General features: G+C 73.2%; 58 protein-coding genes and 1 tRNA gene (2 of these 59 only partly in view). 27 read left to right on the top strand and 32 right to left on the bottom strand.

Annotation, left to right across the window (positions count from 1 at the left end; genetic code table 11):
* The 3 genes from Aeryth_RS05640 to Aeryth_RS05630 form a co-directional block, all read left to right on the top strand.
* Nucleotides 1–116 carry the 3' portion of a hypothetical protein gene (locus Aeryth_RS05640; protein ID WP_067855756.1) on the top strand. The gene continues 715 nt to the left of window position 1, outside the view, so the window shows 116 of its 831 coding nt (coding positions 716–831); the start codon falls outside the window, past its left edge; the stop codon is at nt 114–116.
* A gap of 269 nt (nt 117–385) precedes the next feature.
* Nucleotides 386–1,372: an HpcH/HpaI aldolase/citrate lyase family protein gene (locus Aeryth_RS05635; RefSeq protein WP_236749828.1), complete on the top strand. Its 987-nt coding sequence runs from the start codon at nt 386–388 to the stop codon at nt 1,370–1,372.
* On the top strand, nt 1,369–2,250 hold the full coding sequence (locus Aeryth_RS05630; protein WP_257721386.1) for an HpcH/HpaI aldolase/citrate lyase family protein: 882 nt from the start codon (nt 1,369–1,371) through the stop codon (nt 2,248–2,250). Before Aeryth_RS05635 ends, Aeryth_RS05630 begins: the two co-directional genes overlap by 4 nt.
* 53 nt (nt 2,251–2,303) lie before the next feature.
* Here the strand turns inward: Aeryth_RS05630 and Aeryth_RS05625 are convergent, their stop codons facing one another.
* The 5 genes from Aeryth_RS05625 to Aeryth_RS05605 form a co-directional block, all read right to left on the bottom strand.
* Nucleotides 2,304–3,227, bottom strand: coding sequence for an AEC family transporter (locus Aeryth_RS05625; protein ID WP_067855750.1), 924 nt, complete (start codon nt 3,225–3,227; stop codon nt 2,304–2,306).
* A 181-nt stretch (nt 3,228–3,408) separates the two neighbouring features.
* Complete coding sequence (locus Aeryth_RS17870; RefSeq protein ID WP_158509183.1) at nt 3,409–3,567, bottom strand: hypothetical protein; 159 nt, start codon at nt 3,565–3,567, stop codon at nt 3,409–3,411.
* Between the two features lie 470 nt (nt 3,568–4,037).
* The gene (locus tag Aeryth_RS05615) at nt 4,038–5,162 is read right to left on the bottom strand and encodes an FUSC family protein (RefSeq protein WP_067855744.1); all 1,125 of its coding nucleotides are present in this window, start codon (nt 5,160–5,162) and stop codon (nt 4,038–4,040) included.
* 52 nt (nt 5,163–5,214) lie between these two features.
* Complete coding sequence (locus tag Aeryth_RS05610; protein ID WP_067855740.1) at nt 5,215–5,541, bottom strand: GroES family chaperonin; 327 nt, start codon at nt 5,539–5,541, stop codon at nt 5,215–5,217.
* A 2-nt stretch (nt 5,542–5,543) separates the two neighbouring features.
* The gene (locus Aeryth_RS05605) at nt 5,544–5,789 is read right to left on the bottom strand and encodes a DUF3618 domain-containing protein (protein WP_067855738.1); all 246 of its coding nucleotides are present in this window, start codon (nt 5,787–5,789) and stop codon (nt 5,544–5,546) included.
* A 46-nt stretch (nt 5,790–5,835) separates the two neighbouring features.
* Here Aeryth_RS05605 and bcp point away from each other — a divergent pair, with 46 nt between their 5' ends.
* From bcp to Aeryth_RS05590, 3 genes are all read left to right on the top strand, one after another.
* Complete coding sequence (gene bcp / locus Aeryth_RS05600; RefSeq protein WP_067855735.1) at nt 5,836–6,312, top strand: thioredoxin-dependent thiol peroxidase; 477 nt, start codon at nt 5,836–5,838, stop codon at nt 6,310–6,312.
* Between the two features lie 170 nt (nt 6,313–6,482).
* Nucleotides 6,483–6,564: transfer RNA gene (locus Aeryth_RS05595), tRNA-Leu, on the top strand.
* Between the two features lie 76 nt (nt 6,565–6,640).
* Nucleotides 6,641–7,540, top strand: coding sequence for a carbohydrate kinase family protein (locus Aeryth_RS05590; protein ID WP_067855732.1), 900 nt, complete (start codon nt 6,641–6,643; stop codon nt 7,538–7,540).
* Between the two features lie 20 nt (nt 7,541–7,560).
* Here Aeryth_RS05590 and Aeryth_RS05585 read toward each other — a convergent pair whose 3' ends face one another.
* Entirely contained in the window at nt 7,561–8,001 is a 441-nt protein-coding gene (locus Aeryth_RS05585) for an SRPBCC family protein (protein ID WP_067861393.1), read from the bottom strand.
* 26 nt (nt 8,002–8,027) lie between these two features.
* Between Aeryth_RS05585 and Aeryth_RS05580 the strand changes: the two genes are divergently transcribed.
* Both Aeryth_RS05580 and Aeryth_RS05575 read left to right on the top strand, forming a co-directional pair.
* Nucleotides 8,028–8,492, top strand: coding sequence for a tRNA (cytidine(34)-2'-O)-methyltransferase (locus Aeryth_RS05580; RefSeq protein WP_067855729.1), 465 nt, complete (start codon nt 8,028–8,030; stop codon nt 8,490–8,492).
* Between the two features lie 84 nt (nt 8,493–8,576).
* Nucleotides 8,577–9,395, top strand: a complete 819-nt coding sequence (locus Aeryth_RS05575; RefSeq protein WP_067855726.1) for an SGNH/GDSL hydrolase family protein — start codon at nt 8,577–8,579, stop codon at nt 9,393–9,395.
* A gap of 12 nt (nt 9,396–9,407) precedes the next feature.
* Here Aeryth_RS05575 and rdgB read toward each other — a convergent pair whose 3' ends face one another.
* The 10 genes from rdgB to Aeryth_RS05520 all read right to left on the bottom strand — a co-directional run bounded on the left by rdgB (nt 9,408) and on the right by Aeryth_RS05520 (nt 17,607).
* On the bottom strand, nt 9,408–10,025 hold the full coding sequence (rdgB, locus tag Aeryth_RS05570) for an RdgB/HAM1 family non-canonical purine NTP pyrophosphatase (protein WP_067855724.1): 618 nt from the start codon (nt 10,023–10,025) through the stop codon (nt 9,408–9,410).
* A complete protein-coding gene (gene rph / locus Aeryth_RS05565) occupies nt 10,022–10,744 on the bottom strand; it encodes a ribonuclease PH (RefSeq protein ID WP_067855721.1) in 723 nt (240 codons plus the stop codon). The genes rdgB and rph overlap by 4 nt, the downstream gene beginning before the upstream one ends.
* A 23-nt stretch (nt 10,745–10,767) precedes the next feature.
* Complete coding sequence (locus Aeryth_RS05560; RefSeq protein WP_067855718.1) at nt 10,768–11,517, bottom strand: MBL fold metallo-hydrolase; 750 nt, start codon at nt 11,515–11,517, stop codon at nt 10,768–10,770.
* Complete coding sequence (gene murI, locus Aeryth_RS05555; protein WP_067855715.1) at nt 11,514–12,320, bottom strand: glutamate racemase; 807 nt, start codon at nt 12,318–12,320, stop codon at nt 11,514–11,516. The genes Aeryth_RS05560 and murI overlap by 4 nt, the downstream gene beginning before the upstream one ends.
* A 58-nt stretch (nt 12,321–12,378) precedes the next feature.
* Nucleotides 12,379–13,149 carry an amino acid ABC transporter ATP-binding protein gene (locus tag Aeryth_RS05550; protein WP_067855712.1) on the bottom strand — a complete coding sequence of 257 codons (771 nt, stop codon included), beginning with the start codon at nt 13,147–13,149 and terminating at the stop codon, nt 12,379–12,381.
* Nucleotides 13,146–14,621: an ABC transporter substrate-binding protein/permease gene (locus tag Aeryth_RS17320; RefSeq protein WP_236749827.1), complete on the bottom strand. Its 1,476-nt coding sequence runs from the start codon at nt 14,619–14,621 to the stop codon at nt 13,146–13,148. Before Aeryth_RS17320 ends, Aeryth_RS05550 begins: the two co-directional genes overlap by 4 nt.
* A 217-nt stretch (nt 14,622–14,838) precedes the next feature.
* Nucleotides 14,839–15,816, bottom strand: a complete 978-nt coding sequence (locus Aeryth_RS05535) for a ribose-phosphate diphosphokinase (RefSeq protein WP_067855709.1) — start codon at nt 15,814–15,816, stop codon at nt 14,839–14,841.
* Nucleotides 15,817–15,866: 50 nt separating this feature from the next.
* Nucleotides 15,867–16,817: a PLP-dependent cysteine synthase family protein gene (locus tag Aeryth_RS05530; RefSeq protein WP_067855706.1), complete on the bottom strand. Its 951-nt coding sequence runs from the start codon at nt 16,815–16,817 to the stop codon at nt 15,867–15,869.
* Nucleotides 16,814–17,131 (bottom strand): MoaD/ThiS family protein, encoded by a 318-nt coding sequence (locus tag Aeryth_RS05525; RefSeq protein ID WP_067855703.1) that lies wholly within the window; start codon nt 17,129–17,131, stop codon nt 16,814–16,816. The genes Aeryth_RS05530 and Aeryth_RS05525 overlap by 4 nt, the downstream gene beginning before the upstream one ends.
* Before the next feature lie 41 nt (nt 17,132–17,172).
* Complete coding sequence (locus Aeryth_RS05520) at nt 17,173–17,607, bottom strand: M67 family metallopeptidase (protein ID WP_067855700.1); 435 nt, start codon at nt 17,605–17,607, stop codon at nt 17,173–17,175.
* Between the two features lie 93 nt (nt 17,608–17,700).
* Here Aeryth_RS05520 and Aeryth_RS05515 point away from each other — a divergent pair, with 93 nt between their 5' ends.
* From Aeryth_RS05515 to Aeryth_RS05505, 3 genes are all read left to right on the top strand, one after another.
* Nucleotides 17,701–18,333 carry a GntR family transcriptional regulator gene (locus Aeryth_RS05515; protein WP_067855697.1) on the top strand — a complete coding sequence of 211 codons (633 nt, stop codon included), beginning with the start codon at nt 17,701–17,703 and terminating at the stop codon, nt 18,331–18,333.
* A complete protein-coding gene (locus Aeryth_RS05510) occupies nt 18,330–19,106 on the top strand; it encodes an ankyrin repeat domain-containing protein (RefSeq protein WP_144433686.1) in 777 nt (258 codons plus the stop codon). The genes Aeryth_RS05515 and Aeryth_RS05510 overlap by 4 nt, the downstream gene beginning before the upstream one ends.
* A 64-nt stretch (nt 19,107–19,170) precedes the next feature.
* Nucleotides 19,171–19,488 (top strand): hypothetical protein, encoded by a 318-nt coding sequence (locus Aeryth_RS05505; protein WP_067855694.1) that lies wholly within the window; start codon nt 19,171–19,173, stop codon nt 19,486–19,488.
* Between the two features lie 17 nt (nt 19,489–19,505).
* Here the strand turns inward: Aeryth_RS05505 and Aeryth_RS05500 are convergent, their stop codons facing one another.
* Together Aeryth_RS05500 and clpS are read right to left on the bottom strand one after the other, a co-directional pair.
* Nucleotides 19,506–20,081, bottom strand: a complete 576-nt coding sequence (locus tag Aeryth_RS05500; protein ID WP_067855691.1) for a DUF2017 domain-containing protein — start codon at nt 20,079–20,081, stop codon at nt 19,506–19,508.
* Entirely contained in the window at nt 20,081–20,389 is a 309-nt protein-coding gene (gene clpS, locus Aeryth_RS05495; RefSeq protein WP_067855688.1) for an ATP-dependent Clp protease adapter ClpS, read from the bottom strand. The genes Aeryth_RS05500 and clpS overlap by 1 nt, the downstream gene beginning before the upstream one ends.
* A gap of 77 nt (nt 20,390–20,466) precedes the next feature.
* Between clpS and Aeryth_RS05490 the strand changes: the two genes are divergently transcribed.
* A complete protein-coding gene (locus Aeryth_RS05490) occupies nt 20,467–21,753 on the top strand; it encodes a nicotinate phosphoribosyltransferase (RefSeq protein WP_067855686.1) in 1,287 nt (428 codons plus the stop codon).
* Between the two features lie 32 nt (nt 21,754–21,785).
* Entirely contained in the window at nt 21,786–22,361 is a 576-nt protein-coding gene (locus Aeryth_RS05485; RefSeq protein ID WP_067855684.1) for an isochorismatase family protein, read from the top strand.
* On the opposite strand, the gene Aeryth_RS17865 is transcribed toward Aeryth_RS05485, so the two are convergent.
* From Aeryth_RS17865 to Aeryth_RS05470, 4 genes are all read right to left on the bottom strand, one after another.
* Nucleotides 22,348–22,485 carry a hypothetical protein gene (locus tag Aeryth_RS17865; RefSeq protein ID WP_158509182.1) on the bottom strand — a complete coding sequence of 46 codons (138 nt, stop codon included), beginning with the start codon at nt 22,483–22,485 and terminating at the stop codon, nt 22,348–22,350. The genes Aeryth_RS05485 and Aeryth_RS17865 overlap by 14 nt on opposite strands.
* A gap of 78 nt (nt 22,486–22,563) precedes the next feature.
* Nucleotides 22,564–23,601 (bottom strand): LLM class flavin-dependent oxidoreductase, encoded by a 1,038-nt coding sequence (locus Aeryth_RS05480; RefSeq protein ID WP_067855682.1) that lies wholly within the window; start codon nt 23,599–23,601, stop codon nt 22,564–22,566.
* Between the two features lie 188 nt (nt 23,602–23,789).
* A complete protein-coding gene (locus Aeryth_RS05475) occupies nt 23,790–24,689 on the bottom strand; it encodes an oxygenase MpaB family protein (RefSeq protein ID WP_067855680.1) in 900 nt (299 codons plus the stop codon).
* Nucleotides 24,689–26,224, bottom strand: a complete 1,536-nt coding sequence (locus Aeryth_RS05470) for an acyl-CoA synthetase (protein ID WP_067855677.1) — start codon at nt 26,222–26,224, stop codon at nt 24,689–24,691. Before Aeryth_RS05470 ends, Aeryth_RS05475 begins: the two co-directional genes overlap by 1 nt.
* A 144-nt stretch (nt 26,225–26,368) precedes the next feature.
* On the opposite strand from Aeryth_RS05470, the gene Aeryth_RS05465 reads away from it, so the two are divergent.
* Nucleotides 26,369–26,992, top strand: coding sequence for a TetR/AcrR family transcriptional regulator (locus Aeryth_RS05465; protein WP_067855675.1), 624 nt, complete (start codon nt 26,369–26,371; stop codon nt 26,990–26,992).
* A 679-nt stretch (nt 26,993–27,671) separates the two neighbouring features.
* On the opposite strand, the gene Aeryth_RS05460 is transcribed toward Aeryth_RS05465, so the two are convergent.
* The 4 genes from Aeryth_RS05460 to Aeryth_RS05445 are packed head-to-tail and all read right to left on the bottom strand — an operon-like array spanning nt 27,672 to nt 31,236.
* Complete coding sequence (locus Aeryth_RS05460) at nt 27,672–28,628, bottom strand: alpha/beta hydrolase (protein WP_067861390.1); 957 nt, start codon at nt 28,626–28,628, stop codon at nt 27,672–27,674.
* A gap of 20 nt (nt 28,629–28,648) precedes the next feature.
* Entirely contained in the window at nt 28,649–30,343 is a 1,695-nt protein-coding gene (locus Aeryth_RS05455) for a DEAD/DEAH box helicase (RefSeq protein ID WP_067855672.1), read from the bottom strand.
* A complete protein-coding gene (locus tag Aeryth_RS05450) occupies nt 30,336–30,626 on the bottom strand; it encodes a DUF3039 domain-containing protein (RefSeq protein WP_067855668.1) in 291 nt (96 codons plus the stop codon). The genes Aeryth_RS05455 and Aeryth_RS05450 overlap by 8 nt, the downstream gene beginning before the upstream one ends.
* 58 nt (nt 30,627–30,684) lie before the next feature.
* Entirely contained in the window at nt 30,685–31,236 is a 552-nt protein-coding gene (locus Aeryth_RS05445; protein ID WP_067855665.1) for a YqgE/AlgH family protein, read from the bottom strand.
* Nucleotides 31,237–31,254: 18 nt separating this feature from the next.
* On the opposite strand from Aeryth_RS05445, the gene Aeryth_RS05440 reads away from it, so the two are divergent.
* The gene (locus Aeryth_RS05440; RefSeq protein ID WP_083516282.1) at nt 31,255–32,064 is read left to right on the top strand and encodes a MerR family transcriptional regulator; all 810 of its coding nucleotides are present in this window, start codon (nt 31,255–31,257) and stop codon (nt 32,062–32,064) included.
* Nucleotides 32,065–32,160: 96 nt separating this feature from the next.
* On the opposite strand, the gene Aeryth_RS05435 is transcribed toward Aeryth_RS05440, so the two are convergent.
* Nucleotides 32,161–32,685 carry a hypothetical protein gene (locus Aeryth_RS05435; protein WP_067855659.1) on the bottom strand — a complete coding sequence of 175 codons (525 nt, stop codon included), beginning with the start codon at nt 32,683–32,685 and terminating at the stop codon, nt 32,161–32,163.
* Nucleotides 32,686–32,821: 136 nt separating this feature from the next.
* On the opposite strand from Aeryth_RS05435, the gene Aeryth_RS05430 reads away from it, so the two are divergent.
* Nucleotides 32,822–33,490 (top strand): TetR/AcrR family transcriptional regulator, encoded by a 669-nt coding sequence (locus Aeryth_RS05430; protein WP_067855657.1) that lies wholly within the window; start codon nt 32,822–32,824, stop codon nt 33,488–33,490.
* A gap of 36 nt (nt 33,491–33,526) precedes the next feature.
* On the opposite strand, the gene Aeryth_RS05425 is transcribed toward Aeryth_RS05430, so the two are convergent.
* The gene (locus tag Aeryth_RS05425; protein WP_144433684.1) at nt 33,527–34,573 is read right to left on the bottom strand and encodes a DUF3048 domain-containing protein; all 1,047 of its coding nucleotides are present in this window, start codon (nt 34,571–34,573) and stop codon (nt 33,527–33,529) included.
* A gap of 141 nt (nt 34,574–34,714) precedes the next feature.
* Here Aeryth_RS05425 and Aeryth_RS05420 point away from each other — a divergent pair, with 141 nt between their 5' ends.
* Entirely contained in the window at nt 34,715–39,415 is a 4,701-nt protein-coding gene (locus tag Aeryth_RS05420; RefSeq protein ID WP_083516579.1) for an ATP-dependent helicase, read from the top strand.
* 65 nt (nt 39,416–39,480) lie between these two features.
* Nucleotides 39,481–40,260 (top strand): DNA-formamidopyrimidine glycosylase family protein, encoded by a 780-nt coding sequence (locus Aeryth_RS05415; protein ID WP_067855651.1) that lies wholly within the window; start codon nt 39,481–39,483, stop codon nt 40,258–40,260.
* Here Aeryth_RS05415 and Aeryth_RS05410 read toward each other — a convergent pair.
* A complete protein-coding gene (locus Aeryth_RS05410) occupies nt 40,229–40,882 on the bottom strand; it encodes a DUF998 domain-containing protein (protein ID WP_067855648.1) in 654 nt (217 codons plus the stop codon). The two genes, Aeryth_RS05415 and Aeryth_RS05410, sit on opposite strands and share 32 nt — an antisense overlap.
* Nucleotides 40,883–40,999: 117 nt before the next feature.
* Nucleotides 41,000–42,442, bottom strand: a complete 1,443-nt coding sequence (locus Aeryth_RS05405; RefSeq protein WP_067855646.1) for a flavin-containing monooxygenase — start codon at nt 42,440–42,442, stop codon at nt 41,000–41,002.
* Nucleotides 42,443–42,549: 107 nt separating this feature from the next.
* On the opposite strand from Aeryth_RS05405, the gene Aeryth_RS05400 reads away from it, so the two are divergent.
* Nucleotides 42,550–43,185, top strand: coding sequence for a vitamin K epoxide reductase family protein (locus Aeryth_RS05400; RefSeq protein ID WP_202967710.1), 636 nt, complete (start codon nt 42,550–42,552; stop codon nt 43,183–43,185).
* Nucleotides 43,186–43,188: 3 nt separating this feature from the next.
* On the opposite strand, the gene Aeryth_RS05395 is transcribed toward Aeryth_RS05400, so the two are convergent.
* Complete coding sequence (locus Aeryth_RS05395; RefSeq protein WP_067855643.1) at nt 43,189–43,491, bottom strand: 4a-hydroxytetrahydrobiopterin dehydratase; 303 nt, start codon at nt 43,489–43,491, stop codon at nt 43,189–43,191.
* 16 nt (nt 43,492–43,507) lie between these two features.
* Nucleotides 43,508–44,356, bottom strand: a complete 849-nt coding sequence (locus Aeryth_RS05390; RefSeq protein ID WP_067861387.1) for an alpha/beta fold hydrolase — start codon at nt 44,354–44,356, stop codon at nt 43,508–43,510.
* Nucleotides 44,357–44,541: 185 nt separating this feature from the next.
* Here Aeryth_RS05390 and Aeryth_RS05385 point away from each other — a divergent pair, with 185 nt between their 5' ends.
* From Aeryth_RS05385 to Aeryth_RS05350, 8 genes are all read left to right on the top strand, one after another.
* On the top strand, nt 44,542–45,162 hold the full coding sequence (locus tag Aeryth_RS05385; protein ID WP_067855640.1) for a prolipoprotein diacylglyceryl transferase: 621 nt from the start codon (nt 44,542–44,544) through the stop codon (nt 45,160–45,162).
* Between the two features lie 241 nt (nt 45,163–45,403).
* Nucleotides 45,404–45,964 carry a hypothetical protein gene (locus Aeryth_RS05380; protein WP_067855637.1) on the top strand — a complete coding sequence of 187 codons (561 nt, stop codon included), beginning with the start codon at nt 45,404–45,406 and terminating at the stop codon, nt 45,962–45,964.
* Between the two features lie 68 nt (nt 45,965–46,032).
* Nucleotides 46,033–50,229, top strand: a complete 4,197-nt coding sequence (locus Aeryth_RS05375; protein WP_067855634.1) for a TIGR03773 family transporter-associated surface protein — start codon at nt 46,033–46,035, stop codon at nt 50,227–50,229.
* On the top strand, nt 50,226–51,785 hold the full coding sequence (locus Aeryth_RS05370; RefSeq protein WP_202967709.1) for an anchored repeat ABC transporter, substrate-binding protein: 1,560 nt from the start codon (nt 50,226–50,228) through the stop codon (nt 51,783–51,785). Before Aeryth_RS05375 ends, Aeryth_RS05370 begins: the two co-directional genes overlap by 4 nt.
* Nucleotides 51,785–52,771 carry a choice-of-anchor M domain-containing protein gene (locus Aeryth_RS05365; protein WP_083516578.1) on the top strand — a complete coding sequence of 329 codons (987 nt, stop codon included), beginning with the start codon at nt 51,785–51,787 and terminating at the stop codon, nt 52,769–52,771. The genes Aeryth_RS05370 and Aeryth_RS05365 overlap by 1 nt, the downstream gene beginning before the upstream one ends.
* Complete coding sequence (locus Aeryth_RS05360; protein ID WP_083516276.1) at nt 52,768–53,598, top strand: anchored repeat-type ABC transporter ATP-binding subunit; 831 nt, start codon at nt 52,768–52,770, stop codon at nt 53,596–53,598. The genes Aeryth_RS05365 and Aeryth_RS05360 overlap by 4 nt, the downstream gene beginning before the upstream one ends.
* Before the next feature lies 1 nt (nt 53,599).
* Complete coding sequence (locus tag Aeryth_RS05355) at nt 53,600–54,478, top strand: anchored repeat-type ABC transporter permease subunit (protein ID WP_067855628.1); 879 nt, start codon at nt 53,600–53,602, stop codon at nt 54,476–54,478.
* Nucleotides 54,436–54,512: the 5' portion of a lytic transglycosylase domain-containing protein gene (locus Aeryth_RS05350; protein ID WP_144433683.1), read on the top strand. Its footprint extends 721 nt past the window's final position; 77 of the gene's 798 nt are visible here — the first part of the coding sequence; its start codon is at nt 54,436–54,438; its stop codon lies off the right edge, out of view. The genes Aeryth_RS05355 and Aeryth_RS05350 overlap by 43 nt, the downstream gene beginning before the upstream one ends.

Genomic DNA, 54,512 nt, shown 5'->3' with positions numbered 1-54,512 from the left:
TGAAGGTCGCCGCCGTCTCCTTCGACGGCCGCCGCTGGAGCGCCGAGGACTCCCCCGACGGCTGGGTGCGCGACACCGGCGCCCGCCCCGACCGGGTCGTCGCCTCCCTGCGCTGACCCGTCGGCGGTAGGTGACGCGCGTCAGACGGGGTCGGTACCGCGCGCGACCTACCTGCACACGTCGTTCCGCGCGTCACCTACCGCCCTGGCGGGGGTGCCGGGCCGTGGGCGGCAGAGGGAACAGTGACACCCGCCCTACTCACGAGTCACGAAGCCCGGCCATACTGACGGGCAGTCCCGCCGTCTGCAGGAAGAGAAGCCACGTGCGCAACCCCCGTGCATTCCTCCGTCCCCTCGCGGTCGGAGCTCCCGCTCCGCTGTCCGAGGTGCCGTTCCGTCCGTCCCGGATGATCCACTTCTTCGACCCGAGCAACGAGAAGATGGCGGCCAAGGTGCCGGACATCGCGAAGAAGGTCGACATCATCCTCGGCAACCTCGAGGACGCAATCAAGACCGAGAAGAAGGAGGCCGCGCGTCAGGGTCTCGTCGACATCGCGAAGGCGACCGACTTCGGCGACACGCAGCTGTGGGTGCGCGTGAACAGCCTCGACTCGCCGTGGGTCCTCGACGACCTGACGACGTTGGTGACGGAGATCGGCGACAAGCTCGACGTCATCATGGTGCCGAAGGTGGAGGGTGCGCAGGACATCCACTACGTCGACCGGCTGCTGGCGCAGCTGGAGGCGAAGGGGAACGTGCAGAAGCCGCTGCTGGTGCACGCGATCCTCGAGACCGCGCTGGGCATGACGAACGTCGAGGAGATCGCGGCGGCGAGCCCGCGCATGCAGGGCATCAGCCTCGGCCCGGCCGACCTCGCGGCGAGCCGTCGGATGAAGACGACGCGCGTCGGCGGTGGTCACCCGGGCTACCTGGTGCGTCAGGACCCGACGGGCGAGGACCTGACGGAGGGTCGCACGACCTACCAGCAGGACCTGTGGCACTACACGATCGCGCGCATGGTCGACGCCTGCGCCGCGAACGACATCCTCCCGTTCTACGGTCCGTTCGGCGACATCAAGGACGTCGTGGCGTGCGAGGACCAGTTCCGCAACGCGTTCCTGCTGGGCTGCGTGGGCGCGTGGAGCCTGCACCCGGTGCAGATCGACATCGCGAAGAAGGTCTTCTCCCCGAGCGCGGAGGACGTGGCGCACGCGAAGGAGGTCGTCGAGGCGATGGGCGACGGCTCCGGTGCGGTGATGATCAACGGCAAGATGGAGGACGACGCGTCCTGCAAGCAGTGCCTCGTGATGCTCGACCTGGCCCGTGAGCTGGCCGAGCGCGACCCCGAGCTGAGGGAGCTGTACGCCCTGTGAGCACCACTCCCGCCCCCATCCGTCCCCGCCGCTCGGTGCTGTACATGCCGGGCGCGAACGAGCGCGCGCTCGAGAAGGCGAAGTCGATCGACGCCGACGCGCTGATCCTCGACCTCGAGGACTCCGTGGCCCCCGACGCGAAGGAGCAGGGCCGCGAGAACGTCGTCGCGGCCGTGCGGTCGGGCGAGTACGGCCACCGCGAGCTCGCGATCCGCGTGAACTCGATCGGCACCGAGTGGCACGACGCGGACGTCAAGGCGGCGAGCCAGGCCGGTCCCGACGCGATCCTCGTGCCGAAGGTCGAGTCGGCGGAGCAGGTGCTGGCGCTCGTCGCGGCCCTGGAGAAGCACGGCGCGCCGGAGCACACCCAGCTCTGGGCGATGATCGAGACGCCGCGCGCGCTGCTGCACGCGGAGGAGATCGCTGCCGCGCACGAGCGCCTGACGGTCGTCGTCATGGGCACCAACGACATCGTGAACGAGACGTACGGCCTGCACGTGCCCGGCCGCAACGCCACCGTGCTGACGTCGCTCGCCTGGACCCTGCTGGCCGTCCGCGCCGCCGGCAAGGTCGTCATCGACGGTGTCTACAACGCGGTGAAGGACCCGGAGGGCTTCGAGGCCGAGGCGCGTCAGGGTCGCGAGATGGGCTTCGACGGCAAGACGCTCATCCACCCCTCGCAGGTGGAGCCCGCGAACGTCGCGTTCGCGCCGTCGGCCGATGACGTCGAGCGCGCGCAGGGCCTCATCGACACGTTCGAGGAGGCGAAGGCCGCCGGGCAGGGCGTCGTGACCTTCAACGGCAAGATGGTGGAGGAGCTGCACGTGCGCGACGCGCGGCGCATCCTCGCCTTCCACGAGGCGCTGCAGGGTCGCTGACCACCCGCCGAGGGGCCCCGTCCGCGCGGACGGGGCCCTTCGTGCGTCCGGGGTCAGCCGACGACGGCCGCCGCGACGGCGACGGCGGGCACCGACAGCACGGTGGTGGCGAAGACGGCGTCGCGCGCCAGCACCGTGGAGCGGTCGTAGCGCACGGCGATGACGAAGATGTTCTGCGCGGCGGGCAGCGCCGCGAGCACGGTGACGGCGAGCAGCGGGGCTCCCTCCATGCCGAGCGCGAAGCGGCCGAGCGTGTACGCCACGACGGGCTGGACCACGAGCTTCAGCGTCACGATCAGTGCGAGCACCGGTGCGCTGCCACCGCTGCCCGGGCGGGGTCCGAGCCGCAGCGAGACGCCGTAGGCGATCAGCATGGCGGGCACCGCCATGGCCCCGACGAGGCCGAGCGGCTCGTCGACGAGCCGCGGGAGCCGCACGTCGCTGAGCGAGAGGGTGAGCCCGAGCAGGGAGCCGACGGTCAGGGGCGTGCGCAGCGGTCGGGTGACGAAGCGGTGCCACGGCACCCGGTGCTCCGCGACGGCGACGTCGAGCACCGCGAGGGCGATCGGCTGCAGCACCAGCATCTGCAGCAGCAGGGTCGGCGCGACGAGCGCGGCGTCGCCGAGCACGTAGGCCGCGATCGGCAGGCCGAGGTTGCCGGCGTTGACGTACGCCGAGCAGAGCGCACCGACGACCGTGTCGGCGAGATCCTGGCGCAGCACCAGCCGCGCCACTACGACGTAGAGCAGGACCACCGTGACCACGGCGCAGCCGGTGGCGACGAGGTTGCGCGACAGCACCGCCGAGACGTCGGCGTCCTGCAGCACCGTGATCATCAGGGCCGGGCTCGCGACGTAGAACGCGAGCCGCGACAGCACGACCTGGGCGCTGAGGTCGAAGACCCGCAGGTGCGCCAGCAGGGCACCGAGCGCGATCAGGGCGCCGATGGTGGTGAACCCCTCCAGGACGCCGCTCATCGCGCTCATCGTCGCAGAGCGCCACCACGCCCTCCCCCGCGCCCTCCTCCCGCGTTCTGTGGACTTCGTGACGGTCTCTGCGCGGAGAACCGTCGCCATCTCCACAGAACGCGGGGTGGCGCGTCCCGGGACGACGAGGGGCCCCGTCCAGGCGGACGGGGCCCCTCGCGACGCGTGGCGTCTACCTCTGGGTCAGCATCTGCAGCCGGTGGGCGTCCTGCACCGCCTGCATCTCGCGGCGCTGTCGGACGGTCTCCAGCAGGACCTGACGGTCGGTGTCGGACATCTCGTCCCAGGCGCGCTTGCGGCGGGCACGGGAGCGTTCGGGCTTCCTGGCCATCGCGTTCACCCCCTCTCCGGATGTCAAGGTGACGTCGTGTCCGTCTCGGTCGCCCCGGGTCGGGGTCGTGGCGATCTGGGTGGTCGTCGGGGTGTCTGCGGGCAAGGTGTCGATGTCGTCGTGCTGGTTCATTGCGCGCCTCCTCTCTGTGAGTCGGGTGGGTGGGATCGAGGACAGGGTGGGATCGAAGGGACGGGAGTCGTGGGCGGACACGAGAAGAGCCGCTCAGGACACGGGGTCCGGAGCGGCTCGGGGGCCGGGCAGCTGGTGCCGGCTAACGAGGGACTGCTCCGAGGACGTGGGGGCCGAAGGACGCGACGGCGGACGCGCGATCGAAGGCGATCGGGGTCGTGGTCTGGGTCATGCGGCTCACCTCCTCGGGCGGTCGGGTGAGAGCAACGTAGCGCACCGCGACGCCGGGGCGCCACCCCCGCGTCGGCGCGTCGAGGAGACCGGCACGGACGACCGGCTCACGGACCGACGTCGAGCGCCTCGTCGATCTCGTCGCGGGTGGCGCCGCAGACGTACAGCAGGTCGGCGGCGATCGAGCGGACCTGGGCGGTGATGGCGGCCGTGTTGAGGGTCATCGTGGCGGGCAGGGCCTCGACCGCGATGCGGACCGCGGCGACGATCCGCTCGCGCGCACCGGCGAAGTCGTCGAGCGTCGAGAGGTCGTCGGCGACGAGGTCGACCGCCTCGGCGAGCTCCTCGACCGACAGCCAGAGCGCGTCGGGGCCCGTCTCGCCGTGGCGCAGCATGGCGCTGGCGCGGCGGGCCAGCACGCGGGCGTCCCGGATGGCGTTGTCGAAGTCGCGCACCGCCCCGACGTAGAGGGCCAGGTGGTCGCGCTGGCGCCACCGCAGCGGCGACATGCGCGCGATCTCGCTGACGTTGGCGGCGGTCGCGTCGAGCGACTCGATGCTGCTCTGCAGGCCGCGCGCCCGCGTGAGCGCGTCGTCGGCGACCGTCGAGTCCGACTCGCGCAGCGCCCGGCCGGTGCCGCGGAGGACCGACGCGAGCTGCCGCAGGAGCCGCTGCACCTCGGCGTCGATGTCGCGCACGGGGTTGCGCGGGATCAGCAGCACCATGGCCATGCCGCACAGGCCTCCGACGAGCGCGTCGAGGAACCGGGTCAGGGCGGGGTTGCCCGCACCCGGCACGGGCACGACGGCGGCCAGCAGGACGGCCGAGCTGGCCGCCTGGGTGAGCGCGAGCCCGCGGATGCCGGTGAGGGTGGCTGCGGCGACGGTCAGGAGCACGACGAGGGCCATCTGCGCCGGACCGCGTCCGATGGTGAGGATGATCAGCTCGCCCACCAGCACGCCCAGCGCGACACCGACGACGACCTCGAAGAGAGTGCGTCCCCGCAGTCCACCGCCGGCGGTGATGACGACGACCGCGGCGATGGGCGCGAAGAACGCCTGCTGGTGGCCGAACACCTGGGTGGCCACCAGGAAGGCGAGCGACGACGCAGCCCCGAGGCGCAGCATGAGCCGCCAGCGACGACGCAGCAGACGCAGGCGGTCGGCGAACGTCTCCTCGCTGCGCAGCAGCCGGATGCGGCGCAACGGCACCTCACGTCCGGTCCCGCTCATCCGTCCTCCGCTCCCTGGGCGCGGCCCGTGGCCGCCACCGTCCACCGCACCCTCACAGGTACAGGCCGGTCTGGCCCTCCTCGATGCGCTCGGAGGCGACGGCGTGCAGGTCGCGCTCGCGCAGCAGCACGAAGCTCTCGCCGCGCACCTCCACCTCGGCGCGCTCCTCGGGGTCGAAGAGGACGCGGTCGCCGACCTCGACGGCGCGCACGTGCGCACCCGTCGCCTCGACCTTGGCCCACGAGAGGCGCTTGCCCATGGCGGCGGTCGCCGGGATCAGGATGCCTCCGCCGGAGCGCCGCTCCCCTGCCTCGTCGTCGAGGGAGACGAGCAGCCGGTCGTGCAGCATCCGGATCGCGAGCTTGCCGCGCTCGGCCATGGTCAGCCCAGCACCTTGCGCAGGACGACGACGGCGGCCACCGTGCCCACGACGCCGAGGACGACCGGCACGACGTTCTCGTAGCGCAGGCTGCCGTCGGGCGCGACGAAGCGGCCCTTCACGTCCTCGAGGGTCCGGCGGGCGATGTTCTTGGGGTTCGTCCGGTCGACCAGGGCGTCGACGGTGTGGGCCAGGCGCTCGCGGATCTGCTCGATCTCGTCGACCAGCTCGTCGCTCTGTGACGTCACAAGGTGCCTCTCGTCGGGTCGGACTGACCTTGCAAGGATAGGACCCATGACGACGCGACTGCAGCCCGGTGACACCGCACCCGACTTCACCCTCCCGGACGACACCGGCGCGGAGGTGACGCTCTCGGACCTGCGCGGCCAGAAGGTGATCGTGTACTTCTACCCCGCGGCCATGACGCCCGGCTGCACGAAGCAGGCGTGCGACTTCTCCGACTCGATCGACCGGCTGCAGGCCGAGGGCTACACGGTGCTCGGCATCAGCCCGGACAAGCCGGAGAAGCTGCAGAAGTTCCGTGAGCGCGACGGCCTCACCATCACGCTGCTCTCCGACGCCGACAAGGCGGTCATGACGGCGTGGGGCGCGTTCGGGGAGAAGAAGCTGTACGGCAAGGTCGTCGAGGGCGTCATCCGCTCGACGGTCGTCGTCGGCGAGGACGGCACGGTCGAGCTGGCGCAGTACAACGTGAAGGCGACGGGGCACGTGGCGAAGCTGCGCCGCGACCTGGGCCTCGACGCCGCCTGACCCGCACCCGCCCGCCCGCCACACCGCCGAGCTGCTGATTTCCATCAGTCCATGGGAGTCAGCAGCTCACCACGGTTGTGCCCCGCTCACCTGCGGAAGCATCCGCAGGTGAGCGACGGGCAACCATGGTGAGTGCGGGACGCGCCGCCCACTAGACTCGGGCCGCACCCGCCGGTGTGGTGGAACTGGTAGACACGCAGGATTTAGGTTCCTGTGCCCCTGGGCGTGCAGGTTCGAGTCCTGTCACCGGCACCGGGGCACTCACGTGGGCGACACACCCGGCCGGAGCGCGTCGTGCGGCGAGCCACCGGACGGGCACACTGTGCGCATGGTCCTCGTCATCGGTGAGTCCCTCGTCGACATCGTCGAACGGTCCGACGGCTCCCGGTCCGAGCACCCTGGCGGCAGTCCCGCGAACGTCGCGGTCGGGCTCGGTCGGCTGGGCGTCACCCCGGTGCTGGCCACGAGCCTGGCCACAGACGACCTCGGCGCGCTGGTGCGGATGCACCTCGCCGAGTCCGGCGTGCGCCTCATGCCAGGCCTCAAGCAGCTCGAGCGCACCTCCACGGCCGTGGCGACGCTCGCCGACGACGGCAGCGCGACCTACGAGTTCGACATCGTCTGGGACCCGGGTCGGATCTGGGCCGAGGAGGTGCCCGACATCATCCACACGGGGTCGATCGCCGCCTTCCTCGACCCGGGCGCCGACGAGGTGGAGGACGCCCTGCGCCGCCTCGCCCCGATGTGCACGGTGACCTTCGACCCCAACGTGCGGCCGAGCCTGCTGCCCAGCCGGGCGGAGGCGCTCGACCGGATGGAGTCGCTGCTGCCGCTGTGCGACGTCGTGAAGGTCAGCGACGAGGACCTCGCCTGGCTCGAGCCGCACAGCGACCCGGCCGACACGGCGCGCAGCTGGCTGGCCGCCGGACCCGCCGCCGTCGTGATGACGATGGGCCCGCGAGGCGCCCGCACGTACACGCACCGCGGCTCGATCGCCTCGCGCGCCCTGGCCGATCACGTCGTCGACACCGTCGGCGCCGGAGACGCCTTCATGTCGGGCCTCATCGCAGCGCTGAAGGACGACGGGCTCGACGGCGTCGTCGGCAGCACGCGCCTGCACGCGGCCGACCTGTCGCTGTGGCGCGAGGTCACCGACCTGGCGTCACGCTGCTCGGCGTTCGTGGTGGCCCGGGCGGGCGCCCAGCCGCCGTGGGAGCACGAGCTCTGAGCCCGCCTGCCCCGACGCCGTCAGGGCAGCAGCCGCGGCAGCCCCGCGGAGATCTTCTGGGTCAGCACCTTCGCGACCACGCCCGCCACGCCGGGGACCGGCGCGTCGAAGTGGATGGTGTAGTCGAGCAGCGTGCCGCCGTCCGCGGTCGGCGTGAGCACCTGGATGCCGCGGTGGCCCCGGAGCGGGCTGCCCTGCGTGATCTCGTACTCGATGCGCTCGTCGGGCTCGGACACGACCACGGTCTCGACGAACGCGGGCAGCGGGCCGATCTTCAGCGTCCGCGCCGACCCGACGCCGTTGCGCGACGTCTCGCCGTCACGCAGGCGCGTGATGCGCGCGCCGAACAGCCGGCCGAGGTTCTCGTGCTCGCCGAGCGCGGCGAACACGTCGGCGGGTGCGGAGCGGAACGTGTGGGTCACGTGGACCCTGGGCTGGCCGAGGGGGTGCGGTCCGGGCATGCCCGACATCCTAGAGTGACGGCGTCATGTTCCGTGTCCTGTTCCACGAGCCGCGCATCCCGGGCAACACCGGGAACACGATCCGGCTCGCCGCCGCCACCGGGGCGGAGCTGCACCTCGTCGAGCCGCTCGGCTTCGACCTCTCGGAGCCGAAGCTGCGACGCGCGGGCCTGGACTACCACGACCTCGCCACGCTGCACGTGCACGCCGACCTCGAGGCGGCGCTGACCGCGCTCGGCGACGCGCGGGTCTTCGCCTTCACCACCGGAGCCACCCGCGCCTACACCGACGTCGCGTACGAGCCCGGCGACGTCCTGCTGTTCGGCGCCGAGCCGACCGGTCTGCCCGACGCCGTGCAGCAGCACCCCCGTGTGACCGACCGGCTGCGCCTGCCGATGCTGCCCGCCCGACGCTCGATGAACCTCGCGAACTGCGCCGCCATCGTCGTCTACGAGGCCTGGCGCCAGCACGGCTTCGCCGGCGGTCACTGAGCCGTCCGTCACTCCGTCCCCTGACTCGACGTGGGCGACGTAGGCTGGGGACGACGAGCGACGACGGGAGGACAGAGCGAGACGATGGCACGACGTACCCTCCACCGACACGTCCTTGTCAGCGCCCTCGTGCTCGGTCTGCTCGCCAGCCTCGCGATCACCCTGGGTCACCAGGGTGCGGTCGGCAGCGAGCCCACGGTCGCCGACCAGCAGGCCGTCCTCGGCGAGCCCGTCGCCGCGCGCAACCCGTTCCCCCGCGGCATCGTCGTCGTCGGTGACTCCATCACGGCCCGCTACGACGACGAGCCCGGCAGCCGGCACCAGGGCTGGTGGAGCTTCGTGGCCCGGCACTACGACACGCCCGTGCGCACGTACGCGCAGTCCGGCTCGGGCTACCTGCGACCGGGCATGGGCTGCACCGGCGACACCTTCGTCCAGCGCCGCGCCGCGTTCCGTGGTTCGGCGCCGTCGGTGTTCATCGTCGAGGGTGGCCGCAACGACTGGGCGTCGTGCTCGGAGGGACGTCTGGTCCCCTCCTCCGACGCGGCCGTGCAGCAGGCCGTCACGCGCTACCTGCGCCTCGTCAAGCGCCAGATGCCCGAGAGCACCCGGATCCTGGTGCTGGGTCCCCCGTGGGGCCCGACCGAGCCGTGGCAGCAGCGTCGCGTGACGTCGATCGTGCACGCCGCCGCGCTCCGCGAGGGTCTGGAGTACGTGCCCACGCGGGGTGCGCTCGACCGGCACGGTCGCACGATCGACGGCGTCCACCCCACGCTGTCCGGCAGCCTCGCCCTGGCCGACGTGGTCGTCGGCGCCCTCGACCAGCCCGCTCCCGGGTCGACCGGGCTCACCCCGGTCGAGCGGGAGTCGACGGCCCGGGCGGCGACCGACACCACGCCCTAGCCGCCCAGGGCGCTAGCCGCCCAGGGCTCGGGCCACCAGCGGCGCGACCTGCGTCAGGGCGCGACCGCGGTGGCTGATGGCGTCCTTCTCCGACGGCGCGAGCTCCGCCGTCGACACGTCGTACCCGTCGGCCGCGAACAGCGGGTCGTAGCCGAAGCCGCCCTCGCCCTGCTCGGCCGCGAGGATGCGGCCCGGCATCTCGCCGCGGACGACGTGCTCCTGCCCGTCGGGCGCGCAGAACGCCACCACGGCCACGAAGGTCGCCGTGCGACGCTCCGGAGGGACGTCGGACAGCTGGCTCAGCAGCAGCCGGTTGTTGGCCCTGTCACCGCCTTCACTGCGCGGCACCCCCGACCAGCGCGCCGACAGCACACCGGGCATGCCGTTCAGCGCGTCGACGCACAGTCCCGAGTCGTCGGCCAGCGACGGCAGTCCCGTGGCCTCCAGGCACGCCCGCGCCTTGATCAGCGCGTTGCCCTCGAACGTCGGCTCCGTCTCGGCCGGCTCGGGGTAGTCGGCGACGTCGGACAGCCCGAGCACCTGCACGTCCGGCACGAGCGGCGCGAGGATGCGCTGCAGCTCCGCGAGCTTCTTGGCGTTGTTCGACGCCAGCACGACGGCGCGGGTCACGCCTGCAGGGCTTCCTGCTGCAGACGCGTCAGGTCGGCGCAGCCCTTCTCGGCCAGCGCGAGCAGCGCGTCGAGCTCGGAGCGGACGAAGGGGGCGCCCTCCGCGGTGCCCTGGATCTCGATGAACGAGCCCTCCCCCGTCATGACGACGTTCATGTCCGTCTCGGCGCGGACGTCCTCGACGTAGGGCAGGTCGAGCATCGGGGTGCCGTCGATGATGCCGACGCTGACCGCGGCGATCGACTGCACGAGCGGCTCGCCCGCGAGCGCACCCTTCTCGCGCAGGTGGGCGACCGCGTCGGCGAGGGCCACGTAGGCGCCCGTGATGGCGGCCGTCCGCGTGCCGCCGTCAGCCTGCAGCACGTCGCAGTCGATGGTGATCGTGTTCTCGCCCAGGGCCTTGTAGTCGACCGCGGCACGCAACGACCGCCCGACGAGGCGCGAGATCTCGTGCGTGCGCCCGCCGATGCGACCCTTGACCGACTCGCGCTGCGAACGGTCGTGGGTGGCCTGCGGCAGCATCGCGTACTCGGCCGTGACCCAGCCGAGGCCGGAGCCCTTGCGCCAGCGCGGCACGCCCTCGGTGGCCGACGCGGCGCACAGCACCTTCGTCCGGCCGAACTCCACCAGGCAGGACCCCTGGGCGTGGTCGAGCCAGTGACGGGTGATCGTGATCGGACGCAGCTCGTCGACGGCGCGGCCGTCCTCGCGGGTGGTCATGGTCGCGACCCTACCGACGTCCGTCAGACGTCGTAGACCTGCCCGGCCTCCACGAGCACGAACTCTCCGGCGAACGTCGAGCGCGTGTCGGCGGCGACCTCGTCGCGGTCGGTCCAGGCGGGCACGTGGGTGACGAGCAGACGCCCGACGCCCGCGCGCGTGGCGTAGTCGCCGGCCTCGGCCCCGGTCAGGTGCAGGTTCGGCGGGTTCGTCCCCGACTCCACGAACGACGCCTCGCACAGGAAGAGGTCGGCGCCCAGCGCGACGTCGTCGAGGGCCTCCGTGGGCGCGGTGTCGCCGGAGTAGGCGAGCACGGAGCCGCCGGCCTCGAGCCGCATGCCGTACGCCTCGACGGGGTGGTCCATGAGGCGTGGCGTGACCGTGAACGGCCCCACCTGCACGGTCTCGCCGTCGACCCACGTGCGGAAGTCGAACTGGTCGGCCATCTGCAGTCCCTCGGTGCGCCCGTAGCTGCTCGCGAGGAACGGACCGGCGCCCTGGGGCGCGTAGACGGGGATCGTCGGCAGGGTGCCTTGCGGGTGGTACTTGCTCACCACGTAGAAGCCCGAGAGGTCGAAGCAGTGGTCGGCGTGCAGGTGCGACAGCAGCACCGCGTCGACGTCGCGCAGGTCGAGGTGGCGCTGCAGCGGGCCCAGGGCGCCGCTGCCGAGGTCGAGCAGCAGCCTGAAGCCCTCGTGCTCGACGAGGTAGCAGCTGGAGGCGGACTCGGGCCCCGGGTAGGAGCCCGCGCAGCCGACGATGGTGAGCCTCACGCGACCACCTGCGCGAACTGGCCGACCGAGCCGACCTCGGGACCGAGGAAGCGTCGGCCCAGCACGCCGAACTCGTCAGGCCGGCCGGTGGTGAGGAAGCGGTGCTCGGGCGCACCCGCGGCGGGGTCGCGGAGCAGGTCGTCCTGGACCAGGCGGGCGTACACGTCCTTCGCCGTCTCCTCCGCACTCGAGACCAAGGTGACCTCCTCGCCCATCGCCAGGGCGATCGCCCCGGTCAGGAGAGGGTAGTGCGTGCAGCCGAGCACGAGCGTGTCGACACCCGCCTCGCGCAGCGGGGCGAGGTACTCCTCCGCGGCGGCGGTGACCTCGGGACCGCTCGTGACGCCGCGTTCCACGAGGTCGACGAAGTCGGGGCACGCCTGCGTGAGGAGCTCGATGCCGGGGTTCGCGGCGAAGGCGTCGTCGTAGGCACGGGACGCCGCGGTCGCGCGGGTGCAGATGACCCCGACCTTCCCGTTGCGGGTGGCGCGCGCCGCGCGACGAGTGGCCGGCACGATCACCTCGACCACGGGCACGTCGTAGCGCTCGCGGGCGTCGCGCAGGACGGCGGCGCTCGCGGAGTTGCAGGCGATGACCAGCATCTTCACGCCGTGCGCGACGAGGTGGTCGAGGCACTCGAGCGCGAACTCGCGGACCGCGGGGATGGGCTGCGGGCCGTACGGCTGACGGGCGGTGTCGCCGAGGTACAGCACGGCCTCGTGGGGCAGCTGGTCGATCACCGCTCGAGCGACCGTCAGGCCGCCGAAGCCTGAGTCGAAGATCCCGATCGGTGCGTCCGCCACGAGGCGCAAGCCTACGGACCGTCCGGCGACACGGCCAGTCCCGGGACCGTCATGATCATCACCCCGGGTGCAGGACGCGCTCGAGGAAGCGCTGCGTGCGCTCGTGCTGGGGCGCGTCGACGACGTCGCGCGCGGGTCCGCGCTCGACGACGTGCCCACCGTCGACGAAGACGACGGTGTCGGCCACGTCGGCCGCGAACCGGATCTCGTGCGTGACGACCACCATCGTCCACCCCTGCGAGGCGAGGTCGCGCACGACGGCGAGCACCTCGCCGACGAGCTCGGGGTCGAGCGCCGACGTCGGCTCGTCGAGCAGCACCACGCGGGGTCGCAGCGCCAGCGCGCGGGCGATGCCGACGCGCTGCTGCTGGCCGCCCGAGAGCTGCGACGGGTAGGCGTCCTCGCGTCCGGCCAGACCCACCTGCTCGAGCAGCGCGCGGGCGCGTGCGGCAGCCTCGTCCGGGTCCTCGCCCTGCACCTGCACGGGCCCCTCGACGAGGTTGCCGAGCACGGTGCGGTGCGGGAAGAGCTCGTGGGACTGGAAGACCATGCCGCTCTGCGCGCGCAGCCGCTCGCAAGCGCGACGTCCCTCCTTGCCGCGCGGCAGCGACCCGAAGTCGACCGACACGTCGCCGATGGACACGGTGCCGGCGTCGGGCACGGTGAGCGCGTTGAGGGAGCGCAGCAGCGTCGTCTTGCCCGAGCCGGAGGGCCCGATGATCGCTGTGGTGGTGCCCTCGGGCACGTCGAGGTCGACACCGTCGAGCACGACGTTGTCGCCGAAGGTCTTGCGCAGGCCGCTGGCCTGCAGGAGCGACGACGTGGTCATGGCGTCACGTACCTGTTCAGTCGGGTCTCGAGGCGTCCCTGCGCCACCGAGAGCACGGTGCAGACGATCCAGTAGTACAGGCCGCCGAGCAGGTACAGCGGCAGGTAGTCGAACGACGCGGACGCCTGCTGGTTGAGGACGCGCGTGACGTCGGTGAGGAGCACGACCGACACGAGCGAGGTGTCCTTGACCAGCGAGATCAGCGTGTTCGACAGCGGCGGCACGGCGATCCGCGCAGCCTGCGGAAGGACGACCCTGCGCAGGGCGAGACGGCCCGACATGCCGATGGTCGCGGCGGCCTCGTGCTGCCCGCGCGGCACGGCCAGCAGCGCGCCCCGGACCGTCTCGGCGCCGTAGCCGGCCACGTTGACGCTGAGGGCCAGCACCGCGGCCGGGAAGGACGGGAGGTCCAGCCCGAGCTGCGGCAGGCCGTAGAAGACCACGAAGAGCTGGAGCAGCAGCGGCGTGCCGCGGACCGCGGAGATGAAGAAGCGGGCCGGCCAGGCGAGCCACCGGGAGGACGACGCCCGGGCCAGGGCGATGAGCACAGCCGCCGCGAGGCCGATCGCGAAGCTGATCGCGGTGAGCGGGATGGTGATCTTCACCAGGGCGACGAACGCCGGCCACGCGGCCTCGCGGACGCTCGTCAGCCACGACGCCTCGTCGCGACCGCCGACCTGCGCCTCTCCCCCGTCCTCGACGGAGACGTCGGCGCCGAAGTAGTCCTCGCTGATCCGCTGCAGGGTGCCGTCGGCGCGCAGCGCGTCGAGCGCGCGGTCGGCCTCGCGCACCAGGTCGGCGTCGTCCTGGCGGAACGCGAGCGACTGGCGGCTGACCTCGTCGCCCGCGTCGCCGACGATCTCGACCTGGTCGTTGCCCGACGTGGCGAGGTAGTCGAGGACGGCGATGTTGTCGTTGACGATCGCGTCGACCCGGCCGCGGGCGACCAGGTCGGCCGCCTGGGAGAACTGCTCGACGTTCTCGACCTTCGCACCGGCGTCCTTGGCCACCTGCGACCAGTTGCTCGTGGCCGACTGCGCCGTGGTGAGGCCCTTCAGGTCGGCCAACGTGCGGATGTCGGAGCCCTTGCGCGCGACGATGACGCCGCGCGAGTAGGCGTACGGCTCGGAGAACGCGTACCGCGCCTCGCGCTCGGGGTTGATGGTGATCTGGTTGGCGATCACGTCGATGCGGCCGGCGTCGAGCGAGCCGAAGAGGGCGTCGAACTGGGACTGCACGAACCGCAGCCGCCAGCCGGCCTCCTTCGCCACGGCCTTCATGACGTCGACGTCGTAGCCCGTGAGCCGGCCGTCCTCGTTGAACGAGAAGGGCGGGTAGGTGCCCTCGGTGCCGACCACGACCTCGCGGCCGGCGCCGTCCCCGTCGGCTGCCTGCGCCGGCGCCACCAGGAGCAGCGGCGACAGCACGGCCAGCACGAGGCCGCCCAGCAGCCCCAGCACACGTCGGCTCACGCCGGACCCCCTTCGTCGTCGCTCGACCCTAGTCCGGCTGACCGACGTCGGCACCCCGGTCCCACGACACGGACCCCTCCCCAGACGGTGACGTCTCCACCGCATCGGGGTCGGCGGTGGGTTCGCCATCGTCCCAGCGCCCACACGGTGGAGAACTCACCGCCGAGACGGACGTCGCAGCTTGCGGTGGAGAAGTCACCGCTGGCGGGAGGGGGCGTCAGAGGGGCAGCTTGGGCTGCGGCGGGGCGTGGGTGGGGTCGACGCCGTCGAAGAGGCTGCTCACCGACTCGCCGGCGTGGATGCGGGCGATGGCCCGCGCGAACAACGGCGCGACGGACCGCACGCGCAGGGCGGGCCAGTCGGCCGGCGGCGGGACGGTGTCGGTGGTGACGACCTCGGCGATGCCCGGGTGGTCGCGCAGCCGCTCCACGGCCTTGCCGGTGAACAGCCCGTGGGTGCACGCCACGGAGATCTCCGTGACGCCCTGGCGCTCCAGCATCGAGACGAGCTCGACGATGGAGCCCCCGGTGGCGATCTCGTCGTCGAGCACGATGGCCCGCTTGCCGGCGACGTCGCCGACGATCGCGTCGATGACGACCTTGTCGTCGGCCTTGCGCTGCTTGCTGCCGGCCGCGACCGGCAGGCCGAGGAGCCGCGCGAACTGCGACGCGGTCTTCGCGTTGCCGAAGTCGGGCGAGACGACGACGGCGTTCGACAGGTCGGAGTCGCGGTAGTGGTCGGCGAGCTCGCCGATGGCGGTCAGGTGGTCGAGCGGCATCGAGAAGAAGCCGTGCACCTGCGGTGCGTGCAGGGTCATGGTGACCACGCGGTTCACGCCGGCGGTGGCCATCATGTCGGCCACGAGCTTGCCGCCGATCGAGATGCGCGACGCATCCTTCTTGTCCGAGCGCGCGTACGCGTAGTGCGGTACGACGACGGTGATGGACGCGGCCGACGCACCGCGCGCGGCGTCGACCATGAGCAGCAGCTCCATGAGGTGGTCCTGCGTCGGCGGCACCAGCGGCTGCACGATGTACACGTCACGTTGGCGACAGTTGGCGAGCAGCTGCGACTGCAGGCAGTCGTTGCTGAACCGCACGGTCTCCGACGGCGAGAGGCTCGTGCCGAGCTCGCTGCAGATGGCCTCGGCCAGGGCTCGGTGGGCGCTTCCGGAGAAGACCACGATGTCGCGCACACGGTGAGGCTAGCGGAGGTGGCGCCGCCCCGGAACCGCGAACGGCGAGGTCAGGCCCACAGCTGGCCGTCGAGCGCGTCCTCGGCGTCATCGAGGGTGCCCTCGTAGGCGCCGGTGGACAGGTACTTCCAGCCGCCGTCGCAGACGATGAAGACGATGTCGGCGCGCTCGCCGGCCTTCTGGCTCTTCGCCGCCTGGGCGAGCGCCGCGTGCAGGATGGCGCCGGTGGAGATGCCCGCGAAGATGCCCTCGTGCTCGATCAGCTCGCGCACGCGCCGCACGGCGTCGCGCGGGCCGACGCTGAACCGCGCGTCGATGAGGTCGGCGTCGTACAGCTCGGGCACGAAGCCCTCGTCGAGGTTGCGCAGGCCGTAGACGAGCTCGCCGTAGCGCGGCTCGGCGGCGACGATCCGCACGTCGGGCTTGGCCTCGCGGAAGAAGCGACCCGTGCCCATGAGCGTGCCGGTGGTGCCCAGACCGGCGACGAAGTGCGTCACCTCGGGCAGGTCGGCCAGGATCTCAGGCCCGGTGCCGCGGTAGTGCGCCTCGGCGTTGGCGGGGTTGCCGTACTGGTAGAGCATCACCCAGTCGGGGTGCTCCTCGGCGAGCCCCTTCGCGACCCGCACGGCCTCGTTGGAGCCGCCCGCGGCGGGCGAGGGGATGATCTCGGCGCCCCACATCCGCAGGAGCTGGCGACGCTCCTCGGACGTGTTCTCCGGCATGACGCAGATCATCCGGTAGCCGCGCATCTTGGCGACCATCGCCATGGAGATGCCGGTGTTGCCGCTGGTCGGCTCCAGGATCGTGCAGCCGGGCGTCAGCCAACCGTCGGCCTCGGCCGCCTCGATCATGGCGAGCGCGGCGCGGTCCTTGATGGAGCCGGTGGGGTTCTGGTCCTCCAGCTTCGCCCACAGCCGGACCTCCGGCGACGGCGACAGCGACGGCAGCCCGACGAGGGGCGTGCCGCCGACGGAGTCGACGAGCGAGTCGAAGCGGGTCACTGTGCTCGATCTGCCGCCCAGGGCCCGGCACCCCTGCCGGGTGCACCGCCGGCGACGGCGGGCAGGATCACGACGGTGTCGCCGTCGGAGACAGCGGTCTCGAGCCCGCCGGTGAAGCGGATGTCCTCGTCGTTGACGTAGACGTTCACGAAGCGGCGGACGCTGCCGTCCTCGACCAGCCGCTCCTTGATGCCGGTGTGGGCGGCCTCGAGGTTCTCGACGAGCTCGGCGACGGTGGCGCCCTCGCTCTGCACGGCGCGCTCGCCGTCGGTGTAGGTGCGCAGGATGGTCGGGATCCGTACCTCGATGGCCATCGGTGTCGTCGCTCTCTTCCGGGGTTCGGGGGGTGGTGTGCTCAGGTGTCGTAACGCTCGACGACGGTGACTTCTTCCTCGGTCACCTCGCCGTCGACGATCCGGTAGGACCGGAAGTCGACGGCGGTGCCCTCGACCTCGCCGCCGTCGCGGGTCGAGACGAGCACGTAGTGGGCGTTCGGCTCCGACGCGAGGTTCACGTCGGTGCGCGACGGGTAGGCCTCGGTGGCGGTGTGGGAGTGGTAGATGACGACGGGCTCCTCGTCGCGGTCGTCCATGTCGCGGTAGAGCCGCAGCAGGTCGCCGGAGTCGAACTCGTAGAAGGTGGGCGACATCGCGGCGTTGACCATGGGCACGTGCCGCGCGGGGCGGTCGGAGCCGATCGGACCGGCGACGACACCGCACGCCTCGTCCGGGTGGTCGCGGCGCGCGTGGGCGATGATCGCGTCACGGGTCGCGCGGTCGATGGTCAGCACGGCGGCGAGTCTAGCGAGGTGCGACGTCGCCGCCGGGTGACGTCTGGGTCGCGAGACGGTCGGGCGTGGCGACCGACCCGCTACGCTTTTGGTATGCCAAAGACCCGCCGCGAGGGTGCGCTCGACGCCGACCGCGCCGCCGACGTGCTCCGCGACCTCATCGTGGCCGGCGACCTCGTGCCGGGTCAACGTCTCGTCGAGCGCCGGCTCGCCGACTGGATCGGCGTCTCGCGCGTCCCGGTGCGCCAGGCGTTGCACCAGCTGGTCGTCGAGGGGTTCGCCACGGAGCGGGCCACCGGGGGCGTGGCGGTGAGCGACCTCTCCCCCGACCAGGTGAGCGAGCTGCTGGAGGTGGCGCACGCCCTCGACGCCGTGGCCGTGCGGCGCCTGCTCGCCGCCGGCACCGACCTGTCGTCGCTGCGCACGCTGCTGATGCGCGCCGGGTCGGCGATCGACGGCGGACGCGAGGCCGACGCCGTGCGGCTCAACGCCGAGTTCCACCTGCGCCTGCTCGACCTCGCGCCAGCACCGACCGTGCGCCGCACCGCCCGACCGCTGCGCCGCGTCCTCGGCTGGGCGTTGCAGCAGCACGCGGACCCCGCACCCGTGCACGCGGAGCACGTCGCGCTCGTCGACGCGATCGAGCAGGGCGACGCCGACCGCGTGGAGGCGGTCCTGGCGCAGCACGTCCGCACGAGCCGCGCGGCGCTCGCGGAGCGGACGTGAGGGCGCGCGGAGCGGTCGCCGTGCTCGCGACGCTCGTCGTCACCTCCTGCTCCGCGCCTGCGGATCCCGCTCCCAACCCCGGCGCCGGACGCCCGACCAGCCCCGAGGAGACCGCTGTGACCCGCACCCCGCCCTCCCCGTCCGCGTCGGCCTCGCCGCGCCCCAGCCTCGACGCCGCCGCGCAGCAGCGGGTCGACCGTCGCCTGCTCGCCGCGGCGGGCGACGGCGACGCGCGGGGTGCTGCCCGCGCCCTGCGCGACGGAGCCGACGTCGAGGCACGCGACGCGCGACGCCGCACCCCGCTGCTGCTCGCCGCGGCGGCGGACCACGTCGAGGTCGCAGAGCTGCTGCTGCACGTCGGTGCCGACCCCGACGCGGTGGACGACCGCTCCGACACGCCGTGGCTGGTCACGGGGGTCACCGGCAGCGTCGCGATGGGGCGCCTGCTGCTCGACGCGGGCGCCGACCTGACCCTGCGCAACCGCTTCGGGGGTCTCTCGCCGATCCCCGCGAGCGAGCGCGGGCACGTCGCGTACGTCCGCTGGGTGACCACGACCGACGTCGACCTCGACCACGTGAACGACCTCGGCTGGACCGCACTCCTGGAGGCCGTGGTGCTCGGCGACGGCGGCCGCCGCCACCGGGCCGTCGTCCAGGCGCTGCTCGACGCGGGCGCCGACCCGATGATCCGCGACCGGCAGGGACGCACCGCGCTCGAGCTCGCCGAGGCCCGCGGGCTGACCGCCATGGCAGCGGTCCTGCGTCGCGGCTGAGGGGTCCGGAACACGTTCCGGGTTCGGGCGACACGAGCCGCCCGCGCGGTCTAGCGTGCCGGGCATGCCGCACCGACCGGTCCCGTTGCCGCTCCTGCTGACGTTGCTGCTGCCGCTGGCGGCCTGCTCAGGCGGTGACACGACAGCCGATATCGAGCAGATGGTCCGGTACGACCTCTGGGAGCGTCTGGGGCCACGAGGCACGGAGGTCTCGGGCATCGACGCCTCGTGCGAGCCCCTTCCGTCCTGGGTCGGCGTCGGCGACACCATGGACTGCGACGCTCGTGTCCACCGACGCGGCGGGTACGAGTCCGACGTCCCGGTCCGCGTCGAGTTCCGGGTCGACGGCGTGTTCTCGGTGCCGTTGGTCGACGTCGGCTGAGCGCCTCGTCGCGCTGCTCAGTCGAGTGCGCCGACCAGGGTCTCCTGCACGTAGCCGAGCCAGTCGTAGACGTCGACCATCGTGCTCACGGCGGGGTCGTCGCTCTCGGAGAGCGCGAGCTGGTCGTCCTCGGAGTCGATGCCGAGGCGGACGGCGATGGAGAGCCGGATGTCGGTCAGGCTGCGCAGCCACGCCTGCACGTCGGCGGGGTCGAGCTCGACCTCCACGACGGTGTCCATCTCCCCCTCGTCGTCGAGGCCACCGGCCTCGAGCGACGCGATGAGACGCTCGGCGTTCTCGACCTTGGCGCTCGTGAGCGAGCGCTCGGTGAAGCGGCGGAACTCGGCCGACTCCTCCTCGTCGTCGCCGTAGGCGTCGGGCAGGAGCCGGCGCAGCACCGGGTCCTCCGGCGGCAGCGACGGGCCACCCATGCCGAGCTGGAGGGCGAGCGGGTCGGGGTCGGACTCGCTGGCACCGTTGCGGTCGCGCAGCAGCTCGACCACCTGTCCGGCCAGGTTGGCCAGCACGTGTGCCTCGTCGGGCTCGAACACGGCCACGACCCCGCCGCGTCGGCGGCGCTTGAAGGGACGCATCAGACGGAGTCCGACTTCTGCAGGGTCGCCCACAGGCCGTACTCGTGCATGGCCTGCACGTGCCGTTCCATCTGCTCGCGGCTCCCACTCGACACGACCGCCCGCCCCTCGTGGTGCACCGCCAGCATCAGCTCGGTCGCCTTCTCCTCGGTGTAGCCGAAGTAGGTACGGAACACGTACGCCACGTACGACATCAGGTTCACGGGGTCGTTCCAGACGATCGTGACCCACGGGTCCTGGAGCGCGAGGCCGAGCTCGGACGCGGGCTCGTCGAGCTCTACCGGGGCCGGGGTGGTCACGCGTCCCATTGTGTCCCAGGCTCGACGCGGACCGAAACGCGCCCGCGTGGGGGTGCCGCGTCCGACGGCGGCCCTACGCTGGCGAGGTGACCACGGCACTCCTCACCGACCACTACGAGCTCACGATGCTGCAGGCGGCCCTCGCCGACGGCACGGCGCACCGGCACTCCGTGTTCGAGCTGTTCGCGCGCCGGCTGCCGACCGGCCGGCGCTACGGCGTCGTGGCGGGCACCGGGCGCCTGCTCGACGCCCTCGAGGACTTCCGCTTCGACCCCGACACCGTCGCCTGGCTGCGCGAGCGGGGCGTCGTCGACGACACGACGTGCGACTGGCTCGCCGACTACCGGTTCACCGGCGACGTGTGGGGCTACCCCGAGGGCGAGCTCTACTTCCCGGCGTCGCCGGTGCTCGTCGTCGAGGGGACCTTCGCCGAGGCGGTCGTCCTGGAGACGCTGTTCCTGTCGGTGCTCAACCACGACTCCGCCATCGCGTCGGCTGCTGCCCGCATGGTCGGCGCGGCCGACGGACGGCCCTGCATCGAGATGGGCTCGCGCCGCACCCACGAGCGCGCCGCTGTCGCCGCCGCACGCGCCGCCTACGTGGCCGGCTTCGCCACGACGTCCAACCTCGAGGCCGGGCGCACGCACGGGATCCCGACGGCGGGCACCAGCGCCCACTCGTTCACGCTGCTGCACGACACCGAGCGCGACGCGTTCACGGCGCAGGTGGCATCGCTCGGGACCGGCACCACGCTGCTCGTCGACACCTACGACATCGAGGAGGCGGTCCGCACGGGGATCGACGTCGCCGGACCAGGGCTCGGCGCCATCCGGATCGACTCCGGCGACCTGCCGTCCCTGGCGCGGCGGGTGCGCGAGCAGCTCGACGGCCTCGGCGCCACGGCGACGCGCATCGTCGTCACCAGCGACCTCGACGAGCACGCCATCGCCGGGCTCGCCGCCGCACCGGTCGACGGCTACGGCGTGGGCACGTCGCTCGTCACCGGGTCCGGCGCCCCCACGTCGGGGTTCGTCTACAAGCTGGTCGCGCGCGCCGACGACGGCGACGCCCTCGTCCCGGTGGCCAAGAAGAGTGCCGACAAGGCCAGCGTCGGCGGCCGCAAGTGGGCCCTGCGACGGCGCTCGGCGACGGGCACGGCGCAGGCCGAGGTGGTCGGCATCGGCGCACCGCCGCACGACGACGGCGACGACCGCTCGCTGCTCGTGCCGTTCGTCGAGGGCGGCACGCGGGTGCACCACGACACGCTCGACGACGCGCGCGCACGCCATGCCGCGGCGATCGCCGAGCTGCCCGCCGCCGCGCACAAGCTCTCCGCCGGTGAGCCCGTGCTCGAGACGATCTTCGAGCGCTGAACCGACCCCACCCCCACCCGTCGGGAGGATCCATGACCACGACCCACGACCCGTCCACCGCGCTCGTCGTCGTCGACGTGCAGAACGACTTCTGCGAGGGCGGCTCGCTCGCCGTCGCCGGAGGCGCCGACCTCGCCCACCGGGTGGCGACGCTGCTCGCGTCCGGCGCCTACACGACCGTCGTCGCCACGCGCGACCACCACGTCGACCCCGGACCGCACTTCTCCAGCACCCCCGACTACGTCGACTCCTGGCCGCCGCACTGCGTCGTCGGCACGCCGGGGGCGGAGCTGCACGAGCCGCTGCGTGACGACCAGTTCGACGCGGTCTTCCTCAAGGGCGAGTACGAGGCGGCCTACTCCGGCTTCGAGGGCCTGACCTCCGACGGGGTGTCGATGGCGGCGTGGCTGCACGAGCGCGGCGTCACGACGCTCGACGTCGTCGGCATCGCCACCGACCACTGCGTGCGGGCCACCGCGCTCGACGGCGCCCGCGAGGGCTTCGCGGTGCGGGTGATCGAGGGGATGACCGCCGCGGTCGACCCCTCGGGGCTGCCTGCGCTGCGCGAGGAGCTGCGCGCGGCGCAGGTCGAGGTCAGGGAGCGCTGACCGCGGACGCCGTGGGCGTCTGCGTGGGCTGGTCCGGGGCCGGCGGGAGCACGAACAGCAGCGCCCCGAGGGCGATCACCGGGATCGAGGCGAGCAGGTCGCGACGGGTGAGCGTGTGCTTCATGGCGCCAGCGTGACCCCGGCAGCGCAACGGCACCGGTCGCCGACGTGAACGTCAGGTGACCGGTGCCGGACGAGCGGCTTAGAGCAGCTCCTTGGCCAGCAGCTCGAGCGTCTCCTCGCGTGCAGGAGAGCGTCGGGGGTCCGCCCCGCGACGGGCCGACCCCACCGGGTGCAGCATGACCTCGTCGACCTCGAAGTGCTCCGCGAGCTCACGCACCTGCCGGGCAGCGGTCTCCGGGTCGCCCAGCACCGGCCGCGTCGTGCCGGCGTCGACCATGGCCTGCTGCTGCGGTGCGAGCACCGCCTCCTGCGCGTCCTCGACGAGGTCGATCGCGGTGAGCGGCTGGCCGGTGCGCAGACGCGCCATGTTCTGCAGGTTCGGCAGCGCCATGGCCAGCGCCTCCTCGGTCGTCGGGGCCACCGAGGCGTTCACCGTGAGGAACGTCGTCGGGCGGTCCAGCAGGTCCGACGGGCGGAAGTGCGAGCGGTAGTGGGCCAGCGCCTCCTCGGTGCCCTGACCCGAGAAGTGGTGCGCGAACACGTACGGCAGCCCCTTGGCCGCGGCCAGCTGCGCGGAGTACATCGACGAGCCCAGCAGCCACAGCCGGGCTGACGACGTCGCGGCCGGCGTCGCCTTCAGCACGTACTGCTGCTGCGGGATCGGCACCCGCACACCGCGACCGTCCATGAGGGCCACGACGTCGTCGAGGTACTGGGGGAAGTTCTCGACGTCGGTGTCGTCGCGGCCGGCAGCACCGCGCAGCGCCCACGACGTGACGGGGTCGGAGCCGGGCGCGCGCCCGATGCCGAGGTCGATCCGGCCCGGGAACGCGGCCTCCAGGAGGGCGAACTGCTCGGCGACGGCGAGCGGCGCGTGGTTCGGGAGCATGACGCCGCCCGAGCCCAGACGGATCCGCTCCGTCGCGCCGGCCAGCACGCCGATCATCACGGGCGGGCTCGACGCCGCGACGGCCGGCATGTTGTGGTGCTCCGCGACCCAGTAGCGCTCGAAGCCCAGCCGGTCGGCGGTCTGGGCGAGCGAGACGGCGGCCGCGACGGCGTCCGCGGTCGACTGGTCGGTGCGGACGGGGACGAGGTCGAGGACGGACAGGCGCATACGGGGGTCAACACCGGCGGGCGACGAACCCTTCCCCGCAGCCGGTGCTGAGGGGGTTGCCGGTCCTGGCGGCGCCGGCCCGTCCGGGCCTCCCCCGGGACGGGGCCCGGACGGACCCCGACGAAGGGTGACGTCACCCCTCCAACCGTCCGGCCGGGTCGAAGGTCACGGCCCCGGTGCGGCGAACCCTAGGCGGTCGAGGCGGTGACGTCGTCGGACCGGCTGCCGGAGGGGAAGGTCCCGAGGCGCTCGACCATGAACCCGCCCGGGTAGCTGCGGATGCGGTGCGAGCGCCGAGGGTCGTACGGACGCCGGCGCGGCGGGAGGAGGCGGACCACCCGGCTGCGGGCACGGATGGCGCGGCGCGCCGCCCGCTGCACCCAGCGCGGGGGCGCCGGGTAGTCGAACGCCCGACGCAGGTGGTCGTCCAGCAGCGCGATCGCGAACGTGCGCATCGCCGGGCGCAGCGGCCGCGGGTAGAACGTCGTGAAGAGGTCGAGCGTGGCGTCGGCGACCGCCCGCGACCCCGGGTCGAACGCGAAGTGCGCCGCCTCGTAGCGGTCCATGTGCCGCTCGAACCCGGCGTAGTCGTCGGGGATCCCGCGGATGCCCATGAGCCGCCCGAGCCGTCGGTAGTACTCGACCGCCGCCCGCAGCTCGGTCTCGGTCAGCCGGCGCCATCCCAGCTCGTCGATCCACCGCACCGGCGCCACCACGAAGGTGCACAGGACGTAGAGCATGTCGTCGTTGGAGATGTCGTAGCTGCCATGCATCTGGTTCATGCGCCGGATCGCGGCGCGGCCGTCGGGGTTCTCCATGCCGTCGTCGAGCACGGTCTCGAGCACGATGACGGTGTCGTCGTGCCGCTTCTGCGTGCTGCCCGTGAACTCGTCGGTCCGGTGCAGGAGGCTGCCGATCGACGGCACCGCGTAGGTGCGGAAGAGGGCGAAGCTGAGTGCCTGCTGGAGGTCCCACGGGAACTCGTGGTGCCCGGTGATGCGCGAGATCTCCTCGTAGTCGACGGCCGGGTCGAGGGTCTCGACGTGCCGCACCCAGTGGTCGCGCGGCAGGAGTCCGGGGACGCCCATCACGCGGTCACCTCCTGTGCCGCCTGGGCCCGCAGCTCGCGCTTGAGGATCTTGCCCGCGCCCGACATCGGCAGTGCGTCGACGAGGGTGAACGAGCGGGGCACCTTGTAGCCCGCGATCAGGCCACGGGCGTGGGTCTGCAGCTCGTCGGGGTCCGGGGCCGTGCCCGGCGCTGCGACGACGTAGGCGTGCACCTTCTCGCCGTAGCGCTCGTCGGGCAGGCCGATGACCGCCACCTGCGCCACCGACGGGTGCTTGCTGAGCGCGCTCTCGACCTCGGCCGAGTACACGTTCTCCCCGCCCGTGACGATCATGTCCTTGATCCGGTCGACGACGTAGACGAACCCGTCCTCGTCGACGTAGCCGCCGTCGCCCGTGTGCATCCAGCCGCCACGCAGGGCCGCCCGCGTCTCCTCCGGCTTGTTCCAGTAGCCCTGCATGACGTGTCCCCCGCGCACGCAGATCTCCCCCACCGTGCCGGTCGGGACCGGCCGGTCGTCGGCGTCGAGGATCCGTACCTCCGAGTGCAGCGCGGCGCGACCACCCGACGAGAGTCGACGGCCCTCGTGCTCGTCGGGCAGCAGCAGGGTGGCGACCGGTGACAGCTCGGTCATGCCGTAGGCCTGCGTGAGACGTACGCCGGGCAGGGTGGCGAGCGTGCGCTCGAGGACGCCGGTGGAGATGACCGAGCCGCCGTAGAGCAGACGCTGCAGCGACGAGAGGTCGTGGTCGCCGACGGCGGGGTGGTCGACGAGGATCTGGATCATCGTCGGCACGAGGAGCATGTCGGTGACGCCGTGCCGCTCGATCGCGTCGAGCACGGCGGTCGGCTCGAAGAACGGCACCGTCACGTGGGTGCCGCCCTGCAGCACCTGCGACGTCCACGCGGCGAGGTCGGCCAGGTGGAACATCGGTGCCGCGTGCAGCAGGACCGAGCCGCGCCGCACGAGCTCGCCGGAGGCCATCGCGCCCATGGCCGACGTGACGAGGTTGGCATGGGAGAGCATGACGCCCTTCGGGAAGCCGGTCGTGCCGCCCGTGTAGAAGATGCCGGCGAGGTCGTCGCCCGAGCGACGCGCGTCGTCGACGGGCTCGTGCGCGGCGAGCAGCTCCTCGTACGACAGCAGGCCCCCGGGGAGCACGCCGTCGCCGCAGTGGACGACCGCCACGAGCGACTCGACCTGATCGGTGAGCGTCGGCACGAGCGGCGCGAACGCGTCGTCGACGAGCAGCACGGTGGTGCCGGAGTCGCGCAGGGAGTAGACGATCTCGGCGGGGCTCCAGCGGATGTTGACGGGGTTCACGACCGCGCCGGCCCACGGGACCGCCAGCAGGTACTCGGCGTAGCGGTCGCTGTTGAGCGACAGGATCGCCACGCGGTCGCCCTCGCGGACCCCGAGATCGTGCAGCGCGGCGGCGAGCCGGGCGACGCGGTCGGCGTGCTCGCGGAAGGTGCGGCGGCGGTCGCCGCAGACGGTGGCGACGGCGTCGGGGCTGGTCTGGACGGCGCGGTGGAGGCCTTGGGTGAGCTGCACATCGACTCCTCGGGACGCGATAGGGCGTGCGCCAGGTCACTCTTGTTGGCGCTCCGCCAACAATGGCACTCCGGCGTGACGCCGTCAACGGCCACGTGATGGTGGGGCTGCGCGGCGGCGCGGGGTCGTGGCAGGCTTCGGCGGGTGACGACGAGCCCCGACGGCCCCCGCTTCCAGCGCCTCGACGCGGACCGCCGCCGCGCCGAGATCCTCGCGGCCGCCACCGCGGCGTTCGCGGCCCGCCCCTACCCCGCCGTCTCCCTCGCCGACGTCGCGCAGGACGCCGGCGTCGCGCGCGGACTCATCAACCACTACTTCGGCACGAAGCGCGACCTGTACCTCGAGGTCGTCCGCGAGGCGTCGACCGTGCCGTCGGTGGCCGTCGAGGAGCTGCCGGACGGGACGGTCGAGGAGCGCATCGACGCCGCCGTCGCCTGGTACCTCGATGCGCTGCAGGAGTCGGGCACGACGTGGATCGCGGCCGCCGACCCGTTCGTCATGGGCCGCGACCCCGAGCTCGAGGCGATCCTGACCGAGGCCGAGAACACCACCGTCGACCGCGTGCTCGACGCCGTCCACCTCGGCGACGACCCCGCGCACCGCGACCTGCTCCGCGCCCTCGTGCGCACCTACGGCCACCTCGCCCGGTCCGCCGCCCGCGAGTGGCTCCTGCACGACGTCCTCACCCGCCCACAGGTCCACACCCTCCTGCGCCGCACCCTGCTCGCGATCGTCGACGACGTCGTGCCGGAGGTGTTGCGAGGCTGATGGCTTCCGCTCTACTCGCCCTGCGGGTGCGTCGGAGTGGGTTCTCGCTCGGCCTGCGGCTGCGTCGGTGCGGCTTCTCGTCGACCTGGGGCTGCGTCGGTGCGGCTTCTCGTCGACCTGCGGCCGCGTCGGCGTGACTTTTCGCTCGAGTGGGGCTGCGCCGGCGCGGCTTCTCGTGAACCTGCGCTCCGCAAGGGCCTCGACCGAGCGGCTGGGCGGGCGGCGGCTCGGGTTCTCGGGCTGTCGCTCTCGTTCAACGCAAGATTCTGCGTTCGCGCTGGCCATCGGTGGATCTGCAACCTTCTGAGCGATCTACAGGTGGTAGATCCACCGCTGAGAGCGCCAGACATGGCAGCAGGTGCACCCACGATTCTTCCTTCACGCGTTCGAGGTCGAACGCTTCTGCGTCGGTGACGGGATCCCGTAGCAAACGCAGAAGTCTTGGGCTTGAACCCACCAACGCAGATTCTTAAGTCCCACGCGGGCCACAGCCCGAGTGCCCAACCCAACGCTGCTGCCAGCCGCCCGGTCGAGGCCCTTTCGGAGACCACCCCCAGCGAAAGCCGAAAGCCGAGGCAGCGCACCAGCAAGCCCAGCCCCCCTGCGGCAGCGCACCACCCGAGTCAAGACCCACGACGGGAGCGCACCAGCAAGGTCACGCCAACCGCAGCCCCATAGGTCAGAGCACGTCGCGCAGGAACCTCGCCGTCGCGTCGACGGCCTGGGTGGCGGCGGGGCTGACGCCAGGAAGACTGACGAAGCCGTGGAGCGCGTCGGGGAACTCCTGGAGGACGACGTGGACGCCCTGCTCGCCGAGGGTCTCGGCGTAGCGGCGGCCGTTGTCGGAGAGGGGGTCGTGGCCGGCGACGAGGACGAGGGTCGACGGCAGTCCGGCGTGCGACGCGGCGCGGATGGGCGAGGCGCGCCAGTCGAGGGTGCCGTGCTGGTCGCGCAGGTAGAGGCGGACGAAGGCCCGCATGTTCGCCGACGACAGCACGGGCGCGTCGGCGAACTCGTCCTCGCTCGGCCAGCGGTCGTACATCTCGACACCCGGGTAGATGAGGACCTCGGCCTTCAGCTTGGGCGCCCCGGCGTCGCGCGCGAGCAGCGCGGTCGTCGCGGCCAGCCCGCCGCCGGCGCTGTCGCCCATCACGGCCACCCGGTCGGGGTCGACGTCGAGCTCCTCCGCGTGCTCGACGACCCACTGCAGCGCCGCCCACGCGTCGTCGACGGCCGCCGGGAACGGGTCCTCGGGCGCGAGTCGGTAGTCGAAGGAGAGGACCACGGCGCCGGTCCGGGCAGCCACCCGGCTCGCGAACCAGGCCGACTGCTCGGGATTGCCCTGCACCCAGCCGCCGCCGTGCAGGTTCAGCACGACCGGCGGTGCCGAGCCGGGGCTCGCGGCGCCGGTCGGTCGGTGCTGCAGGAAGCGCCGGGCGCGACCGTCGACCTGCACGTGGTGCTCGGTGGTGCGCACCGACGGGTCGGCCGTGCCGAACAGCCAGCGTCCGATCGCGGTGCGCTGCAGCCCGAGGCGCTCGCGACGCGCCTTGTCGAGGTCGTCGACCTCCTCGATGGGCGTGGAGCCGAGACGGACGAGCACGCCGAACACACGGGTCCTGAGAGGCAGCGACATGCGCCCCACGCTAGTGCCGCTCAGCCCGACGCGCGCAGGGCCCACCGGCGCAGCAGGTCGATCCGACGCTGCAGCTGCTCGACGGTGGCCTGCGCCGCAGCCGGCCCTCCGGTCTCGGTGCGCAGCTGCGCGTGGGTGACGCCGTGCGGCTGGCCCGTGCGGTGGTGCCAGGCGCCGACGAGCCCGTTGAGCTCGCGCCGTAGCTCGCTGCGCCGCTCGTGCGCGACGTCCTCCGCGGTGCGGGTGACGGCGCGGGGGGCGGCCGCCGACGCCTTCGACCGCTTGGCGCGCAGCAGCTCGGCCACCTGGTCGGCCTCGAGCAGGCCGGGGATGCCGAGGAAGTCGAGGTCGTCGTCGTCGAGGGAGTCCGAGATCTGCGCGGCGTACTCGCCACCGTCGAAGAGGACCCGGTCGAAGTCGGCCTCGCTGCCGAGCGCCTGGTAGGTGCCCTGCTCCAGCTCGGCCGACGCCGACTCCCCCGCCTGCGCCCGAGCGAGCATCTCGGCCTCCGCGGCGAACAGGTCGTCCTCGTCCTTCACCGGCCGGCCGACGACGTGGTCGCGCTCGACCTCGAGGTCGGCGGCGAGGGCCAGCAGACCGGCGACGCTGGGCAGGAACACCGACGCGGTCTCGCCGCGACGTCGGGCGCGCACGAAGCGGCCCACGGCCTGCGCGAAGAACAGCGGCGTGGCGATCGTGGTGGCGTAGACGCCGACGGCGAGCCGCGGCACGTCGACCCCCTCGCTCACCATCCGCACGGCAACCATCCACGGCGACATCGACGCGGAGAACTCGGCGATGCGTCCGCTCGCGCCGGCCTCGTCGGACAGCACGACGGTGGGCCGCTCCCCCGTCAGGTCGGTGAGCAGGCGCGCGTAGGCACGGGCGGAGTCCTGGTCGGAGGCGATGACGAGACCACCCGCGTCGGGGATGTCGCGCCGGACCTCCAGGAGCCGTCGGTGCGCGGCCCGCAGCACGGTGGGCATCCACGACCCCTCCGGGTCGAGGGCGGTGCGCAGGGCCTGGGCGGTGGCGTCCTTCGTGAGCGGCTCGCCGAGCCGCGCGGCCACCTCGTCGCCGGCGCGGGTGCGCCAGTGCATCTGGCCGGAGTAGGCCATGAACAGCACGGGCCGCACGACGCCGTCGCGCAGCGCCCGCCCGTAGTTGTAGGAGTAGTCGGCGACGCTCTGCTTGGTTCCGTCGCGCTGCGGCTCGTAGGTGACGAACGGGATGGGGCTGTCGTCGGAGCGGAACGGGGTGCCGGTGAGCGAGAGCCGACGCACCGCGCCCTCGCACGCCTCCTGCACGGCGTCGCCCCACGACAGCGAGTCGCCGGCGTGGTGCACCTCGTCGAGGATCACCAGCGTCTTACGGGCGTCGATGCGCACGCGGTGGCCGTTCGGGTTCACCGACAGGCCGGCGTAGGTGACGCAGTAGCCGTCGAAGCCCGGGGGCAGCGCGCCCGAGAGCGCCGGCTCGAGCCGGATCCCGAGGCCCGACGCGGCGAGCGCCCACTGCGTCTTGAGGTGGTCGGTCGGGGTGACGACGACGACGCGCTCGACCACACCGCGGTGCATCAGGTCGGCCGCGATCGTCAGGGCGAACGTGGTCTTGCCGGCGCCGGGCGTCGCGACGGTGAGGAAGTCGCGCGGCTCCCTGCGCGAGTACAGCTCGAACGCGTCGCGTTGCCAGGCCCGGAGGCGCTGGCTAGGCATCCGAGCCGGAGCCGCCCTCGTCGCCGGGCTGCATGCCCTCCCAGATCTCCTTGCACTCCGGGCAGACCGGGAAGCGCTGCGGGTCGCGGCTGGGCGTCCAGACCTTGCCGCAGAGCGCGACGCACGGGGTGCCCATGACCATCGCCTCGGTCAGCGTGTCCTTCGGGACGTAGTGGCTGAAGCGCTCGTGGTCACCGTCCTCGAGGCGCTCGTCCCCGCGCAGGTCGGTGCGCTCGTCCTGGACCGTCTGGGTGCCGCTGCCGAAGAATCCCACGTGGCTCATCGTAACGTCTGCGGGCGACCGGTCGAGCGCCCCCGGACCCGGCTGGTGGACGTGCGGCTCAGTTGAGGCCGGGATCCTCGGGATAGGTGGAGAGCAGGCGCACGTCGTCGTCCTGGCGCAGCAGCACGTCGCGCCACAGCCGCTCGGGCACGGGCGACAGCAGGTCGTCGTCGCGTGCCTCGACGACGAGCCACGACCCCTCCTCGAGCTCACCCTCGAGCTGCTCGGGCCCCCACCCGGCGTACCCCGCGAACACGCGCAGGCCGCGCAGCGCGCCGTCCTGCGGCGGCGGCCCGTCGAGGTCGACGAGGCCGAAGGGGCCGGTCATCGACCGCCAGCCCGGCACGGGGACGGCCGACGAGCCGAGCACACCCACCGCCAGGGCGGCGTCGGTGGCGACCGGTCCGCCCTGGAACAGGCAGTCGGGCGCGTCGACCACGGCCGCCCACGCCGGCAGGACGTCCTCGACGTCGGCCTCGAGCGGATGGTTGAGGACCACGCCCAGGGCGCCGTCCTCGTCGTGGTCGAGCAGCAGGACGACGCTGCGCGCGAACGGGCCGGCAGCGATCTCCGGGGTGGCGACGAGGAGTCGACCGGCGAGCGTCTCCATGCCCCCTATGATGCCCGCATGTCAGTGACGGAGGGGCCAGCCGGGCCGGACGACGCCGACGGGGACGTCGAGTTCACCGTCGACGAGCTCGCCGCGCGGGCGAACATGACCGTCCGGAACGTGCGGGCGTACGCGGCGCGAGGACTGATCGAGCCGCCTCGTCTCGAGGGCCGCACCGGCTACTACCACCGCGGACACCTCCAGCGGCTGCAGCTCGTGCGCGACCTGCTCGACCGTGGGTACACGCTGGCGGCCGTCGAGAAGGCGGTGCTGTCGAGCCCGGCGTCGGCCACCGCCCCGGCGCTGGACCTGCTGCACCTGCTCGACGAGCCCTGGAACGACGTCGAGCCCGAGCTGATGAGCCGCGACGCGCTGGCCGCGCTCGCGAACGTCGGCCGCGACGACGGCCTGATCGAGGCCCTGGTCGAGTTCGGGCTGGCGGCCTGGGTCGAGGACGACCACGAGTCGGTGCTGCTGGTGCAGCCGGCGATCGTCCGCAACGGCGCCGCCGCCGTCGCCCTCGGCCTGCCCCCGAAGGACATCATCGAGCTGTTCCCGCTGCTGCAGCGCAACCTGCGCGAGATCGCGGACTCCTTCGTCGAGAACGCCGTGAAGGCGATCGCCCAGCCGTTCCTGAACCGCGGACTGCCGCCCGAGGAGGCGCCGGAGGTCCTGGGGGCGGTCGAGAAGCTCCTGCCCGTGGCGAGCCAGGTCACGTACGCGATGTTCCGCAAGGAGCTGGCCGCGGCCATCGACGCCGAGATCGGCCAGCAGCTCGCCGAGGTGGGCCTGCGCGGTCGCGCCACTCCTGCGGCCACCGACGGCTGACGACGGCCGACCCGCGCGCCCCGCAGGAAGGGGATCACCCCGCCCGCGCCGGGAGGGAGGGAGAAGGCGCGGACGGGGTGACGTCAGGGGGACCGCTCAGGCGGCGAGCGCGTTGCGCAGCCGGGCGATGAAGGCACTCGCCCGACCCTCGCCGTCGCGCGACGGCAGCGTGTCGACCGGTGCGTGGACGGCGCGGTCGCGGGCCTCGGCCACGATCCGCTCGCCCTGGCCGAGGAGGTCGGGGTGCCAGCTGGAGACCCCGGCGGAGACGGCCAGCAGGGCCTGCTCCTTGGCGAAGGCCTTCGCGAGCTCAGGGCGGTCGCGGTGGGCGTCGAGCAGGGCCCGGGCCCCAGGCATGGCGGCAGCGGCGGCGACCCAGGCCTCGACGGCCACCGTCGCCGGGGCGTCGCCCTCGAGCACGGTGCGGTCGAGCTGGCCGCTGAGCCGCTGGTACCAGGCCATCTGGACGTCGAAGAGGAGGGAGAGCTCGTCGCCGAACGCCTCGCGGGCGCCGGGGGTGGCATCGAGCAGCTGGTCGGCGGTGTCCTCGCGGCGGCGGTCGGCCAGCTGCAGGACCTCGCGGAGGGCGGACTTGCGACGGTTGTAGGCATCCCAGGTCATGGAGGTGCTCCTTTCGGGGGACCGTCGTTCGAGGGAACATACCCTCGGTACGTACTTCGAGTATGTTGCGTCTGCGCAGGTCAGGCAACTTGGCGTGCTGTGAGGCTCACCACCACGCGTGCGTAGGATGGGCGCCATGACCAGTCCCGCGAAGGTGCAGAAGAAGGTGCTCCGCGCCGCCCGCAGCACGACCCGCCGGACGGGCTACTCCTCGAGCACCAAGCGCGCGCTCCTGGACAACGCGACGCAGCTGTTCGCCGCGCACGGCTACGCGGGCACGTCGCTCGACGAGGTCGTCGCGGCCGCCCGCGTCACGAAGGGTGCGCTCTACCACCACTTCCCGAGCAAGCTCGCGCTGTTCGAGAGCGTCTTCGACCGGCTGCAGGAGAAGGCCACCCGCGAGATCGAGAAGCGCATCGACGCCGCCGACGACCCGTGGGAGCGCGCCCAGATCGGCCTCGAGGGCTTCCTCGAGGTGTGCCGGGAGCCGCAGTTCCGCCGCATCTGCCTGCAGGAGGGGCCGGTCGCGCTCGGGCACGAGCGCTGGGCCGTCGCCGAGCGGGCCGCCTCCTACGGCATCGTCAAGCGCACGGTCGACGCACTGCTCGACGACCTCGGCGGGGCGAACGAGCTGAGCGAGGCCTACGCCGCCATCTTCTTCGGCGCCATCCGCTCGAGCTCGGAGTACGTCGCCGACGCCGACGACGCGGAGCAGGCCTCGGCCGAGGTGCTCGCCTCGATCAGCGGCATCCTCGCGGGCATGCGACTGCTGCCGTCGCTCACCGACCCGCACGCCGAGGCCTGACTCCTCCCGGTCGGCCTCTCGATCAGCCCCTCCCGGTCACCGCAGGGAGAGCGCGCCCGCGCCCTGCGGGACGAGCTCGATCCACGTCTTGCCGGGGTCGATGGTGAGCGGCTTGCCGTCCTTCGTCGTGAACGAGAGGGTCGAGCGGTTCACCTTCTTGCGCCACGTGGTCTCGACCGCCCCGTCGGCGGTCAGGACCACGGCACGACCGGAGCCCTTCATCCGCGTCTCGGGCACGGGGTTGCCCGCCGGGTCGGTGTAGCCGGCGTCGCCGACCTTGGCGAACATCACGACGAGGGTGTCGGCGCGGAACTCGCGGGACGCGTGGCCGTTCGTGCGCACCCAGTGGCCCCTCGAGAGCTTCCACTGCGTCGTGGAGGAGCCCGAGAAGCGCACGGACGCCCGGGTGACCCGACGCGGCTTCGTCCCGGCCGACGACGAGGCCGAGGAAGAGGCCGACGGCGACGCCTCGGTACCACTGGCGGGCGTCCAGTCGAGGTAGGGGCCCGGGATGTCGCTGGCCTTGGCCCGCTTGAGCCGCTGCAGGTCCACGAGCCGGTTGTAGGGGCGCACCTTGGCGGGGTCGCTGCTGAACCCCGGTGCGCCCTCGTCCTCGGAGAACACCTTGAGACCAGCCTTCTTGACCAGGCCGTACGTGCCGGACGCGCCGCCCGAGGCGACGATCTGCCCGCCGACCGGCGAGGCGATGCCGATGTCGGTCGCGCGCATGGACCGCACGTGGCCGACCTTGCGCGGCAGCGTCGAGTAGTACAGCGCCGCGAGCCGGGTCAGGCCGCCCTCGACGAGCTCCTCGACGACGAGGTCGGCCTGGTCGAGCCCGACCTGCGGCGCGCCCGCGTCGGTGTTCTCGATCTTGACGAGGAACACCGGGTTCTCCGGCCGTCCGTCGCGCAGGACCTCGCCGGTGAGCGGTGACGTCTCGACGATGGTGCCGCCGGCACCCTTCGACGGCTCGGGCGTGGCCTTCGTGCCCTGGCCCGAGGAGCACCCGGAGAGCACGAGCCCGAGGGCCAGGGCGGGGGCGACGACGGGGGCCAGGACGGCGAGGCGGTGCTTCGTCATGACGTCCACCTTGCCTGACGCGCGGCGCCCGACGTCGGACCCTGCGCCGGACGACGCGCAGGTGTCGGCACCGGCTGACACGATGGGGCCGTGCCCGAACCCACGCCCCCCGACGACCGCGCCGACGCGCCGTCGAGCCGGCTGGTCGACGACCCGCTGAGCACGGTCGCACCGGCCACGCGGGAGTGGTTCGAGGGCGCGTTCAGCGCACCCACCCCCGCGCAGGCCGAGGCCTGGGCCGCGATCGCGGAGCGCCGCCACGTGCTCGTGGTGGCGCCCACCGGCTCGGGCAAGACCCTCGCGGCCTTCCTGTCCGCGATCGACCGGCTGCTGCACGAGCCGACGCCCGAGAAGGAACGGCGCACCCGGGTCCTCTACATCTCCCCGCTCAAGGCGCTCGCGGTCGACGTCGAGCGCAACCTGCGGTCGCCGCTGGTCGGCATCACGCAGGTGGCGGCGCGCCGCGGCGACACGTTCTCCGACGTGCGGGTCGGCGTCCGCTCGGGCGACACGTCGGCACGCGACCGGCGGGCGCTCGTCACCAGCCCGCCCGACATCCTCATCACCACCCCCGAGTCGCTGTTCCTCATGCTCACCTCGGCGGCCCGCGACACGCTGCGCGGCGTCGACACCGTCATCGTCGACGAGATCCACGCGGTCGCGGGCACCAAGCGCGGTGCGCACCTGGCGCTGTCGATGGAGCGTCTCGACGACCTGCTCGACGAGCCGGCGCGACGCGTGGGGCTGAGCGCCACGGTCAGCCCGCACGACGAGGTGGCCCGCTTCCTGGGCGGGCGCGCCCCCGTCCACGTCGTGGCTCCCCCGTCGCCGTCGCGCCTCGAGCTCGACGTCGTGGTCCCCCTGGACGACATGACCGAGCTGTCCCGGCCGCCGTCGGCGCGCGGTGCGCAGGAGGCCGAGGTCGTGCGCGACGAGGGGTCGGCCGCGCGGTCCATCAGCGACCCGCTCGCCGACGACAACGGCGGCAGCATCTGGCCCTTCATCGAGCACGACGTCGTCGAGCGGATCCTCCAGGTGCGCTCCACGATCGTCTTCTGCAACTCCCGCGGCCAGGCGGAGCGGCTCACCGCGCACCTGAACGAGCAGTGGGCCGACCGCGAGGCCCGCGCCGAGCCCGAGACGACGAGCACGCTGCCGCCGAGCCGGGTGTCCGGCGTGAGCGGCACGGCGTCGGGACGCGGCGACGCGCAGGAGGTCGGTGCCCTCGCCCGCGCCCACCACGGGTCGGTCAGCAAGGAGCAGCGCGCGCTCATCGAGGACGACCTCAAGTCGGGCCGGCTGCGCTGCGTCGTCGCCACCTCGAGCCTCGAGCTCGGCATCGACATGGGCGCCGTCGACCTCGTGGTGCAGATGTCGACGCCCCCGTCGGTCGCGAGCGGGCTGCAGCGGGTCGGTCGCGCCGGCCACCAGGTCGGCGAGGTCTCGCGCGGTCTCGTGTACCCGACCACCCGCCACGACCTCGTGGGCGCGGCGGTCACGGCCGAACGGATGCGCGCCGGCGCGATCGAGCGGCTCGCGGTGCCCGCGAACCCGCTCGACGTCCTGGCCCAGCAGACCGTCGCCGCCTGCGCCCTCGAGCCGGTCGAGGTCGAGGCGTGGTTCGACGTCGTCCGCCGGTCCGCACCGTTCGCCGCCCTCCCCCGCTCGGCCTACGAGGCCACGCTCGACCTCCTGGCCGGGCGGTACCCGTCGGACCGGTTCGCCGAGCTGCGACCCCGGCTCGTCTGGGACCGCGACGCCGGCACCATCGTGGGTCGGCCGGGCGCGCAGCGGCTGGCTGTCACGAGCGGTGGCACCATCCCCGACCGCGGCCTGTTCGCCGTGGTGCTGGCCGACGGCGTCGACGAGGGACCGTCCAAGCGGGTCGGCGAGCTCGACGAGGAGATGGTCTACGAGTCCCGCGTCGGCGACGTGTTCGCGCTCGGCGCCACCAGCTGGCGCATCCAGGAGATCACCCACGACCGCGTCGTCGTGACCCCGGCGTTCGGCGAGCCCGCGCGGCTGCCGTTCTGGCGGGGCGACGCCGCAGGCCGCCCGGCCGAGCTGGGCGAGGCGATCGGCGCGTTCCTGCGTCGGGTCACCGAGGGCCACGCCCCCGAGCACCTCGACGAGCGGGCCCGGTTCAACCTCATGGCCTTCCTCGACGAGCAGCGCGAGGCCATGAGCACGTTGCCGACCGACCGCACGCTGGTCGTCGAGCGCTTCCACGACGAGCTCGGCGACTGGCGGGTCGTGCTGCACTCCCCCTACGGCCGTCGCGTGCACGCGCCGTGGGCGCTGGTCGTCGCGGCGCGCGTGCTCGAGCGGTACGGCGTCGACGGCTCCGTCGTGGCCACCGACGACGGCATCGTCGCGCGCATCCCCGACACCTCGTCGCCCTGGGCCGCCGACGACCCCGATCCGGAGGCCGCCGGCGTGCCGGGTGCCGACCTGTTCACGCTCGACGTCGACGACCTCGAGCGCGTCGTCACGGCCGAGGTCGGCGGCTCTGCGCTCTTCGCCTCGCGCTTCCGCGAGTGCGCGGCGCGCGCCCTGCTGCTCCCCCGCCGCAACCCCGGCGCCCGGGCCCCGCTGTGGCAGCAGCGTCAGCGCGCGGCCCAGCTGCTCGACGTCGCGCGCGAGCACGCCGACTTCCCGATCCTGCTCGAGACGGCGCGCGAGTGCCTGCAGGACGTGTACGACCTCCCCGCTCTCACCACGCTCGCCGAGCGGGTGGCGCAGCAGGACGTGCGCATCGTCGAGGTCGAGACGTCGACGGCTTCGCCGTTCGCCCGCACGCTGCTGTTCGGCTACGTGGCCACCTTCCTCTACGAGGGCGACACGCCGCTCGCCGAGCGCCGTGCGGCCGCGCTCTCCCTCGACCCGACGCTGCTCTCGGAGCTGCTGGGCCGCGCCGAGCTGCGCGAGCTGCTCGACCCGGAGGTGCTGGAGCGCACCGAGGCCGAGCTGCAACGACTCGCCGAGGACCGTCGTCTGCGCGGCGTCGAGGGCGCCGCCGACCTGCTGCGACTGCTGGGTCCGCTCACCACCGACGAGGTCGACGCCCGCCTCGTCGACGACGCCGTGCCGGCCCTCAAGGAGCTGCAGGACGCCCGTCGCGTCGTGGAGCTTCCGGTGGCCGGCGAGCCGCGCTGGGTGGTCGTCGAGGACGCGGGCCGGCTGCGCGACGCGCTCGGGGTCGTGGTGCCGCTCGGCATCCCGGACGCCCTCCTGCAGCCGGTGGCCGATCCCCTGGGCGACCTCCTCTCGCGCTACGCCCGCACCCACGGCCCGTTCACGGCCGACGAGGCGGCGGCCCGGTTCGGTCTCGGCCGCGCCGTGGTGCTCGACGTGCTGCGTCGACTCACCCGCGACGACCGGCTCGTCGAGGGCGAGTTCCGGCCGGGTGCCGTGGGCACCGAGCACGTCGACACCGACGTGCTGCGCCGGCTGCGCAGCCGCTCCCTCGCGGCCGCACGACAGCAGATCGAGCCCGTCGAGCCACGCACCTTCGCCCGTTTCCTGCCCTCCTGGCAGGAGGTCGGCGGGTCGCTGCGCGGTCTCGACGGCGTGCTCGCCGTGGTCGACCAGCTCGCCGGCGTGCCGCTTCCTGCGTCGGCCTGGGAGTCGCTCGTGCTGCCGTCGAGGGTCCGCGACTACAGCCCGGCCCAGCTCGACGAGCTGCTCGGCGCGGGCGAGGTGGTGTGGACCGGGGCGGGCACGCTCGCCGGTAGCGACGGCTGGGTGCAGCTGCACCCGGCCGACCTCGTGCTGCCCGCCCGGCGCGACCCGGTCGAGCCGGACGAGCTGGGCCTGCGCCTGCTGTCGCTGCTCGAGGACGGTGGCGCGTACCTCTTCCGCCAGCTCACCCAGGGTCTGGCCACCGACGACGGCAAGCCGGTCTCCGACGACGCGGTCGTGGAGGCGCTGTGGCAGCTCGTCTGGTCGGGTCGGGTGGCCGGCGACTCCTACGCCCCCGTCCGCGCCCGGCTGGGCGGCCGCGGTGCCCACCGCTCACGCGGCGGCTCCACGCCCCGAGCGCGGCTGCACGCCCGTCGCGGCATGGCGGCCTCACCCCGGGCCGCGCGCCTCGGCCCACCGGTCGCGTCGGGGCGGTGGTTCGCGGTGGAGCGTCCCGGCGACGACCCCGCCGAGCAGGCCGCGCTGCAGGTGGCGCGCACCGAGGCGCTCGTCGCGCGGCACGGCGTGGTCACCCGCGGTGCGGTGGTGGCCGAGCAGACGCCCGGCGGGTTCGCCGGCGCCTACCGCGTGCTGCGCGAGCTGGAGCAGAACGGCTCGGTGCTGCGCGGGTACTACGTCGACTCCCTGGGAGCGGCCCAGTTCGCGTCGTCGGCGACGGTCGACCGCATGCGCTCGTTCGAGCGCCCCGACGACGAGCCGGCCGACGTCGACGCGGTCGTGCTCGCCGCCACCGACCCCGCCCAGCCGTTCGGGGCCGCGCTCCCCTGGCCTGCCGTCGTCGACGCGGCCGACGACCTGAAGCACCGCCCGGCGCGCAAGGCGGGTGCGCTGGTGGCCGTGCACGACGGTCGCGCGGTGCTCTACCTCGAGCGCGGCGGCCGCTCGTGCCTGGCGTTCACCGACGACGTCGACGTCCTCACCCGCGCCGCGCAGGCCGTCGCGGGCCTCGGTCGGTCGGGTCGCATCCCCCGGCTCACGGTCGAGTCGGTCAACGGCCGCCCGGCCGGGACCACGCCCACCGGCGAGGCGCTGCTCGCGGCAGGGTTCGACCGGCACCCGAAGGGTCTGCGGCTCGACCTGCGCCGCGGCAGCGACACCGCCCGCCGCCCCGCCTCCTCCGGACGGCCCAGCCATGCCTGAGGGAGATACCGGGCGAGGCGTGACACCCCGCACCACCCACCCCGCCCCACGCCAGGAGGTCGCCGATGCCCGAAGGTGACACCGTCTGGCGGACGGCGCACCACCTGCGCGAGGTGCTGGAGGGCCGGGAGCTGGTGCGCTCGGACGTGCGGGTGCCGCAGTGGGCGACGCTCGACCTGTCCGGCCGCACGGTCGATGAGGTGCTGAGCCGCGGCAAGCACCTGCTGATCCGCGTCGGTGACGCGTCGATCCACTCGCACCTGAAGATGGAGGGTGCGTGGCACGTGCTGCGCCGGGGCAGCCGGTGGCGTCGTCCGGCGCACACGGCGCGCATCGTGCTCGAGACCGAGCAGCACCAGGCGATCGGCTTCCAGCTGGGCCTGCTCGAGATCCTCAAGCGCGAGAACGACGACGACGCGCTGGCCTACCTGGGGCCCGATCTCCTCGGCCCCGACTGGGACCTCGCGGAGGCGACGCGTCGGGTCGAGTCGGACCCGGACCGGCCGATCTTCGTGGCGCTGCTCGACCAGCGCAACCTCGCCGGGCTGGGCAACGAGTACGTCAACGAGCTGCTGTTCCTGTCGGGGCTGGCACCGACGCGCCGGGTCGGTGACGTGCCCGACGTCGCGCGCGTGGTCGAGCGGGGGCACCGCCTGCTCGACGTCAACAAGGCGCGGGTGGAGCGGACGTTCACGGGCAGCACCCGTCAGGGCGAGGAGCGCTGGGTCTACCGGCGCGAGCACGCCCGCTGCCGACGCTGCGGCACCCCGCTGCGCGACGGCGAGCTCGGCGACCAGCCGGGCCGCGAGCGGATCACCTTCTGGTGCCCCCACTGCCAGACGTGAGGTCGCCCGCGGTACGCAGCAACAGGACGGCGAGCCAGACCCAGGCGACGACGAACGCGACGCGCTGCCAGAGACCGGGGGCGGGCAGGGTGCCCTGGTCGGCGAGCGAGTAGGCCAGCGACGCCCACAGGGACACCACGGCAGCCACGAAAGCGCCCTTCGCCCTCGGCGCGGTCGTCTCGTCGCGCCGCCAGCGCGCGGCCTGGACGATCATCGCCGCAGGGAGCGCGGTGGACGCGACGAGCAGCGCGAGGTCGCCGAGGGCGGACGACGCCGTCCCCTGCGCGGCGACCGCGCCCGTCCCGAACGGCTCCGTACTGGGCGAGGTGAAGGCGAGCGCGACGAGCGACAGGGCATGGAGTCCGAGCAGCACCGGCACCGCGCGCCGAGGCCGCCCAGAGCCACGCTCAGGGTCGAGCGACGGAGCGAGCGACTGCAGCGACAGCACGAGCGACAGGCCGGCGGCCGCGAGCACCACCCGGACGAGAGCTCCGAGGCCTCCCGCCAGCACGGCGCCCACGGGTCGGTCGACCACGTCGCCGGGCGAGGCGAGGACCACCAGCAGGGACAGGAGAAGCAGCGCGCCGCCGGCGGCCCGCAGGGTCAGCTGGTCGATGCGCACCGGCCCACCCTAGTCGTCCCCCACCCCGCCTCGCCCACCCCGCTGAGCGTGACGTTCGCGGGGTGGGAACGGCCGATCCGGCCCGCAAACGTCACGCTCAGGGGGTGGGAGGAAGGGTCAGGAGGCCTTCGTCCAGATCATCTGCTCGTCGAGGTCGGTGCGGCGGTTGTCCCAGGCGTCGAGGAACCAGTTCTGACGCACGGTCCACGGACGCTCCTTGCCCTGCTGGGGCAGGACGCCGACGGCACGCTGCACGTAGCCGGACTGCAGGTCGAGCGCCGGCGCACCCTGCCCGCCCACGGCGTCGGGGTCGGGCATGCCCGCGACGTAGCCGTGGCGGCGCATGTGCTCGAGCAGCCGGGCGACGTACTGCCACGACAGGTCGGCGCGCAGCGTCCAGGACGCGTTCGTGTAGCCGATGCACCAGGCCAGGTTCGGCACGCCGCTGACCATGAGGCCCTTGTAGACGAAGCGCTCGTTCGGGTCGACCTTCTCGCCGTCGACGTCGATCGCGACCTTGCCCAGCGCGACGACCTTCAGGCCCGTGGCCGTCACGACGACGTCGGCGTCGAGGTGCTCGCCCGAGACGAGGCGGATGCCGGTCTCGTCGAAGGAGTCGATCCGGTCGGTCACGATCGACGCCTGGCCGCGACGCAGCGTGCGCCACAGGTCGCCGTTCGGGACGACGCAGAGCCGCTGGTCCCAGGGGTCGTAGCTCGGGGTGAGATGCTGGGGGTCGAAGCCCTCGGGCACGGCACCCTGCGCGCGGCTCAACAGGATCTTGCGGGCCGCCGACGGGAAGCGGCGGCAGAACTCGTAGAAGCCGATCGCCGTGGCGGCGTTCTTGAGCCGCGTCACCCGGTGGGCCGGCCCGGCGGGCAGCACCTTGCGCAGGCCCGCGGAGATCGCGTCCTCCTGCGGCAGCGAGGTGATGTAGGTGGGCGAGCGCTGCAGCATGGTCACGTGACCGGCGCGCTCGGCCATCGACGGCACGAGCGTGATCGCGGTGGCGCCGGAGCCGATGACGACGACCTTCTTGCCCGCGTAGTCGAGGTCCTCGGGCCAGAACTGCGGGTGCACGACGGTCCCGCCGAAGTCCTCCAGCCCAGGGAAGTCGGGCGTGTAGCCCTCGTCGTAGTCGTAGTAGCCGCTGCACATGAACAGGAAGGAGCAGGTCTGCTCGACGAGCTCGCCGTCGACCTCGCTCGTGACGGTCCAGCGCGCGTCGTCGGACGACCAGCTGGCGCCGACCACGCGGTGGCCGTAGCGGATGCGGTCGGCGATGCCGTGCTCGTCGGCGGTGCGGCGGATGTACTCGCGGATGTCGGCGCCGTCGGCGATGGCCTTGCGGTGGGTCCAGGGCCGGAACGGGTAGCTGAGCGTGTACATGTCGGAGTCCGAGCGGATGCCCGGGTAGCGGAAGAGGTCCCACGTGCCGCCCATCGCGTCGCGCGCCTCCAGGACCGCGTAGCTCGACCCCGGGCTCATCGTGCTCAGCCGGTAGGCGGCGCCGATGCCGGACAGACCGGCACCGACGATGACGACGTCGACGTGCTCCATGCGCGAACCTCTTTCAGATACCGACGGTATCCGAAACCGTACGCGGGGTACGGAGGCACGTCAAGACGCCCTGTCCTGACGACCAGCCCTCCACTACGATCGGCGGCGTGAGCGACGTGCTGCAGGACGACCGTGACCGGGCCCCCGACACGAGGGAGGCCGGCGACGCCGACGTCCACGACCCGAGGTGGTTCATGCTGGTCGCCGGCGTGGTCGGACTGCTGGCGGCGATCACCCTGACCATCGAGAAGGTCCGATACCTGACCGACCTCGCGGAGACGGGCAAGGGCACGACGAACTGCGACCTCAACGCCTTCGTCAGCTGCGGTGGCGTCATCAACACCCCTGAGGCGTCCGCGTTCGGCTTCCCGAACCCGATCATCGGCATCGTCGGTTTCACGGTCGTCGTGACGCTCGCCGTCCTCCTGCTCGCCGGTGTCCGCCTCCCCGCCTTCGTGTGGGCAGGGCTGCAGGTGGGCGTGCTCTTCGGGATCGGCTTCGTGACCTGGCTGCAGTACCAGAGCATCTACGACATCGGGAAGCTGTGCCCGTGGTGCATGGTCGTGTGGACGTTCATGATCCCGCTGTTCGTGGTGGTCACCGCACGCAACCTGCGCGCCTTCGCGCCGCGCTCCGCGGTCACGCGGTTCCTCAGCAACTGGACGCTGCTCGTGATCGTGCTCTGGTACGTGGCAGTGCTGTCGGCCATCTGGTTCCGCTTCGGCGAGAACCTCTGGGCCTGACGGTCAGGACGAGCCGGCCACGGCGCCGGCGAGCTCGTCGAGCACCTCGGCCAGTCGTACGTCGCGTCCGCTGACGCCGTTCACGTCGTGGCTGACGAGCCGCACGTCGACCCGGTCGTAGACGTTGGTCCACTCGGGGTGGTGGTCCATCTCGTCGATGCGCGGGGCTGCCGCGGCCATGAAGCCGATGGCGTCGGCGAAGCTCTCGAAGTGGTACGTGCGGGTCAGGCCCGACGCGTCACCCTCCCATCCGGGCAGGTGCTCGAGCGCCTGGGTGACGCGGGCCGGGTCGAAGGGCTCGTCCATGTCCCGACCGTACGCGTCAGGCAGCGGCCGCGCGAGCCCGTCGGGTGATGGCGTCGACCAGCACCTGCGGGGCGTGGTCGGGGATCCAGTGGCTGACGCCCTCGAGCACCACGAGCTCGTACGGCGCGTCCACGTGACGCGGCGTCAGGTCGACGCCGGCGCGACCGAGCGCGACGTCGCCGGTGCTCCACACCAAGGTCGTCGGCACGCGCACCGTGCCCTGCAGACCCTTGGCCGAGAACGGCAGCGCGCGGTAGAAGCCGAGGCCGCCCGTCAGCGCCCCGCCGTCGACCATCTCGGTCTGGAAGCGGGCGAGCAGGTCGCGGTCCATGCCGGCGTGGCGCAGCACCCGCTCGCGCACGCCACGCGCCCGCGTGAGCACGAGCTCGGGCACCACCGGCAGCTGGAAGAAGCCCATGTACCACGACTTCAGCAGCTGGGTGCTGCGTGCCATCGAGGCCACGAAGGCCGCGGGGTGGGGCACCGACACGGCGGTCCAGGAGAGCAGCCGGTCGGGGTGGCGCGCGGCCACGACCCAGCCGATCGCAGAGCCCCAGTCGTGCCCGACGAGGTGCACCGGCTCCCCCACGACCGCGAGGAGGGCCGCGACGTCCTCGGCCAGCAGCTCGGTCGCGTAGGCCCGGCGACCCGACGGGCGGGCGCCCGGGGAGTAGCCGCGCAGGTCGGGCGCGATCGTGCGGTAGCCGTCGCCGTGGAGCAGCTCGCTGACCTTGTCCCACGACGTCGACGTCTGCGGGAAGCCGTGCAGCAGCACGACCGGCGGGCCGTCGAGCGGCCCAGTGTCGCGCACGTCGAACGTGAGACCGTCGTGGGAGAACGTGTGGATCCGACGTCGCCTGGCCATGTCGGTGACCATACCGGCGGTACGGGCACCGCCGCACCTTGCCGGGCCGAGCCCCCGCGACCTGCTGCACGTCGCCGCCCGCTGCCGGACGGACGCCCAGCGGTCCCTGACGTCGCGCACAGCGACGCCACAGGAACGCTCGTCATCGTCGACGAGGACACACCTCAACGGAAGAGAGTCACCTGATGAACACCTCCACCGCAGCCCGACTCGGCATCGCCGGCCTCGTGGCCGGAGCCGGCCTGGCCGTCGGCGGCGTGGCGCTCGCGTCCGCGGACACCGCCTCGACCGGCAGCGGCACCAGCACCAGCGCCCGCCCCGCCGGACCGCACGGCGGCCCCGACGCGCAGGCCGCCGTGATCGCGAAGCAGCTCGGGCTGGAGCAGTCGGTCGTCGAGAAGGCGCTGGCCGCCGTCCGCGACGACCTGCGGCCCGCCAAGCCGAAGGACGGGGAGAAGCCGACCCCGCCCACCGAGGCCGAGCGCGAGCAGCGTGACGCCAAGCTGGCGGCCGCCCTGGCGAAGGAGCTCGGCGTCTCGGAGTCGAAGGTCGAGTCGGCGCTCGCCGCCGCCGAGAAGCAGGCCGAGTCCGACCGCACCGAGCGCCGCACCGAGGAGCGCAGCGCGCTGTCCGACCGGCTCGACGACGCCGTCGACGAGGGCACGATCAGCTCCTCGGACAAGGCGTCGGTCCTGAAGGCCTTCGACGCCGACCTGCTCGGACCGGCCGGTGGCCCCGGTGGCCCCGGCGGTCCCGGTCGCGGCGGACCCGCCGCACCCGACACCCAGGACGACTCCTCGTCCTGAGCACCTCCCCCGACGCCCCCGTCCGCACCTGCGGGCGGGGGCGTCGTCATGCGCGCGCATCTTCTCGTGCGTGTTTGACAATGATTCTCATTCTTGTCTAAGGTGCTCGCACCTGGCCGCCACCACGCGGCCGCCGTGTCGCCCGGTCGGTGGCGGTGAGAGAGCACCGCGACCGCGCCCGCGGTCGTCCGACCCATCCACGTCCGGTCGGCAGCTGCCCCGGACGGATCGAAGGAGAAGCATGTCCTCTGCACGTCTCATCACCGCCGTCCTCGCCGGTGGAGCCGCCTCCGTGGCGTTCAGCCTCCCCGCCCACGCCGAGACGGCCATCCCGGCCGGCCACAACGACGTGGTCGAGCTCGAGTGCACCGACGCCGGCGGCGCCGCGAGCTACGAGCTCGGCAGCCACCTCGGCGGCCAGCACGTGGCCCCGGCAGACATCGGCAACCACCGCGCCACCTTCCCGGCGTCCAGCGCGGGCGTCAGCCACACCGGCGGCGCCTGGGTCGTCGACGCCGACCTCGACTCGTCCCTGCCCGACCTCGGCTTCAGCTACGAGGTCGCCGCCGGGGCCGAGAGCGTCTGCGCCGACTCCGTGACCATCACGCTCGACTCGGGCGTGACGTTCGGCGGCTCGTCGACCGTGACCCTCACGCAGGCCGCCGACCACGTCCACGGCGAGTGGCGTCTGCCCGCGGCCAGCGCCACCGCGACCAGCTACGCGGTGAGCCTCGACGTCGAGACCGGTGACGGCGCCTTCGCCGAGACCCTCTCGCCGCTGAACATCACGGCCGGCTCCTGACACCCCGCCTCGGGGCGGCACACGCTGCCGCCCCGAGGCGCCCCTCCCCCTCCCCTGCGAAGGTCCTCATGCGCTCGTCCCTCCGACTTCCCGCGACCGCCCTCGTCACGGCCCTCACGGCCTGCCTGGTCGGGCTCACCCTGTCCGCCGTGCCGACCGTCGCCGCCGACGGCTCGGTCGCCACCGGCAAGCACGTGCTCCGCACCGTGAAGACCGCGGACGGAGGCATCGCGCTCGACTGGGTCACGCCGCCGACCGCACCGACGTTCCGCATCAGCGACGCGACGTCCTACGAGCTGCCGGACACCCCGGCGCACCGCACGCTCGGCACGCCTGGTGAGCGCGCCTGGATCAGCGGGTCCACCACCGACGACAGCGTGGCGCCGTCCGTCGCGCTCTCCTACACGGCGCGCGCGGCGGGCGACCCGACGCTGACCTACCGCATCGACGACGTCGTCGCCCCGGCCGGCGGCACCTACCAGACCTACCGCTACGACTACAGCCAGCCGTGGAGCGGGCTGGCCCGACCGCTCCTGACCCACGACGAGTTCGCGTTCGTGACGCCGATGGGCACCGGACGTGGCGCCAACGGTGCCGAGCAGTCACGCGAGGGCGTGCTGAGGACGGCGAAGAACACGACCGGCGGACTCGTGGGCCACTGGGTGCACCGCTTCACCCGACCCGGCCTCTACTGCGTGTCGCTCTCGGTCGAGGGCACGTTGTCGACCATGACGGCCCGTGCCCGCAGCGCGCCCGTGACGCTGCGCTTCGCCGTCGGCGACGCCGTGCCCGACGACGCGGCGTGCGGGACGTCGGCCAGCGGCCCCACCCCTGAGCCGACGCCGGACCCGACCGACGAACCCACCCCCGAGCCCACGCCCGAACCGACCCCTGAGCCGACCGCCGAGCCCACGCCCGAACCGACCCCTGAGCCGACTCCGGAGCCCGAGGACCCGACGTACGTCATGCGCAGCGGGCACGCCGACGTGGTCGCGCCGCGGATCGTCGGCGACACCGACCGTCGCCTCGTGCTCGACGCCTCGGTCGACGGTCACGGCCGCGTCCCCTACCGCGACCTGGTCGTCGTCCACCCCGACCTGCTGCGCACCTCCGTGCCGTCCGGCGACGACTGGGCCTTCCTCGGGACGCCCGGCCAGCCACTGTGGAACAGCCCGCAGTCGTCGGGCTCCGTCGAGGGCGGGACGAAGGCGTTCCCGTGGATCGGCAGCAGCTCCGAGGACGACGCCCTCGTGGCCAACGGTCGCCGCACCGACATGGCGATCGAGCAGGTCGCCGGCCCCGACGGAGGACGTCCGCCCGGCGACCTCTCGATCTGGACCGGCTCCTCCAGCCCGTACGTGCTGGTGAGCACACGCGGCGGCGTCCTCCCGGCCGGTACTCCGGCCGTGCTCTCGGCGGCGAGCGTCCGCAACCACGCCCACTACAACTGGTCGTTCAGCGCCCCGGGCGTCTACTGCCTGGCCGTGTCGGCGCAGACCGAGATCGCCGGCGACCTCCAGGTCCGTCGCGACTGGCTGACCATGGTGGTCGGCGACACCGTCGACGCCGACCGCGTCACCCCGTGCGCCCGACGTCTGCCGCCGCCCACCGAGCCGGCTCCCGGTCCGACGGAGCTGACGTCGGGCCCCGGCCCGCACGTCGTGACCGACGACGGCCATGTGTCGCTGCACCCGACCACGAACGCCGGCATCGCGGCCGCCTCGTGGAACACGGCACGCCAGCGTCCGGTCGCCTACACCCGGCTCGACGACACGGTCGTGCACCTGCGCAACCCCACGGTGCGCAGCTACCTCGACTCCCTGCAGCTGCTCTCGACCCGCACCCTGCGACTCGACACGCTCGGGGTGCCCGCCTCCGACGGCGGCGAGACGCTCGAGCTGCTGCGCATGCGCGGCCCGGGGCCCCTGCACCTCGACGACGCACGGTCCGACGACACCTCCCGCTCGCCGCGCACGCTGCGACCCCGCGAGGAGACGGTGCAGGGCGTGCGGGTGCAGGCGTCGCTGCCCGGCCGGTACTGCGTCGACCTGCGCTGGACGAACGGTCGCGGCGAGCGCCGCGACGCGACCCTGACCCTCGTCGTCGACGGTCCCGTGCGGCCCTCCGACCCCGACAGCCCGTGGTGGCGGGCGGCCGAGCACGGTGCGCTGGGCACGACGTGCGCCGCGGGCGCCGAGCCGGAGGGACCGTCCGACCCCGAGCCGGAGCCCACGCCGTCCCCGACGACGCCGGGACCGACCCCGAGCCCCACGCCGACGAGCAGCCCGACGCCGCCGGTCGACGAGAAGGACCCGGTCTACGACGCGCCGAACGGCTGGCGCAACGACGCCGGCGCGACGATCATCGACGAGGGCCACGTCGATTTCGCATCGCGGGTGCTCCGCGGTGCGCTGGTCACCCACGTGAAGGACAGCGCGACCGGCCGCGACGTCGCCTGGCGTCCGTTCACGTCGACGGTGCTGCACGTCGGCCGGCAGGCGGCGCAGCGCATCCCCGCGGGCGCGAACCTCGCGTTCCTCGGCCGGGCCGGCGACCCCGTGTGGCTGGCGCCCGAGACGCAGGACGAGTCGATCGTGTGGCCGGGCTGGTCCACCGAGGCGATCCCGGACGGCACGCTGCGCGGCGGCGTGCGCTGGCGTCTGCTGCGTGCGAGCGGTCCGGGCGAGATGGCGCTGTTCACATCGGTGCCCAACGGCTTCGGCACGGTCGATGTCCGCTTCAACACGCGCGACGGCATCACCTCCGCCGACGCGTTCACGATCCCGCCGCGCACGCACGCGCACGGCACGTGGGCGTTCAGCGCGGAGGGCGTGTACTGCCTCGACTCCGAGCGCACGGCGACGTCGGCCTCGGGACGCACCCTGCGGCACCGGTTCACGCTGGCTGTCGCGGTGGGACGCACCGACCTGCGCACCGTCGACCCGAAGGCCTGCTTCCGCGCCGACGGCCGACCGGGGGCGGCGGACACCCGACCCGTGCCCGAGGCGTCGCTGACCGATGCCACGACCGGCGGCGTCCGGGTGCTCAACGGGCGCGACGGGCTCGTCCGCGGGTCGCAGGCGCTCGTCTCGGTGCCCGACGTCGACGCGGGTGAGTGGGTGTCGGTGTGGCTGCACAGCCGACCGCGCTGGCTCGGCTGGGCCCAGGTCGACGCGTCGGGCGCCCTGCGCGTGCGGATGCCCGCCGACGCCCGCACCGGCGACCACCGGCTCGTCGTCAAGCGTCGCTCCGGCGAGCTCGTCGGCTGGGACCACGTGACGCTCACCGCGGCGCCCCGCGTGCCGACGGCACCTCGACCGGGCGGCTCGAACGGCGGCTCGGGCGGGTCCGGCGACGGCGGATCGGGTGCAGGCGGCTCCGGAGCGCGCGCCGCGCTGGCCGCCGGGCAGACCTGCGTGCCGCAGCGGGCGACGGTGATCTCGTCCGGGCACGTCGACTACGCGACGCGTCTCGTCGGCGGCCGGCTCCGGTCCCTTGTCGGGACCGACGGCTCCGGCGCCAAGGTCTACCGCGACCCGAAGGACGTCGTGCTCTGGGTGAAGCCCGGCAGCAAGGTCCGGCTCCCCACCGGGCTGGGTGCCGTCGGACGTGCGGGCAGCTCGATCTACCAGGTGCCCCAGACCCAGGTGCCGGACCTCGTCTGGCTCGGCTGGAACACCGAGAGCCTCGACACGAGCCAGGTCCGCGGGTCCGTCCGCTGGCGCCTCGACTCGGTCCAGGGTCCCGGCAGCCTGCGGGTCTACACGGCCGGCACGTTCGGCGGCGTGGAGCGCATGGTCTTCGACGGCCCGGGCAGCACCAGCATCCCGCTCGGCGTCCACGCCCACGCCAACTGGGCCTTCAGCAAGCCGGGCTTCTACCGCGTGGCCTTCACCCAGCAGGCCACCCGCGCCGACGGGAAGGCCGTCTCCGACCGCTCGACGCTGACCTTCGCGGTGGGCGACGTGAACCCCGCGGCGGCCGCGTCCGGCGGAGGGTGCGGTGCACTGCCGCAGTCCGACGTCGCGAGCCAGGACCGCACGCTCGAGGAGTCGGCCGAGGCAGCCGCGCAGGACCGGGCCGAGGCGGCGGCAGTCGCCCGAGGCCTGGTGCCGGAGTCCGACGACGGGGCCGTCGACACGGTGCTCTCCGCGCTCGAGAGGGGGCCGGTCAGGCTGCTGCTCGGTGTGCTCGGCGGGCTGCTGCTCGCGACGGCGGCCGGCGCGCTCTGGTGGCGTCGGCGCTTCCACGGGACGGCCGCGTGAGACGGACCTCCCGGCTCGCGACGCTCGCGCTGGCGGGCTCGCTGGCGGTCACCTCCTGCGCTCCCCCGCCGCGGTTGTCCGACCAGGACGGGCGGGTGCAGGTGGTGACCACCACGGGTCTGCTGCGCGACCTCGTGCAGCAGGTCGGCGGCGACCGGGTGAACGTCGTCTCGATCGTCCCCGACGGGGCCGACCCGCACTCCTTCGAGCCGACCCTGCGGTCGGCGCGTGACGCCGCCTACGCCGACGCCGCGTTCAGCAACTACGCGCTGCTGGAGGAGCACGCCGTCGTCAAGGTGCTCGACGCCAACATCGATGCCGGCGCGCCGAACGTCGCCCTCGCCGAGAGGGCGACGAAGTACGCCGCGGAGGTCATCCCGCTCGTGGAGAACCTCCGCCTCGACACGCCGTGGCTCGGCCTGCGATCCATCGGCGACGGCGCGGCCTTCGGCGCCGACCGGGCGTCGCAGGTGCGGCTGTCGGCGACGGCCGCGACGGGACCGGGCGACGCCTGGGCCTACCTGACCGGCACGTTCGGCGACACGACGGTGACCTTCGGGTCGGCCGACGGCTTCGACGACGACGACACCGCCGTGCTGCCGCTCGACGCACACACCCACATGTCGTGGGCGTTCACCGAGCCGGGCGTGTACCGGCTGCGGTTCGAGGCGGCGCTGCAGGTCGACGACGACGGGCCCGGGGTGCCGCGCGGCGCCGGGACCCTCACCTTCGCCGTCGGCGTCGACCCGGCACGCGCCGGGGTGGACGACGCGGTGGTCGTCGACGGAGGTCACGCCGACCTCGCCGCCGACGTCGACACCGGCCGTCTCGTGGTGCGCTACGACCCGGACGGCGGTGGCGACCACAGCCAGCGCACCCTCCCGCTCGAGGACGTCGTCGTCGAGGTCCCGACCAAGGCGCTCTCGGAGGTGCCGGCCGAGCGCAGCCTGCGGTTCCTCGGCCGCCCGGGCACGGGGGTCTACCAGCTGCCGCAGGCCGTCCTCGGCAAGCACGTGCACGGCGAGATCGACCCCCACCTGTGGCACGACGTCCGCAACGTCATGGCGTACGTGCAGCTCGTCCGCGACACCCTCGTCGACGTGGACCCGGCCGGTGCGTCCGTGTACCGCGCCCGCACCAGGGACTACCTGCGCGAGCTCGACCGCCTCGACGCCACGATGCGCCGCGCGGTCGGCAGCATCCCGGCGTCGCGGCGTCACCTGGTGACCTCCCACGACGCGTTCGGCTACCTCGCGAAGGCCTACGGCCTCAAGGTGTCGGGCTTCGTGACCCCGCACCCCGGCATCGAGCCGTCGCTCGCCGACCGTCGCCGGCTCGCGCGCACCATCGCCGACCTCGACGTGCCGGCCGTGTTCCTCGAGCCGAACCTGCGAGCCCGCTCCAGCACGCTCGTCGACGTCGCGCGTGAGCAGCACGTGAAGGTCTGCCCCCTCTACGGCGACGCGTTCGACGCCACGGTGCGCAGCTACGCACAGCTCGTTCGCCACAACGCCCGCTCCCTCGTCCAGTGCCTCGCACCCCAGGAGAACCCGTGATGCCCTCCACCCGTCCCGTCGGTGGCCCGCGCCCGTCCCGCTCCACGTCCAGGAGGAGCCCGTGGCGGCTGGTCGCCCTGGCCGCGGTCCTGGTCGCTCTCGTCCCGACCGTCGCGGTCGCCGCGGACGACCCGGACCTGCGTCAGACGGTGCGTGGCGACGACCCCGTCGTCACCGACGTGAAGGTGCTCGAGGGCGGCCACGTCGACCTCGGGCCCACCTACGTCGACGGCGCGTGGCGCTTCCTCGTCCACGACGACACCGCGAAGGCCGACCCGTCGAAGCAGAGCACCTGGCGCCTGCCCGACAAGACCGTGTTCGCCGTGCCCGACGCCGTCCGCCTCCCCGCCCCCGACGACCCGACGTACGCGTTCCTCGGCGCGAAGCCGGGCAGCACCGTGTGGGCGCTGCCGCAGACGCAGGCGGCCGGAGCCCCCTGGGTCGGCTGGAACACCCAGGAGCCGCGGGTCATGGAGACGATCGACCGCGGCATGACGCTGCGGCTCGAGGGCGTCCAGGGTCCCGGCCGCATGGTCACCTACCTGCAGTCCGGCTCGTTCGAGGAGCCCGAGGTGCTGTGGACGTCGGCGAAGGACGCCCGCCAGGACTTCTTCGTCGACGTGAACACGCACACGCACGCGAACTGGGTGTTCACGGAGCCGGGCGTCTACCTCGTGCGCGTCAGCGCGATCGCCGACCTCGTCGACGGCGGCACCGCCACCGACACCCAGGTGCTGCGGTTCGCGGTCGGCGACGGCACGGACCCGCAGGAGGCGCTCGCCGCCGCGTGGCGGGGCAGCACGCAGGCACCTGGTTCCACCACCGACACGGCCGCCGCGCCGACCAGCGACGACGGCGTCCTCGTGACGGTGCTCGTCGTGGCCATCGCCGCCCTGGCCGTGCTGCTCGTCGTCGGCGCCGTCGTGGCCGTCGTCCGGCTGCGCGGCCAGCGTCGCCGCGCGCTCGGCGGGACGGACGTCGCATGACCGCGGTCGGCACGCCACACGACGCCGCCTCGCCGGACGTCGCAGGGGCGTCGGCACGCAGCCGGCCCGAGCCGCCCGCGGAGCGGGGGCTGCGCGTCTCCGGCCTCGCCGTCGACCTCGCCGGCCGTGCCGTGCTGCGCGACGTCGCGCTGACGGTCGAGCCGGGGCAGGTCGTCGGGCTCGTCGGACCGAACGGAGCCGGCAAGACCACGCTCATGCGCGCGGTGCTCGGGGTGGTCCCCCGCCGGGGCGGCGAGGTCGTCGTCGACGGTCGCCCGGTGCGGCCGGGGCGCTCCGGCATCGGTCACGTGCCCCAGCGGGTCGACGTCGCCTGGGACTTCCCGGTGAGCGTCGCCGACATGGTCGCGTCGGGGCTCACCGGCACCCGCTGGACCGGGTGGCGCCCCGGAGCGGCGGGGTGGCGCGCCGTGGCCGACGCGCTCGAGCGCACCCACGTGCGCGACCTCGCCGACCGGCCCGTCGCCGAGCTGTCGGGAGGTCAGCGCCAGCGCGTGCTGCTGGCCCGCGCGCTCGTGCTGCAGTCGTCGGTCCTGCTCCTCGACGAGCCCCTCACCGGTCTCGACGTGCCGGCCCAGGACCTCATCACCTCCCTCGTCCGCGAGCTCGCCGACGACGGGCTGGCCGTGCTCATGTCGACGCACGACCTCGTCGGCGCCGTCGACCAGTGCGACCGGTTCGTGCTCGTGAACGGGACCGTGCGCGCCGACGGACCGACCCGCGAGGTCGCCGCCGACGTGCAGGCGTGGGTCGAGACGTTCCGCACCCGCCCCGACAGCGCGCTCGTGCGCGCGCTCCAGGCGGTGTGACGTGGGGTTCCTCGACTTCCTGGCCGACCTCGTCAACCCCGACCTCGCGTTCCTGCCCCGCGCGCTGGCCGTCGCCGTCGCGTCGGCGCTCGTGTGCGGGGTCGTCGGCTGCCACGTCGTCCTGCGCGGGACGGCCTTCATCGGCGACGCCGTCGCGCACGCGGTGTTCCCGGGCCTCGCGGTCGCGTTCGTGCTGTCGGCGAACCTCGTGCTCGGCGGCGCCGTCGCCGGGGTGCTGACCGCCGTGCTCATCGCCGTCATGGCCCAGAACCGCCGACTCCGCGAGGACTCGGTCATCGGCGTGCTGTTCGTGGCGGCGTTCGCGCTCGGTGTCGTGATCATCGCCCAGGCGCCCGGCTACGCCGGCTCGCTGCAGCAGTTCCTGTTCGGGTCGATCGCCGGCGTCGACGACGGCGACCTCGTGGCCGTCGGCGTCGTGACCGTCGTCGTCCTCGCCGTGTGCGCGTGGCTGCACCCCGAGCTCGTCAGCGTCGGGCTCGACCGCGAGGGCGCCCGCGCGCAGGGGGTGCGCGTGTTCTGGGTCGACCTCGCGCTGTACGTGCTCATCGCGCTGAGCGTGGTGGTGAGCGTGCAGACGATCGGCAACGTGCTCGTCCTGGCGCTGCTGGTGACCCCGGCCGCCACCGCGCGGCTGCTGACCTCCAGGCTGGGGGTCATGATGGTGCTGGCCCCCCTGATCGGAGCCGTGGGCGCGTTCGTCGGGCTCTACGTCTCGTGGACGTGGGACCTCCCGACCGGCGCCGTCGTCGTGCTGACGCTCACGACCGTCTTCGTCGTGACCTGGCTCGTCGCGCCACGGCACGGGATGCTCGCGGCATGGACCGGCCGTCGACCGGCCGCGGCGCGGGGCGTCGCATGAGGGAGCGGCTGCCGGTGCTGGGTGCCGGGCTCGC

Source organism: Aeromicrobium erythreum, assembly GCF_001509405.1.
Taxonomy (GTDB): domain Bacteria; phylum Actinomycetota; class Actinomycetes; order Propionibacteriales; family Nocardioidaceae; genus Aeromicrobium; species Aeromicrobium erythreum.
This window is presented reverse-complemented; position numbering and strand designations above follow the sequence as displayed.

What these genes read in the sequence shown, in the direction of transcription:
- Aeryth_RS05450 (WP_067855668.1), bottom strand. Translation starts at nt 30,626, where the DNA reads ATGAGCCACGTGGGATTCTTCGGCAGCGGCACCCAGACGGTCCAGGAC.
- rph (WP_067855721.1), bottom strand. Translation starts at nt 10,744, where the DNA reads ATGACCACCCGCGAGGACGGCCGCGCCGTCGACGAGCTGCGTCCGATC.
- Aeryth_RS05485 (WP_067855684.1), top strand. Translation starts at nt 21,786, where the DNA reads ATGACCACGACCCACGACCCGTCCACCGCGCTCGTCGTCGTCGACGTG.
- Aeryth_RS05475 (WP_067855680.1), bottom strand. Translation starts at nt 24,689, where the DNA reads ATGGGCGTCCCCGGACTCCTGCCGCGCGACCACTGGGTGCGGCACGTC.
- Aeryth_RS05380 (WP_067855637.1), top strand. Translation starts at nt 45,404, where the DNA reads ATGTCCTCTGCACGTCTCATCACCGCCGTCCTCGCCGGTGGAGCCGCC.
- Aeryth_RS05455 (WP_067855672.1), bottom strand. Translation starts at nt 30,343, where the DNA reads ATGCCTAGCCAGCGCCTCCGGGCCTGGCAACGCGACGCGTTCGAGCTG.
- clpS (WP_067855688.1), bottom strand. Translation starts at nt 20,389, where the DNA reads ATGGGACGCGTGACCACCCCGGCCCCGGTAGAGCTCGACGAGCCCGCG.
- Aeryth_RS05615 (WP_067855744.1), bottom strand. Translation starts at nt 5,162, where the DNA reads ATGAGCGGGACCGGACGTGAGGTGCCGTTGCGCCGCATCCGGCTGCTG.
- Aeryth_RS05430 (WP_067855657.1), top strand. Translation starts at nt 32,822, where the DNA reads ATGACCAGTCCCGCGAAGGTGCAGAAGAAGGTGCTCCGCGCCGCCCGC.
- Aeryth_RS05360 (WP_083516276.1), top strand. Translation starts at nt 52,768, where the DNA reads ATGACCGCGGTCGGCACGCCACACGACGCCGCCTCGCCGGACGTCGCA.
- Aeryth_RS05480 (WP_067855682.1), bottom strand. Translation starts at nt 23,601, where the DNA reads ATGCGCCTGTCCGTCCTCGACCTCGTCCCCGTCCGCACCGACCAGTCG.
- Aeryth_RS05505 (WP_067855694.1), top strand. Translation starts at nt 19,171, where the DNA reads ATGCCGCACCGACCGGTCCCGTTGCCGCTCCTGCTGACGTTGCTGCTG.
- Aeryth_RS05525 (WP_067855703.1), bottom strand. Translation starts at nt 17,131, where the DNA reads ATGGCCATCGAGGTACGGATCCCGACCATCCTGCGCACCTACACCGAC.
- Aeryth_RS05425 (WP_144433684.1), bottom strand. Translation starts at nt 34,573, where the DNA reads ATGACGAAGCACCGCCTCGCCGTCCTGGCCCCCGTCGTCGCCCCCGCC.
- Aeryth_RS05375 (WP_067855634.1), top strand. Translation starts at nt 46,033, where the DNA reads ATGCGCTCGTCCCTCCGACTTCCCGCGACCGCCCTCGTCACGGCCCTC.
- Aeryth_RS17870 (WP_158509183.1), bottom strand. Translation starts at nt 3,567, where the DNA reads ATGGCCAGGAAGCCCGAACGCTCCCGTGCCCGCCGCAAGCGCGCCTGG.
- Aeryth_RS05500 (WP_067855691.1), bottom strand. Translation starts at nt 20,081, where the DNA reads ATGCGTCCCTTCAAGCGCCGCCGACGCGGCGGGGTCGTGGCCGTGTTC.
- Aeryth_RS05625 (WP_067855750.1), bottom strand. Translation starts at nt 3,227, where the DNA reads ATGAGCGGCGTCCTGGAGGGGTTCACCACCATCGGCGCCCTGATCGCG.
- Aeryth_RS05390 (WP_067861387.1), bottom strand. Translation starts at nt 44,356, where the DNA reads ATGGCCAGGCGACGTCGGATCCACACGTTCTCCCACGACGGTCTCACG.
- bcp (WP_067855735.1), top strand. Translation starts at nt 5,836, where the DNA reads ATGACGACGCGACTGCAGCCCGGTGACACCGCACCCGACTTCACCCTC.
- Aeryth_RS05445 (WP_067855665.1), bottom strand. Translation starts at nt 31,236, where the DNA reads ATGGAGACGCTCGCCGGTCGACTCCTCGTCGCCACCCCGGAGATCGCT.
- Aeryth_RS05575 (WP_067855726.1), top strand. Translation starts at nt 8,577, where the DNA reads ATGGCACGACGTACCCTCCACCGACACGTCCTTGTCAGCGCCCTCGTG.
- Aeryth_RS05515 (WP_067855697.1), top strand. Translation starts at nt 17,701, where the DNA reads ATGCCAAAGACCCGCCGCGAGGGTGCGCTCGACGCCGACCGCGCCGCC.
- Aeryth_RS05590 (WP_067855732.1), top strand. Translation starts at nt 6,641, where the DNA reads ATGGTCCTCGTCATCGGTGAGTCCCTCGTCGACATCGTCGAACGGTCC.
- Aeryth_RS05365 (WP_083516578.1), top strand. Translation starts at nt 51,785, where the DNA reads ATGCCCTCCACCCGTCCCGTCGGTGGCCCGCGCCCGTCCCGCTCCACG.
- Aeryth_RS05460 (WP_067861390.1), bottom strand. Translation starts at nt 28,628, where the DNA reads ATGTCGCTGCCTCTCAGGACCCGTGTGTTCGGCGTGCTCGTCCGTCTC.
- Aeryth_RS17865 (WP_158509182.1), bottom strand. Translation starts at nt 22,485, where the DNA reads ATGAAGCACACGCTCACCCGTCGCGACCTGCTCGCCTCGATCCCGGTG.
- Aeryth_RS05585 (WP_067861393.1), bottom strand. Translation starts at nt 8,001, where the DNA reads ATGCCCGGACCGCACCCCCTCGGCCAGCCCAGGGTCCACGTGACCCAC.
- Aeryth_RS05415 (WP_067855651.1), top strand. Translation starts at nt 39,481, where the DNA reads ATGCCCGAAGGTGACACCGTCTGGCGGACGGCGCACCACCTGCGCGAG.
- Aeryth_RS05385 (WP_067855640.1), top strand. Translation starts at nt 44,542, where the DNA reads ATGAACACCTCCACCGCAGCCCGACTCGGCATCGCCGGCCTCGTGGCC.
- Aeryth_RS05580 (WP_067855729.1), top strand. Translation starts at nt 8,028, where the DNA reads ATGTTCCGTGTCCTGTTCCACGAGCCGCGCATCCCGGGCAACACCGGG.
- Aeryth_RS05550 (WP_067855712.1), bottom strand. Translation starts at nt 13,149, where the DNA reads ATGACCACGTCGTCGCTCCTGCAGGCCAGCGGCCTGCGCAAGACCTTC.
- Aeryth_RS05610 (WP_067855740.1), bottom strand. Translation starts at nt 5,541, where the DNA reads ATGGCCGAGCGCGGCAAGCTCGCGATCCGGATGCTGCACGACCGGCTG.
- Aeryth_RS05440 (WP_083516282.1), top strand. Translation starts at nt 31,255, where the DNA reads ATGTCAGTGACGGAGGGGCCAGCCGGGCCGGACGACGCCGACGGGGAC.
- Aeryth_RS05435 (WP_067855659.1), bottom strand. Translation starts at nt 32,685, where the DNA reads ATGACCTGGGATGCCTACAACCGTCGCAAGTCCGCCCTCCGCGAGGTC.
- Aeryth_RS05395 (WP_067855643.1), bottom strand. Translation starts at nt 43,491, where the DNA reads ATGGACGAGCCCTTCGACCCGGCCCGCGTCACCCAGGCGCTCGAGCAC.
- Aeryth_RS05405 (WP_067855646.1), bottom strand. Translation starts at nt 42,442, where the DNA reads ATGGAGCACGTCGACGTCGTCATCGTCGGTGCCGGTCTGTCCGGCATC.